Consider the following 57,671-nt stretch of genomic DNA (forward strand, 5'->3'; position numbering starts at 1 on the left):
GTAATGGAATTATAAACACTGTGGGATATTTTACATAATATCATTATAGTTGACAAATGGTACACTTTGACTAAATAACCAATAATTGCATTTGTCCTATAATTTATATTATGTAAAATACTTTATTTTAATCCCTTTTTATATATCCCTCTTCCTATAAGAAACCAAAGCCAAAATATATTAGTCATAATACAAGTAGAAACAAATAATTATAAGATAAGCTTCGTTCTTAACTTATTTCTAAACTTTTTTTAACTACTAATAGTAAATAAAAACGTTTTTATAATAAGGCCTGTAATTCTTTTAATCTAAGTTTTAGTAAATCTTCTATTTCTTCTATCATGCCATAGTATCCATTTGTATATAAAAACTTCATGTGCACAACTCTATTTTTATAGTCTGTAGAACTAAAATATTTGTATTCATCTACGGTAAAATTAGAATTTGGAAGAATTAACTTTTCATACCAATCATACGTATTTTTAATATGATTTATATTGCTTATAAATTCATCAGTTATAATAGCATCCATTTTTCTTAATCCAGCAATCGAAAAACTATAGACTTGTTCAATTTCAATCAACTTATCAGATAAAGCAGTTTTATTTAAAGCAACCTTCTCTAAGTTAGCTGTGGCCACAGTATTTATGGGTAATAACTGAATCTGTAATGTCACCAAAAAGGGGGCTTCTAGACGTACTTCGAGACGTTCCTTTGTAGTTTTATTCTTTTTTAAGTAACGATCATATTTTTTTTCTTCACTTTCAATATAAGATAGTACTTCCTTAATAGTATCAAGATCAACTTTAAGCTTCTCTTCTATTTGTTTTGCTATTTTTAGCGTATCTTCATTAAGGGTCTTGGACGCATTATTATTATTAATAGCTACTGCAATTAAAATACCAACTACCACAAGTATTATCTCACCTAAGGCATACAATAGGTAATTCTTAAGACGCTTGCCTTCTATCATTTTAAATCGAGCTATGTTAAATAATTTCATACGTTCTATTCTTTTGGTGGATAGCCGTGGATTTCTTCAAACTTAGTATCAAAATTAGCCCGTAGATAAGATATTAACTTCTTGTAATAATCATCTTTTAACCACTTTAAAAAATTATGCGTGCTCTTACTAATACATTTCGCATATATTTCTATACGCTGATTAATGTCGTCTTTTAATAATTTGGCTAAGCCTAAAGCATCATAAACATCTTCACTATTTTCTATACAAATTTTAGCATGTTGCTCTATGGAGCGCTCTAAAACTACTTTAGAGGATTCGCCTTTTGCTACAGCATCTTTGTAGGTTTGTTGAATATCAAAATAAGTTGCTTCGGACTTTGAGAATTCATCTTTAATTTCGTCTGCCAAATCGTGCTTAAAATTAGACTCTATAACATCGTCAGTCTTAATTCTATCTGCATACCAATTTGGTGATTTAAAAATCAGTTGCCAATCTAAATCGGCTCCCCAAGGTCCAAATCTATAGAGGTTATTCCCTAAATCTATAATGGTGAATTTAGATTTATTGTTTAAAATACGAGAACCACGACCTACCATTTGGTAATACAACGTTAAAGATTTTGTGGCTCTGTTTAAGATAATAGTGTCTATTGTGGGCTCATCAAAACCTGTGGTTAATATACTCACCGAGGTGAGTATGGCATTAGGAGTTTTGTGAAACCAGTTTAAAATTTGCTGACGCTGTTTTTTAGTGGCTGTATTATCTAAATGCATAATGGGTAAACCTGCTTGCTTAAAGGCGTAATAGACGCTAATAGAGGTATTAATCCCATTATTAAATATAAGCGCCTTCTTCCCTAGGGAATGCTTTTTGTAAGCATCTACTGTTTTTTGTAACATGGCCGGACTGGTGTATAAATCTTCAGAAGATTTTACTGTATAATCACCATTAGAGCCTATTTCTAAAGATGTTAAACCCATATCATAGGCATAAGTTTCGGCACGGGCCAAAAATTCGTTTTCAATTAAATTCTCTATAGTCTCACCTGTGATAAGTGCATCGTAATTGTCTTTCATTGGAAGTTCTTTATTAGAACTCAACGGTGTTGCTGTAACACCAAGTATAAAAGAGGTTTCAAAAAATTTAAACAGTTTTGTAAACGAATTGTAGTGGGCTTCATCAATGATTACTAATCCAACATCAGAAATATCTAAGACACCATCATTTAATCGATTATTTAAAGTCTCAACCATGGCTACAAAACACGAATAATGCGCTTGGTCATCTAAATTAGCCTTACTGTTTACCACCTTATTAGTAACACCAAAACTAGTCAGCATTTTTGAGGTTTGATTACACAATTCAATCCGATGCGTCATAACCAAAACCTTCTTTTTGTGGGTTTTAAGATATTGCCTTACAATTTCAGAGAATATAACGGTTTTACCACCACCTGTAGGTAATTGATATAATAAATGATAATCGTTTTGAGCAGATTCAAATTTTTCAAATATTTGACTAATTGCCCCTTTTTGGTATTCGTATAGTTCCTTATCTGTTTTCTTTTCCTGTAGCGCTTTGCTGATCTCTGACATGTTGTGATTTTATTGAGAAGCAAAATTACGCTATTTTAAAGGATTGCTAAAACGATTTAAAGCTAACGATATTTGTTTTCTGACATAATCGTATAAATGTTATATGCGCTAAAGACTGGCTTTTTAAACGGTTACTATTATAAAAAAACTAATAGTCTGTATAGCCTTCTTTGCCAGGTGTATAAAACAAATCTGCATTTGGTTCTTGTAACGGCTGACCCGTTTCTAATTTTTGAACTAAATCTGGATTACTTATATAAGGTCTACCGACGTATACCAAATCATAATTCTGTCTCACCACATCTAAGGCGTCTTCTTTTGAGGTGACGTCACCTCCGGTGATTATGGTATCTTCAAAATTTAGTTTGATTGTGTTTTTTATATCACTACTAAAGTCTGGTGCTCCCATACTCCCGGAGTGGTCTGCTATATGAATATATGCGATACCTATTACTCGTAATTCTCTCGCCAAATAGGCATATAATTCTATTAAATCGTCATAATTATGAGACACATCATTCATAGCACCATAAGGTGAAAGTCTAATACCAACACGCTCCTCGCCTATAACCTTAACCACTTTCTTAACGGTTTCTAACACAAATCTTGCTCTATTTTTAAATGAGCCACCATATTGGTCTTCTCTAACGTTAGATCTTGGATTTAAAAATTGATCTAGTAAATAGCCATTTGCGGCATGCAACTCTATACCATCCATTTCTGCTTGTTCAATGAGCATTTTAGCGCTTTCAGCAAATTCGTTTTGCGTTTGTTCCAATTCTATTGGAGTCATTGCTTTTGGTGTAACAAAAGGAACATTTCCTTTAGCATCAGTGTACATTTCACCACTAGCCTTAACCGCACTTGGTGCCAGTACTACACCACCATTAGGTACATTCTCTTCTGCAGCAATACGTCCGCAATGCATTAGCTGAACAAACATTTTACTACCATTATTATGCACACTATTAGCAACGTGTTTCCAACCTTGTATTTGTGCTGGGCTGTAAGCTCCAGGTATTCTGGCATAACCAATACCATTAGCAGAAGGAGATGTGCCTTCAGAAATAATTAAACCTGCACCTGAGCGTTGCCCATAATATTCTGCCATAAGCTCGTTAGGAATATTATTAATCGCTCTACAACGAGTTAATGGTGCCATTACTATTCTATTTTTTAACTGTAATTGTTTTAGTTGATAGGGTTCGAAAATCGAGATATCATTTTTAAAAATACTTTCCATATAATTTATATTCTGTTACTAATTCTTCAAAAATAAAGACACCTCTTAAATTAGATGTGCTGTATTACAATTAGACTTAATTCAAATACTTTAATTATACATTATTTTTTTATGCAATTTTTTTTTGAAGAAAATGAACGTTGTTTAGTTTTAAATTAACTTAGATGCACTTTAACAATACTTAACTACTAAATGCGAACCCTCTTTTTAATGTTTTCAGTTTTAATGATGTCGTTATCTGTTATTGCACAGAATGACTCACTTCCTAAAGCTATTAAACTAAAACTAACAGAAGTTACCGATAAAGCTTTGTTAATTAATGAAGCGGATATAAAAATTAAATCAAGCGCGATTACAGTGAAAAATACGCCTGTAGATATAAAAGCAGACTATTGGGACACTACGGCTTATAATCCTTATCGCAATACCACTTCAGAATTTCCGATACATATTAAATTTAATGATAGCACCTATTCCTCTCCTGTTCTGCATCATAAGGTAATAACATCGCGCTATGGGTGGCGGAGAGGACGACCACATAAGGGTATTGATATAGACCTTGTTACTGGCGATTCTGTGGTCGCTATTTTAGATGGTATTGTGCGCTTTGCAAGGTATAGTCATGGACATGGTAAAACGGTTGTTGTACGGCACTACAACGGATTAGAAACAACTTATGCTCACCTCTCCGAGATTGCTGTTACAGCTAATGACACCATATATAAAGGTGGATATTTGGGTAAAGGAGGCAATACGGGTCGGTCTAGTGGGAGTCATTTACATTTAACAACCAGTTATAAAGGGGAATATATACACCCAGAATACCTTTTAAATTTTGATGCTTCTAATACCATACGTGCTAAAGATATTTGGGTAACTAAGAAATGGACAAGACCAAGCTATCATAGCTCTAGACGCGTCGCTCATCTTACACTTTTTAAGACTAAAGAGGCTGCATTTGCCAGTTTAGAAAAACAACGTAAGATCTACGTGGTCCGCAAAGGTGATACGCTTTCGCGCATTTCTAGACAAAACCGTACAACCATAACATCTATTTGTAGGGTTAATAAAATTAAGCGTAATTCTACATTACGCATCGGACAGAAACTTGTCTTAGAATTTTAAATTATTCTTTTACTATTTTACCTACTTGAGAGGTGTAGTCTAGTCCGTTTTTTAAGGTTAAAAAGGCATTACCATTTGGTTTTACATCAATGTAGAATTCATTGTCATTGATTTTAAAGGAAATGGCAATGGTTTGTTTTTCGTCATCTAAATCTACTTTATAATCCGTTATGGTATCTTTTAATTTATGATTATCCTTAGACCTTAACTTATTGAGATTTACAGTAGCATTATCTTGTTTTATGTCTATAAAATTGGTATTGGGCTCTAACGTTTCTCTATTTTTATTAGAATATACCACCTCACCTACAAACTTGTAGTCTTTGGAAAGCACTAAACGCTTTGCGGTATCATAGGTGGATTGAAATTTTTCCTTTTGTGTCATTTTTTGAGCACAGCTGTAAGTGCTTGCAGACACAAATACTAAAAATATTAATATTGCTATACGTTTCATCATAATTATTTTGGGTCTAATATAGTGTTAATTCGTTCGATACAATCTCTATAATGATATCTACTATCAGTATTTATTTCTGCTCTAGTTGCTGAGTTTAAAACACGTTTTAGTTGATTTAACTCACCTCTAACAAGGGCTCTAACATCGGATTGATTAACATTAAAATACTGCCTTGAGCGTCGTGGATCTAAATTTTCTGTCATTAAATAGGCCATTCTATCGATATAGCTACGCTGTAAATTACGTCTAAAGACATTTACGTTTACACCTTTTTTTGCTTCGGACCATAGCCCTAGTCGAATGTCTCTTAGCATATCTAACGCTGAATAGTTATTAGCATCCATAGCCTTATGATCAATAAGTCTGCCAAGACGTTCAAAATTCAATAAATTATTAAGGTGACGCCCTTGTAAGCTTCGTATTCTGTCCGTATAACCAGCAGGTTGAATGTTCTTTAGAATAGCTTGATTCATCAACCAATTTGGTGTTTCAAATGCATTTTTATGCAGCCAGTTTATTGCCGATTTTTGGTAAGACTTTACTACAGGATTATAAACAACACCAGCTTGCGATGGGTTTTTGGTGTCTTCCACTACTCCACCAATATGGGTAACAACGTGGCCTACGTAGCGACTCCATACTCCTAATAATTCACTATAAAGTTCTGCCAAATCTTCATAATTATCTGTAGTATCACTAGTCCAAGACGGAAGGTTTTTTGCTACAATCTTTAAGTTTTTTAGCCCATAGGTACTGGCTTTTATACTATTGTTGCCAATATCTTCGGTCTGCGCAGTTGGATCAAATCGGCTACTTTGCTTTCCAAATTTATACTTAGGATCACCGGCTTTTTCCATAATCCAGCGGTTTAGTGTTTGCTTTTCATCCTCCGCAGATTTCGCTTCAGGAATAAAACGGTACCCAAAATTAATAGCATAATCATCATAAGGTCCTAATTGCCTCACAAATCGTATATTTTTATCACCTGGCTGAGCGATATAGTTATAGCGTGCATAATCCATTATTGTTGCCGCAATTCCATTTTTCCGTGTAAAGTCACCATCTCTGTAACTTTCTACATCATAGGCATAACTTGCACTCATATTATGCGGTAAGCCAAGGGTATGACCCACCTCATGTGCAATTACCATTTTCATCATTTCACCAATGTCTTCTTCTGGTGTATTTAAAGTTCTTGCAGAAGGGTTAGCAGCTCCTGTCTCTAATAAATAACGGTTTCTGTAGGAGCGTAAATGATTATGATACCATATTATGTCACTCTCTATGATCTCACCACTACGTGGATCTGAAACACTTGGCCCTGTTGCGTTACGTGTGGTACTTGCCACATAACGCACTACAGAATACCGAATATCTTCTGGGCTAAATTCTGGATCTTCTTCTTTTGTTGGAGGATCTTTGGCTATTATGGCATTTTTAAACCCAGCAACTTCAAAAGCCTTTTGCCATAACTCAATGCCTTCTTTCATATAAGATCTAAACTTTTTTGGCGTCGCAGGATCTAAATAATATACAATGGGTTTTACTGGCTCTACGAGTTCACCTCTTTTATAAGCTTCTATATCTTTTGGGATTAATTTCCAACGTCTTAAATATGTTTTTTCCTCTGCCTTAAGCTCGTTACTCCCATAGTCATACTGACTTAGGGTAAACCAACCTACTCTATCATCAAAATAACGCGGCTGCATTGGCTCTTTTGGTAAAAGTATCATGGATTGATTTACTTGAATACTTATAGATTGTGCGCTGGCATTACTTGGTGGTGAAGACGCATTGTAGGTAAAATCTTGTACAACCTCAATATTTTTAGGATAACTCTTCATAGAATTGATAAAACTCCTTGACTTATCTAAATTACGCACTTTGTATTGCGATCTAAAGTAAGATGGTAAGCCACTAATGGCTTTTACATCAGAGTTGTAAAACTGTGTTACATCTACAACAACGGCAGAAGAATCCTTAGCAAATGCTGCAATATCAAAAGCATATAATGTTGGTTCGTAATTATTAGCGCGTACAGAGATATTAATTGGCAAACTATCCGCTGCTACTGCGCTCGATGATTTTTCTTTAATGAGAATTTTATCTCTGAAACGCTCCCAATTAATCATTCTGGTATTAATTTTTGTCCCTGCGTTTACATAACCACCTCCTAGATTTGAAGGCAATTTAGACAAACGACTCACTAAGAGCATATCCGTATTAAGGTAATCTAACGGAATTTCATAATAATACTTTTCTCCAACCACATGCACGGTAAACAAACCCTCGTCTGACTTCGCATTTTTAGTAATTACTTTATCATACGGTTTTATTTTACCTGTATTTTTTTTGGGATTTTTCGGTTGTACTGCTGCAGTTTTAGGTGGTTTAGACTGTTCTATTTTTTTAGCAGTAGCACAGGACATAAGTACACTTAAACACAGAGATAGTAATAGGTATTTTTTCATGCTTAGAATTGAAATATTTGAATGAGTGCTTAAAGATAACCAATACAAATAGAGTTTGTAAATATTTCTTAAAAGCTTTTTAAAAAGCGTGGTTTTTAAGCTTTTGTAAAGTATTTTTGCACTAAAATCAGCGTATGTCAAAGCTTTTAGCCACCTTTAGAATTGTAGCGCTTTTAGAGGGTGTTTCTTATATTCTTTTACTGTTCATTGCATCTCCAATAAAGTATTTTGCCAATGACCCACAATATGTAAAAATGCTGGGTATGCCACATGGTGTTTTGTTTATAGCCTATGTGGTTATGGCAGTTTTTATAAGTAAAGATATGTCTTGGAACATTAAGACCCTTGGCATTGTTTTAGTAGCGTCTATAATTCCTTTTGGCACTTTTTACATAGACAAACACTATTTAAAAACACCACATGAATGATCTAAAACACCTTGTTTACGATGTACTCATAGAACGCGGCTTATCCGAGACCACAGCCAAGTATGTAAACATGCTGATTTTACTAGCTGCATTAGTTAGTATTGCATTTGTAGTAGATTATATAACCAAACGTATACTTTGGAAGTTTTCGTCTGGTGTTGCAAAGCGAACTAAGAGTAATTTTGATGATATTTTAATAGCTAATAAGCTTCCTAGAAATGTAGCACATATTATTCCACTTATGTTTCTTATTGAATTTGTGCCACAGGTATTTTCAGATTTTGTATACACAGAGAATATTATTGAGAAAACTCTAAAAGTTATAGCAATACTGTTAACACTAAGGATTATAAAGTGCTTCTTTTATTCGCTAAGAGATTACTTAAAAACCTTACCTCGTTATAAGGATAAACCTATATATAGCTATATCCAAGTGGTGATGATTTTTTTATGGCTTCTTGCTATATTTTCAATTTTTGCCATAGTAACAGGTATCTCATTTCTTCAATTTTTTGCAGGTATAGGAACCGCATCTGCCATTATCATCTTAGTGTTTAAAGACACTATTTTAGGCTTTGTTGCCAGTATACAAGTTACAGTTAATGACATGGTACGTATTGGTGATTGGATTACTTTTGAAAACTATGGTGCCGATGGCGATGTTACCGAAATTACCCTAGCTACTGTTAAAGTTCAAAATTGGGATAAGACCATTACTACAATACCAACATATGCTCTAATATCGGACTCGTTTAAGAACTGGAGAGGTATGATTGCCTCTGGTGGACGTCGCATAAAGCGATCTGTAATTATAAAAACATCTACTATTAAGTTTTTAACAGATAATGACATTGAACGATTTAAAAAAATTGCTTTAATATCTCAGTATTTAGAAAACCGTTCTGACGAGATAAAAAAGCACAATACCGAGAATGATATTGATAAGTCTGTACTGATTAATGGCCGTAACCTCACTAATTTTGGGATTTTTAGAAAATACTTACAAACATACATGGACAAGCATGCTGCTATCAATAAAGACATGACCTTAATGGTGCGTCAGTTAGAGCCCACTCCTCAGGGAATTCCTATGGAAATCTATGCTTTTAGTAACGATATACGATGGCAAAACTACGAATATATTATGGGAGATATTTTTGACCACGTTTTAGCCTCGGTAAAGTATTTTGATTTGGAAATTTACGAATTGGGACTTGCTTCACCCAAGTCGTTACAATAACTACTCTAATCTATCACTTACAAACTCTACTTCTGTTTTTCCGTGTGGTGCTGGCTTACCATCGAAACCCAAGTTTACCATAATCATATTCTCAACGGTTAAGATTGTTTCTCTAGTCATTTTATTTCTTGCTTCACATTTCATGGTTATTGACGTTCTTCCAAAGTGAGTGACTTCTATACCGATCTCAACAATATCACCTTTTTTAGCTGATGCCATAAAGTTAATCTCAGACATGTATTTTGTTACAATTTTAGAATTTTCGAGCTGAATGATGGTATAGAGCGCAGCTTCTTCATCGATCCACGCAAGTAGTTGACCGCCAAACAAGGTGCCATTTGGGTTTAAATCTTCGGGTTTTACCCATTTGCGAGTGTGGAATCTCATGTTACAGTTATTAGTTTTGGTAAATAAGTACTTTTTTAATTAATTAAGGTTTTTGTTTATTCAAAGATAAACTATGAAACTAAAAATAACCCTTGTTAATAAGACGGTTAACAAGATATTTTAACTCTAATCTTATATGATAACTTAATAGTTAATTTTAGTAGTGTTAATCCTTAAAAACTTAACCATGGCAACTAGATCTGAAAACCTACTAAACATACGGCCAGAAATACCATCTGCAAAAATTTATGACACCATGAGTTCTGATGAGTTATTTCAGAATAAAACATTACGTCCTGTAATTAAAATGCAGCATGATTTATTTATCGTAGTTTTTAGTAATTATATTAAAAAGGGTAAGCATGTGTTTTATGACTTAACGCTAGACAAGCAATTGGCTTATATAGACAATGCTATTCATAAAGATATGAAGTTTAGAAACGCACTAAAGGGTATGATTATTGGTCAGTTTACTGTAGAAGAATATGCGCTTTACACCAAAAATTCATCGGCTTTAAATAAACGTATGATGGCTATTGTTAAAGAGCGTCTTATAAATAGTATTCAGTTATTTAAAAAACCAGAGATTTTAAAGGCAGTTTAAAGCAGTGATTCGCCATTAAGGTTTGTGGTGAGTACGTCGCTCATGTAATCAAAATACGGTCTAATTACTTTAAAAGCATCGTTTACATTATAAAGAAAGTCTTCCGCTAAAACGTCCTTATCTGTATAATGCTTAGTGAAGATAAATTGCTTTCTACGGATAAGGTCTATAGCTGGGTGCTCTTTATCAAAACCTTTTGGTGCTGTTTTTAGCGTATCACCCACAAAACCTCCCCAAGTTTTATTAAAGGTCTTGTTACCCAATATAACTCGTATTTCGTTATCATCCATTTCAAATTCTTTTCGAATTCTAAAGAGATCTTCTTTATTTGGTTCCCAAAATCCGGTGGCTATAAAAGATTCATTATTGGGTTGAATGTGCATGTAATAACCACCTCTGAGTTCTGGCTTTTTTCGAGTAAAAGATCCACCAAAATGCGTTTTATAGGGTAGTTTATTTTTTGAAAAACGGACATCTCTATAGATTCTAAATAGTTTTATTTTTTCAATCTGATCATGGACACTCATGGCTTCACCTAAATAATTATATGCCGATTTCACTTTGGCTTCAATGGCCTTAAACTCTAGCTTGTGTTCATTAAACCAGTCTCTATTGTTATTTTGAGATAGTTTTTTAAAAAAGGTAAACGCTTCTTTTGGTATGCTCGTACTCATCCTTTTTTTTGATTTTTATAAAAATAAAAAAAGCCATCTAAAGTGATGGCTTTACTTTAATCAAGTTTAAGTAAATTACATGTCATCTACAGCATCTTCAACTTCATCTGCTGCATCTTCTACTGCATCACCAGCTTCGTCAGCAGCGTTTTCTACGGCATCTTCAACTTTTTCGCCAGTAGATTTCTCCTCTCTACAACTTGTTGTCATTAAACCTAAACAGAATAGTGTTATAAATAAATAAGTGAATTTTTTCATTGTTTTAAAATTTTATGGATACTAGTTTAAAGTGTTTTATTATAAATACTTTTTTAAATTTTCTTAGCTGTACCTCTAAAAAGAGAAATTACAAATAATATTAGAAATAAGAAGAAGCATACTTTAGCTATGGTAGCCGCTCCTCCTGCAATTCCACCAAAGCCTAAAACTCCGGCAATAATCGCAATAATTATAAATGTGATTGTCCAACGTAACATAATTTAATTTTTTAGTGTTAATTAATTTTGACTTTCAAAATTGTACCTTACAAAGATCGCAATGACTTATCATGTAATTTTGCTGTAATACTATTTTTATTGTCGCAGTAGATTAAATCATTACTTAATAATAAATCATCTTTTTTCTAATTAATTATTAGAGAACGACTCTTTAAGATCTTGAGATTTTACACTCAACTTATTATCAAATTGCAAGGTTCTTATTGGGAATGGAATATTTATACCTTCTTTATCGTAAGCTTTTTTAATCTCTATTATGGCTGTAGTCTTCGCTTTTAGTTTTTCGAGCATGCTTTCTGCGTCTATCCAAAAACGACAGAGATAATTAATAGAGCTGTCTCCAAATTCGGTATAATAAAATTCTACATCGTCTTCAGACTTTACCTGCTCAAAAGCATTTGCAATAACACTTTTAGTTAATTGTTTCACTTGCTCTAAATCAGACTCATAGCCTACACCACATTCTAAAAAGACTCTCATACGTGTTGTAAGTGAATAATTTTTTAATGGATTCTCTAATATGGTTTTATTAGGTATAATTACAATATTGTTATCAGCTTCTTTTAATGTAAAATCTTTTAAATTAATATCAATAACTTCACCAGAGTAGCCTGTAGTTTCTACCCAATTACCTATTTGTATTTTCTTTCTAAACGATAATATTAATCCTGCAAATGTGTTGGATAGCGTTCCCTGTAATGCCAAACCAATTGCTAAACCGACAACTCCAGCACCTGCCAACAGAGACGTCAGTGTTTTACCTAGGTCCATGACTCCTAAAGCAACAAACAGACCTAACGCCACAACGACCACAGCCGTTACTCTTGCAATTGCACTAGAAATTGACTCTTGTTCTATTTTTTTTGACACTAACTTATTAACGAGCTTGCTTACATATTTAGCCGTATAATATGACGCTATCATTACGATAACAGCCAGTATAAAATTTGGTATATATTCTATTGAGGTATTAAACCAACCTTGTAGCTTATCTATAAGGTTGCTTAATGCTGTATTAAATTGTTCTTTCATCGGTATTTATTTTATTATTAAACTTTAAATTAAATATAGACGTTGTCTAGGACTCTAATACCGCTTCGTTTAATTGTGCTTCTGTTTTTTTTGTAAAAGCATCTAACATCCAGCTGCTTTTTTCTAATTCTTTAATGTAAGCTCCAATTAAATCAATGGTACCTTCATCGTTCGCTTCTTCTGCTTTATTGACTACCTTAGTCATTTGCTTAAGTAAGATAGAATGATTACTCAAAATAATTTTTACCATTTCCGTATCGGTTAATTTAGACGAAGCTTCTTCTATTTTAGCCGTCTTTAAATAATCTTTTAGATTACTCATTGGGTGGTAGCGTAATGTTAATATTCGCTCAGCAATTTCGTCTATTTTGAGGCGTGCGTCGGAATACAGTTCTTCAAATTTTTCGTGTAGCTCAAAAAAGTTCTCACCTAAAATATTCCAGTGAAAGTTTCTTAGATTTTGGTAGTAGATATGATAATCCGCTAATAACGTATTAAGTTCTACAACAGTTGGTAATAATTTTTCGTCTTTAATATTTAAATAATTCATAACTATTATTTTTAGTGGTTAATTTTTTTTGACTCCCTTAATATAAGCGTGTAAGCAATTTTGTCAAGTGACTTAACAAGGTTTAACGCTTAAGACAGCCTATTAGCATAAAAGTATGTTAATATAAAACCAAAATGTTAAGGCATTTTAACGATTATCATCTTCATTTAATAGAGTTAAAAATATAGTTGTGAGTTGACAGAATTTTCCGTATCATGCAATACTTTTAAAACATACACTAACTTTTATGGGTAGACCAGCAACAAGACCAACAAAATTAAAGGATGGTTACTATATTGAAATTCGAAACAAAGGTTCAAAATCAGGAGTAAAATTATATAGTGGCACCAAATTACAGATGCATCGTGCTATTAAAATGTACGAACGTTCTAAAGAGGTTATCATTTTAGGCGAATCTGTTAATGGAAAATTTGTTGACAAAGAACCAAAATTACATGTAGTAGATTAACTATATATAAATGGTATTTTAAAGGGGTGAGAAATTTAATTTTCACCCCTTTTTTAATACATAAAACGCAAAGCCAATATTGTATTTATGATTTTTTTTATAAATTGTTAAACAATATGGTGGTTGTTTCTACCAAAAAAACTAACTAATTAAATCAACTTTATTATGACAAATTCATTGAATAAACCACCGATTTGGTTTTGGATTGTAAGTGCTATTGCACTACTTTGGAATGCTATGGGGGTTATGGTTTACATAGGCGATGCTTACATTACAAAAGATATGATTGCTCAATTACCAGAACGACAACAAGCTTTCTATACGCTAGAAATGCCTGCTTGGTATACCGCATGTTATGCTTTAGCCGTTTTTTGCGGACTTTTAGGATGTATTTTCTTGTTACTTCGAAAAACTTGGGCTAAACCTATGTTTATAATATCCTTTATAGCGGTAATAGGACAAATTTTGCATAACTATGTACTTAACAATATTTATGATAAAATGAATTTATCTATAAATACTTTTGAATTGTCTATGGCCATAGCCATCCCTGTAGTTGCTATGTTGTTAGTACTCTTCTCTAGAGATTCAGCAAGAAAAGGCTGGATTAAGTAACTTTTAACCAACCAACCAACCTTAAAAAGGAATCTGCATCGTTTTATTGATTCCTTTTTTTATTCAAAGTCAATAGAATGTAAAATTAAGCCAGAAGCTGGTGCAATATAATCCATAACCTCAGTACTTTCGTCTTTGAGTGTTTCACTAATATAACCCAAAGTCACCTCTCCTCTACCTAGTTTTATTAAGCATCCCATCATTAACCTAATTTGGTTTCGCATAAAACCCTTGCCCCTTACTTTTAAAACATAAGATTCCTTTGGAAAGAAATTGGCCGTGTATATACTATTATTGGTAATCTCGCAATGCACAATGGTTCTGGTATATTCACCTTTATCGGTCGCTTTATAGCAATAGGTCTTAAAATTATGTGTGCCCTCAAATAATTTTGCGCCCGTTTTCATTAGTTTTACATCCAAAGGTTCTAGGATTGTGGTTAAAATAGGAGCACAAAAAGGATGATTCTTCTGCCCTTCTGAAAAAACATAATGGTATTCTTTAATTTTTGAATCTTTTATAACATTAAAATCCTTTGTAACTTCCGAAATGGATAAAGCACGTATATCTTGCGGTAAATTATGATTAAACAGCTCTAAAAAGGCTTCAAAATCTAAAATAGGGTTGTTATATATAAATAATTCTAAAGCTGCTTCATTTGCAGAAACCATAGCATCAGTTCTGCCTGCACCCAAGGTTTTAAAACGAATATCTCCAAGAATATACTTTAAGGTTCTATCTATCATTAAATGAATTGTTTTTACATCGGGCTGTTTTTGCCAGCCATGAAAACGATAGCCTAAATATTGAATTTTGATAAGGTAGTAAAAGCGCTTTTCGAACATAAGGGCAATAACGTTATTTTATTGAAGATTCCAAAAGCAATGCTTATTTTTATATTCAAAATTTAATCTCTTTTGAAGCGCAACTATCCTTTTGACCCTTTATTAAAAAATCATATTTTAATTGGCTTATTATTAGCGGTTTGGATATTTGTATTTTTATACTTTACAGAACCCTTAGATGTTAATGAATTTGACGAATCGGAAAAACTCATTTATTTACCCATTTACGGTGTCATAGGTGCTTTGTTATATCTATTAAACCTTCCTTTTCAATATTGGCTGTATAAAAAATATCAAAACAGCTGGACGTTAAGTTCTGAGCTTATATGGCTAACGGTATTTATCTTGGTGTCTATAATTATATTGCGATTATACTATTTACAGTTTATTGTAGAATGGGATCCCTATGCTTACGGTCTTGTTTATCACCTTAAAGCAATATTGTTTCCGGCTATTTTAACTATACTTCCAATTATCATTATAGGCAGATTTGCACTTGGCAAATACCATGAAAAACGGTTGGAAGATAAAAAAGTGGAGATAAAAGGTGAAGGTAATTATGAAGGGCTTCGCCTTCTATTTAATGATATCGTAAGCATACAATCTTCAGATAATTATATTGAAGTTTTTTATATATCTGGTAAGGAGTTGAAAAAGACGCTTATTAGAACTAAACTTTCTGCAATAGATGATGCCTTCTCGGAGTTACTTCGTACACATCGTTCGTACGTAGTGAACCCATTTCATTTTCAACAATGGAAAACCGAAAACGGTAAGCATTTTCTCATACTTAATTACAATATTGAAGTGCCGATTTCAAAAACCTACCTCAATGCGGTAAAGACTACAATTAATTCCACCACAAACTAATATCATTTCACCCCAAACACCCATTATTATTGCTACAAGTGATTTTGTTTGAAATACTTTTGTTTCAGAAAGTTTAATCATATAAAACATTGAATCATGAAAAAATTAGTTAATTATTTACTCGTAGTATTAGTTACAATAGCATCAGTAAATGCACAAATTGAAACCTGTGATTGCAAAACAGATTTAGATTTTGTAATAGAGAAGATGAAGAAAATGCCGTCTTACAAAAAGCAGACAAAAGGCGATAAAGCAAAAGAATTTGAAAATCTGTACACAAAATTAACTTCACAGATGGTAAAGCCAATTGGTGTTGAGGCTTGTTATAAAATGCTTCTGCAACAAATGGCTCTGGTCAACGATGTGCATGCTTCCTTAAAAGTGAACACAGCGTTTTTACCAAAGTCTTATTTAGAAGATACCGAAAAGATTAAATCCTTTAAAGCGTCAGCGCTTTATAAAAATCATCCTAAAACAAATAAGCATCTTTTAGACCTAGATATAGACCTTAAAAATAAACCTTTGGAACATAAGGAAGGTATTTATAATTTAGGTGACAATGAAAAAATAGGTCTTTACGCAGCAGGTAATACACAAGATTTTATTGGTGTATTAATGGAAACAAATTTAGAACATTGGACACCAGGTGAAATCCGTTTTTATCTTAAGCATACCAATGCGAACAAGTATAACATGTATTTCTATGATGCTAATACAAGGACGCCTAGTTTGGTACAAAGTCTTTCTTTCGAAAATGGAAGAATTTGGCGCTATAAAAAAGAAGGAAACACCCTTAATAATGAATTACTGTCCGAAAAAATAGAAGTAGCCGCATTTAAGCAAATTAACGACAATACACAATACCTATACTTTGCAACTTTTGGAAATAGCAAGCGAAAAGAGCTTAAAGCGTTTTTTAATGATACAAAAAGTAAGTTGACAGCAGATCATATTATAGTGGACTTAAGAAGCAATGTTGGTGGTAATAAAAAATTCTCGAACCCATTTTTAAAACTGTTAAAGACTAAAAACGTTTATGTACTTACCAATTGTTTTACAGGTAGTAATGGGGAACAGTTTACGTTAAAACTCTTAAAGAACAAAAAAGCAAAGCATTTAGGCCAGACGACACGCGGTATCATAGCCTACGGGAAAAATTATGGGTATTCGTACGCTACACCTTCTGGTCATTTTCAAATCACACCAACCGATATGAATTTTCATAGCTATTTTGACTATGAGGGAAAAGGTGTTGTTCCGGAAATTAAACTAGACTTTGATAAGGATTGGATAGAACAAACGATAGATATAATTAATGCCAATTAAACGCTCGTGATTCTTTATAATTTCAAAACTTTCTAAATGTATTATAAAGAAAAGCTGCTATAGTCTTAGATTATAGCAGCTTATTTTTTTACTATTACTTTCTTTATTTATGCCTTGCCTCAAGTACGGAAACCACATCTTTAAGTTTAAAACCTTTTGCTTGTAATAGCATTAAATAATGAAACAGTAAATCTGCGCTCTCATCTAAGAAGAGTTCATCATTATTGTCTTTTGCTTCAATAACGACTTCAACAGCTTCTTCGCCTACTTTTTGTGCAACTTTATTAATGCCCTTAGCAAATAAAGAGGCAACATAAGACTTTTGAGAATCCGCATGCTCAATTCTAGAGCTAATAACATTTTCTAATGTAGATATAAACCCAAAAGATGGGTCATTAGATTCACTCCAACAAGTGTCGGTACCTGTATGGCATGTTGAACCTTTAGGATTTACCTGAATTAACAGAGTGTCATTATCGCAATCTAGTTTTAAATCTACAAGATTCAGCACATTGCCGCTTTCTTCACCTTTAGTCCAAAGTCTATTCTTGGTTCTGCTAAAGAATGTGACCAATCCTTTTTCCTTAGTTTTATTAAATGCTTCTTCATTCATGTAACCCAACATTAGAACCTTTTTGGTTGTTGCATCTTGTATAATGGCTGGTACAAGTCCATCCTTATTTTTATTGAAATCTATTTTCATTGCAAACTTGTTTGTCATTCCGCACTTGATGCGGAATCTATTCAATATCTTTATTATTTGATATTCCTGCTTTCGCAGGAATGACAATTATAGCCTTACAGGTATGCCCTGTTTTTTTAATTCTTCTTTTAATTCCATAATTGGTATTTCACCAAAATGAAAAACACTTGCAGCCAATGCAGCATCTGCTTTACCCAGCTTAAAGGTATCCGCAAAATGTTGCTTAGTGCCAGCTCCACCAGATGCTATAATTGGTATATTAACTAAATCAGATAATTTAGCTAAGGCCTCATTTGCAAAACCTGCTTTGGTGCCATCATGATTCATGGAGGTGAATAATAGTTCACCTGCTCCACGTTCTTCAACTTCTATGGCCCAATCAAACAATTTTATATCAGTTGCAATGGTACCACCTGCTAAATGAACAATCCACTCTTCGCCTACTTTTTTTGCATCAATAGCAACGACAACACATTGGCTGCCAAATTTATTGGATAGTTCGCTTATTAATTCTGGGCGTTTAACTGCTGATGAATTAATTGATACTTTATCTGCACCACAATGCAACAAATCATCCACATCCTCAACTGAAGAAATACCACCACCAACAGTAAATGGAATATTAACTTGTTCGGCAACCTTTAATACCATGCTGCGCATAGTTTTTCGTTTTTCTTGAGTTGCAGAAATATCTAAAAACACCAATTCATCAGCGCCAAGTTCAGCATATTGTTTAGCCAATACAACAGGGTCACCAGCATCTCTTAAGTCTACAAAATTGACCCCTTTTACCGTGCGACCATCTTTAATATCTAAACAAGGAACAATTCGTTTTGTGAGCATCTGTATAATTAGTTAAAAAAGTTATTGGTGTATAAATCGGTTGGGTTAATATCCTTTGTCTCTAAATTATTCGCTTTTATCCAAGCCACAAAATCAGCGATTACTTTCTCATCAATAAAATCCAAATTTTCTTTCGACCCAAAATATGGCAAGCTCAAATTTAATGCTTTTCTTAAGTTTATAGTTTTATCCTCTTCACTTAAATATTTAGATAGTATCGCTACCGCATTATCTGGATGGTCTTTGCAATATAAAAACCCCTCTCTGGTTGCTTTCAGAAAACTACTTATTTGGTCGGGCTTTTTAGAAGCATTTGTTAAACCGCAAGCAATTACTGGCGAATATGAATATGGGACACCATAATCTTTCATTTTAAAATAGTTGAATGGGATTGCTGATTGTTCTGCTTCAACCCCTTCCCAATTCATAAAAATCCAAGTAGAATGAGCAACATCCTCTAAGAGTGTATTCCAAATCCCTAATTTTTCGGGATAAATGATTTTAATGTCCCCTTTACCTCCATCATTTTTAATCATTTCCTTAATTATAGCATCCTCATACCTTGCTTTGTAAGAACTATAAGACTTACCATCTAATCCGCGCGGTCTTTTAATAGTACTACTACTTTTAACTACGATTGCACTAACATCTTCCTGAAAAATTGCTCCTATCGCAATAAGGTTAAAAGGCTTTTCTTTGGTTTGATAGCTGATTATACTTTCAGTTGGGCAGAGCGCAAAATCTGCTTTGCCCAATTCTACTTTTTTTGCTGGTGTTAGCGCGTAATTATCATGCGCTGGATTAATAATGTCTAATTCAATACCCAAGGATTTATAAAACCCTTTTTCTTTTGCTACAAAAAAACCAATGTGGTTAATATTTGGTGTCCAGTCTAAAGCGAGTTTGAGCGGATTCATAATTAATTATTTAAAATAAAATGTTCTATTTCTTTTAATGAAATTCTGTTCTCGTAAATCGCCTTACCAACAATGACGCCTTCGCAGCCCATTTCAGCTAATTTTGGTAATTCTTCATATTTTGAAATTCCGCCAGAAGCTATGAGTTTTATTCCACTTGTCATCATAAGCGCAGTCGAAAGGTCTTTTTCTTTAGTTTGAGATTTCTCGACATCGCTCGAAATGACAGAACACTCATTTAGAATACGTTTATACAATTTAAATGATGGGCCTTGAAGCATTCCATCTTTAGAAATGTCGGTGCAAATCACATAATTGATTCCCTTAGATTGATAAGCCTTAATAAAAGGAATAACCTCTAAATCGCTTTCTTCTTGCCATCCTGAAATGGCAATTTTTCCTCCCGAAGCGTCGGGATTACAATCGGCTCCCAAAATTATTTTATCGGCTCCAAATTTAGAAATCCAATTTTTGAAAACAGAGGGGTTTTTTACGGCAATACTACCTCCTGTTATCTGATTTGCGCCAGACTCAAAGGCTATTTTTAAATCCTCGTCTGACTTTAAACCTCCACCAAAATCTATTTTAAGATTGGTCTTTGTTGCTATAGCTTCTAAAACCTTATAATTTACAATATGGCTTGCTTTTGCGCCATCTAAATCCACAACATGCAGGTATTGTATGCCTTTATCTTCAAAGGCTTTGGCGACTTCAACCGGATTCTCATTATACACTTTCTTGGTATCATAATCACCCTTGGTTAAGCGTACACATTGTCCATTAATGATATCTATTGCTGGTATTATTCTCATATTTATTTCCCGTGAAAACGGAAATCTTTTTAAATTAATTATTTAATTCTATTGAGATGCTTCAACAGGCTCAGCATGACATGTTCATTCAATTATAATTCAAGGAAATTCTTCAACAATTGTTCACCAGTTTTTCCGCTTTTCTCAGGGTGAAATTGTACGCCAAAGAAATTATCGTTCTCTAAAGCTGAAGCATATTCTATTTCATAATCTGAATTTGCTATAGTTTCATTACAATTTTTGGCATAATAGCTATGTACCAGATACATGTAATCATCTTCATCAATATTTTTGAATAAATCAGATTTTAAATTCTTAATCGTATTCCAGCCCATTTGAGGGACTTTTACTTGATTAGAAAAACGTTTTACATCAGTGTTAAAAATACCCAAGCCTTTAGTATCTCCTTCTTCTGTATGCTTACACATTAGTTGCATTCCTAAACAAATACCTAAAACTGGTTGTTTTAATTCTGGAATCAATGCATCTAACCCACTTTCTTCAAGCTTTTTCATGGCTGAACTTGCTTCACCAACACCTGGAAAAATAACTTTATCAGCTTTTAGAATGTCATTGGCATCTGATGTTAAAACGGCATTATAACCCAATCGCTGAAAGGCAAACTGAATACTCTTTATATTGCCAGCACCGTAATTTACTATTTTTAGATTCATAATTTTTCGTTTTGTCATTTCGAACTAATGTGAGAAATCTCATTATGAGGTTACTCTTCGTCCCAATAAATATTGAGCCGCTGTCGGAATAACAACTATAACATTCCCTTTGTAGATGGTAAAATCATCTTGTTTACATCTCGTTTTACTGCCATTTTAATAGCTTTGGCAAAGGCTTTGAAAATAGCTTCAATCTTGTGGTGCTCATTTACACCCTCTACTTTTATATTGAGATTACATTTTGCACCATCGGTAAACGACTTAAAGAAATGATAAAACATTTCTGTTGGCATTTTACCAATCATTTCGCGATTAAACTCTGCATCCCAAACCAGCCAATTTCTGCCACCAAAATCTATGGCTACCTGTGCCAAGCAATCATCCATTGGTAAACAGAACCCATAGCGTTCTATACCTAGTTTATTGCCAAGTGTTTCTGTGAATACTTCGCCAAGTGCTATGGCAGTATCCTCAATGGTATGATGCTCATCGACTTCTAAATCGCCATCAACCTTAATATCTAAATCTATTTGACCATGTCTGGCAATTTGGTCTAACATGTGGTCAAAAAATGCGATGCCTGTATCGATTTGGCTTTTTCCTGTACCATCGAGATTAAGGTCTATTTTTATCTTGGTTTCATTGGTATTACGTTCTATATTTCCAACGCGTTCGGTGGTTTTTAGAAAATTATATATAATTTCCCAATCATTGGATTCTAAGGCAATATAGTCTTGTAATGCTGCATTGCTCACAGTGACTTCATCTGTACCAAGATTGGTGTTATCATTAATAAATATGCCTTTCGCACCTAGATTCTTAGCTAATTCTACATCTGTTAATCGGTCACCAATGACGAATGAGTTTGCTAAATCATAATCATCGGAAAAGTATTTAGTCAGTAAACCTGTATTGGGCTTACGCGTTGGCGCATTATCTTTTGCGAATGTCCTGTCGATAAATTGTTCTTTAAAAACTACACCCTCACTTTCAAAAGTTTTAAGTACAAAATTATGAACAGGCCAAAATGTATCTTCAGGATACGCTTCGGTTCCTAAACCGTCTTGATTGGTAATCATAACGATTTCAAAATTTAATTCTTTTGCTATTTTACTGAGGTACTGAAACACTTTAGGGTAAAATTCTAATTTCTCAAACGCATCTATTTGCTCGTCTGCTGGCTCTTTTATTAGTGTTCCATCTCTATCTATAAATAGTACAGGCTTCATGATAGTTGGTTTAAAGTCTTAATTAATTTTTTGTTTTCATCAGATGTTCCCACGGTAAAACGAAGGCAGTTTTCGCAAAGCGGTTGTGTTGTTCTATTTCTTACCACAATACCTTTTTCAATAAGCTGATTATATCTCAAATTGGCATCATCAACCTTTGCTAAAATAAAATTAGCATCCGAGGGGTAAACCTTATTAACAAACGAAATAGTGTTTAATGCTTTAATTAGAATTTTACGTTGTGTCAATATATGGTCAACCTCGTTTCTTACTTCGTTTATAGCATTTAGTCTTTCTAATGCTTTAATCTGCGTTAACTGATTAACATTATAAGGGGGTTTTATCTTATTCAAAATCGATATGATGAATTCTGAAGCATAACAAATACCTAATCTAACACCAGCTAAACCATAGGCTTTAGAGAGGGTTTGAGTAACAATAAGATTAGGAAACTCATTGAGTCTGCTTAGCCAACTCTCTTGACTCGAAAAATCAATATACGCTTCATCGATAACGACAAGTCCATTAAAGTTTTTGATTAAATTTTCAATCTTAACTACCTCAAAACTATTAGCTGTAGGATTATTTGGCGAGCATATAAACAATAGTTTAGAATTACTGTTTTGAACGTTTAATATCTCTGAAACTTTAGGCTGAAAATCACTATCTAATTCTACCGAAATAACATCTACTGCATTTAAATCTGCTAACACTTGATACATACCGTATGTTGGTGGTAACGTAATAATGTTATCTCTATTTGGCTCGCAAAATGCTCTAAAAATTAAATCTAACACTTCATCGCTACCATTACCTAATAAAATTTGAGATGCTTCTGTTCCTTTAATTTGAGATAAACGTTGCTTTACAGCTGTTTGTTTAGGATCTGGATAACGATTAACGTTAGATTGAAAAGGATTCTCATTAGCATCAATAAACACCATATCTGCTGTAGCATCTTTGTATTCGTCTCGTGCTGAGGAATAGGCTTCGATGCTTTTAATGTTCTCTCTTAGTAAGTTATTTATCTCTTGTTCTTTCATTTTGTTATTCTGAGTTTAGTTCAGAATCTATTATTTTTTTTAGGTCCTGAAACGATTTCAAGACGGTTTCGATACGTCTTTTAGTCGTATCGAAATCGCATTTTTATGTGCTTGTAAGCCTTCTGCTTCTGCCATTAATTCTATAGCTGGTCCGATAGCTGCAATACCCTTTTGTGATATTTTTTGAAAGGTTATACTTTTTTGAAAACTATCTAAATTAACACCAGAGTACGCCTTTGAAAATCCATTGGTTGGCAAGGTATGATTGGTGCCAGAGGCATAATCACCTGCGCTTTCTGGCGTATAATTACCAATAAAAACAGAACCTGCATTACCAATGCTCTCAACAAAAAAATCGTTATCTGTTGTTGAAACTATGAAATGTTCTGGCCCATATTCATCTATTAAATCTAAGGCCGTTTTAAAATCTTTTACTACAATTGACTTTGAGTTGGCTATAGCATCTGTAGCCATATCTTTTCTAGGTAAATCCGCTAATTGAGACTCTACTTCTGCATTAACCTTTTCAGCAAACGCATTAGATGTTGTTACTAAAATCACCTGGCTATCAGAACCATGTTCTGCCTGACTCAATAAGTCTGAAGCTACATATGCTGGGTTAGCCGATTCATCTGCCATAACCAACAACTCGCTTGGACCAGCAGGCATATCTATAGCCACACCATGCTTAGTTGCCAATTGCTTAGCTACAGTAACGTATTGATTACCTGGGCCAAATATTTTATAGACTTGCGGTATAGATTCCGTACCAAAAGTAAGACCAGCAATAGCTTGTATACCACCAACTTTAACAATTTTAGTTACACCGCAACGTTTAGCTGTGTACAATATTTCATCCGCAATTTTGCCTTCGCTATTAGGTGGTGAACACAATACAATCTCTTTACAACCTGCTATTTTAGCTGGTATGGATAGCATTAAAACTGTTGAGAACAAAGGTGCCGTTCCTCCAGGTATATACAAACCAACTTTTTGAATTGGTCGTTTTTCTTGCCAGCATTTTACGCCTTTCATGGTCTTTAATGAGACTTTCTTTGTTTTCTGTGCTTTATGAAAGCGCTTAATATTCTTCCTAGCGAGTTCTATTGCTTTTTTTAAGTCTTTAGATATCCGTTTTTCAGCCTCGTCTATTTCATCTTTAGTAACTTCAATAACTTCAAGTTCAACTTTATCAAACTTTGATGTATAAGCTTTAATAGCTTTATCACCTTTATTCTTAACCTCGTTAAAAACAGTATTAACCGTGGCTTCTATAGCATCAACAGTTTTTGTCGGACGCTGTAAAAGCGCTGACCACTCTGATTTTTTTGGGTTTATGTATGTTTTCATTTTTGTTTTCTTGTTATGAGATGCTGAAACAACACTTTGACAAGCTCAGTGTAACAATTCGGCATAACAGGTTAAAGTACCATGTTCTCTATAGGGCAAACTAAAATCCCTTCCGCACCATTAGCCTTTAGTTCATCAATAATTTCCCAGAATTCGCCTTTATTAATTACCGTATGCACACTACTCCATCCTTCTGTTGCTAAAGGCAAAACTGTTGGGCTTTTCATACCTGGTAATACATTAATGATATCATTAAGTTTATTATTTGGGGCATTAAGTAATACATACTTATTCTTGCGACCTCTAAGTACAGATTTAAGACGGAATTGTATTTTATCTATAATAGCCTGATTTGCTTCTGATATTTTTGGAGATGTAGCTAACACAGCCTCAGACTTTAAAAGCACTTCAATTTCTTTTAATCCGTTTTTAAATAAGGTGCTACCACTAGAAACAATATCACAAATACCTTCTGCAAGACCTATGTTTGGCGCAATCTCAACTGAGCCATTAATAATATGAAGATTTGCATTTACACCATGTTTTTTAAGAAATAGATTAACCGTATTAGGGTATGATGTTGCTATACGCTTTCCTTCTAAATCCTTTAAAGATGTAGCATCAGAAGATTTAGGAACCGCCATAGATACACGGCATTTAGAAAACCCTAATTTTTCTACAATGGTGATATCATTTCCTTTTTCAATAAGCACATTTTCACCAATAATTGCAGCATCTACAACACCGTCTTTAAGGTATTGTGGGATGTCACCATTTCTTAAATAAAATACTTCTAGAGGGAAATTACTTGCTGAAGCCTTTAATTGATCCTTTCCGTTGTCTATTGAAATACCAATTTCTTTAAGGATTTTAAGAGAATCTTCATTTAATCTACCTGACTTCTGTACTGCAATTTTTAGTTTTTCCATATCATTTTCCGAGTAAGCGGAAATCTTTTGTTTTGATTAGTTTGAAAACACCATCAGTTTTAAATAAAAAACCCATTTGATGCTCTCAAACGGGTTATACTATATGTTGAAATTAATCATTACATCTTCACCTCGCTTGAGCGATTAATAGGAGATGGTGATGTAAGTGATTACTATTCATATCTTTTTTGATACACAAAGTTTTCTAAAAAAAAATTAGAATTCCAAGTGATTAACAAATATTTTATTGATTCCCTAAAATTATTGGCATGCCGCTTTCACCAGAACCAATTATAACCACCTTGCTGTTTGGTGATTCCGCTAATTTATTAGTAGCTTCTATACCCTTATCCTGTAAAATTTTATCTGTTAACGACGCGCTCAAAATACGGTTAGCATCAGCCTTACCTTGTGCTTCAATACGTTGTTTGTCTGCTTCTTTAGCTGCAGTAACTAATCTAAACTCGTACTCTAAGGATTCTTGCTCTTGTTTTAATTTTCGCTCAATAGCATCTTTAATTGTAGGTGGTAACGTAACGTCTCTCACTAACACTTCATTTAATTGTACGTATTGCTTATCAAGTATTTTCTTGGTTTCTTCATAGATTTCAACCTGAATAGCATCACGCTTTGTTGAATATAAATCATCTGGTGTGTAGCGTCCAATTACACTTCGTGCCGCACTACGAATTGCTGGCTGAATTACACGTTGCAAATAACTTTCTCCTAAAGTTTGGTGTAAATTACCAAGCTTGTTTTGAACCGGCTGATACCATGCTGAAGCATCAATTTGAATCTCAAGACCGTTAGATGATAGTACTTTCATTTTTTCAAAAAGTTCTTGCTGCCTAACCTCATATACATAAACTTTATTCCATGGCGCAACAATATGAAAACCCTCTCCCAAAGGGGGCTCATCTGTTACAACTCCACCTCCAAATGTTTTATATAGCACACCAGCTTCACCAGATCCTATGGTTATAGCAGATTTAGCAATTATTACGATGGTAAGTATGATTCCTAATAAAATTGGTAAACCAACTTTTGGTAATTTCTCCATGTTTTTGTTTTTAAATTAAACCGTTATATTTTCTGATAAACCACTCCGCAAAAAGGCTTAATACAATTATACCAAGTAGATATTTCCAGTCTATCAAAGGTACAATATTTTTGGTGGTTTTTTGAATGGTTGCGTAGCGATTATCGTTAAGTAAATCCTTAATCAATACATTTGTCTCTGTACTAAAGTAATTTTTCCCAGAACTCTGATTAGCCAACATTTTTAGTTTATTGATATCTGCATTTAAAAACTGTTGCTCTACATTATATTCTAAAACCTCAAAACTACCTGAGGCAGAAACTGACTCTGAATTGTGTTTTATTGTAAAGTCATATAAACCCGAAGGTATTCCGCTTAAATCTACGCGGTAATTTCCATTACTAAGTAACAATGGCACTTGCCTAACGCTATCATCAGCGTTGTGTTTTAACACTATAGTTAACGCTGCTGAATTATCAAACTCAAAACTCTTATTAAAATACTGAGCGGAAATAACAACATCATCATTACCATTGTAAAATGACTTATAATCAATATTAATACGATTTCGTTTTTTATTAGAACTTAGATACTGAACGAGTTTTCCTATGAAATTATCAAAATCATTAAAGCTTTCGGTTTCTAAATAGGTTTGTGCACGCCACCTCCAAATGCCTTCACCGTTTAATAATGCGTGTTTTGCAGCGCTATCCTCAAATGTAGTAAGTAATGGCTGGCCTGTATCTATACCATTAACCGTTTTAGTAAGTATATCGTCATTAGGTACTAAAAACTGAATATTTCCAAACTCTGATTGTAAAGGTGGATAATCTTCAAAATTGAGATTATCTATAATAAAAGTGTTGTAATTTCTATTTAAAGTGGGCTGAAAATCTTCGGATTGATTGGTTATAGTTTGCTTAAAATACGATTGCGAATTGTTGAGTAAATTCCAGTTGGTTGTATTGCCTGTTATAGTAAAAGAATTAAGATTTTGTGAAGCAATTGATTTTAAAATAGTACTAAAGTTATTATTAGGCTGATATAAAATAACTAATTGAAAATCATTTATTTTAGCTAAATATTCTTTTGGATTTAATATAGAAACACTTCGCTGTTCGTTACTTTCAATAGCCTTTTTCAAAGCTCCTAAATCTGGATGTAAACGTTCTGAAACTAAAGCTATATTTGTCTTTTGATCTATAACTTCTACACCAAAATTCTGAACGTTATTGACTTCGTTTTTTTCGTTATTCAGCGCTGTTAACTCAACACGGTAGGTTTTTACGCCTACGTTATTTGCTGTTAAAGTTGTTGAAATAATTTCTGATGTTTTATCAGCACTAAATTGAAGTGGTTTTCTAAAGACTACTGTCTTACCAGACCATATTTTAAGTTCGGTTTTAACAGATGCTTTACCACTGTAATTGGCAATAATTTCTACAGGAAATCTGTTTTTTAAAAACACATAGCGATTAACGTTAAGTTGCTTAATGCTTAAGTCTGAATATACTGTAGAATCACCAAGAATAATTGGGTAAATAGATTGCTTTACTGATTTTGAGATATAACCATAATCTGCACCATAGGTTTGGTTACCGTCACTTAAAAGTAGTATTGGCGCTGTTTGATTTGTATATCCTTCTCCAAATTGCTTTAACGCTTTTGAAATATTAGATTGCCGCTCAGAAAAATCAAGGCTATCTATAGCATTTACGGACTTCCCAAAACTATAAGCTTCAACATTAAAGCGTTTGTTAAGCGCTGCATTGGTTTTAATTCTTTTTAATACATCTTTAGCATTTTCTTCTTGATTAAGATATTTTATGGATTCTGAGTTGTCTAAAGCAACAACTAATGTTGGCTTTTCATCGTAATAGGTTTTAGACTCAAACTTAGGATTGACAAGTAATAGCAGTATACCAAAAACAGAAATAAATCTAAGTGCCGAGAGCGTATATCTAAGGCGAGATGAAACTTTCGATTTATACAAATACTGAAACAGCGCTAATAAAAGCGCTGCAATGCCAGCAATAATAATATATAAAATCGTTTCGTTTTGCATTAATTACTCTTTGCTTTGTGTAAGCAATAGCAAATTAGGTTAACATCCCTCCATCTACATTCAATGTTTGCCCTGTTACGTAAGCACTTAAGTCACTCGCTAAAAAGACACATGCATTAGCCACATCTCCTGGCGACCCACCTCTTTTTAAAGGAATTCCTGCTCTCCAGCTTTTTACAGTTACTTCATCTAGCTTAGCTGTCATCTCTGTTTCTATAAAACCAGGCGCAATAACATTACTCCTTATGTTTCGAGAGCCTAATTCTAAAGCTACGGATTTAGAAAACCCAATAATACCTGCTTTAGATGCTGCATAATTAGTTTGACCTGCATTTCCTTTTACACCCACAACAGAACTCATATTAATGATAGAGCCTTTGCGTTGTTTAAGCATAGTACGCTGAACTGCTTTGGTCATATTAAACACGGATTTTAAGTTGACTTCAATAACTTTATCAAAGTCGTCTTCACCCATTCTCATCAGCAAGTTATCCTTTGTAATCCCTGCATTATTAATAAGAATATCTATGGAGCCAAAGGCAGCTAATACATCTTCTGCCAATTTTTGAGCTTCATCAAAACTAGCAGCATTACTTTGGTAACCAATGGCCTTAATGCCTTTAGCATTTAAGTCGTTTTCTAAAGCTTTTGCTGCATCTACAGAGGAACTGTACGTAAATGCAACGTTAGCACCATGGTCTGCAAAAACTTCTGCAATTCCTTTTCCAATTCCACGACTAGCACCAGTAATTATGGCTGTTTTTCCTTCTAATAATTTCATGATTTATAATAGTTAGTTAGAATAGTTATTGATATCAAATATACAACGACAAGTTACGACGACATAAAAAAACCTCACAAGATTTTGTAAGGTTTTTAACAGTTTTTACCCAACCTAATTGGGTATCTTATACTTTTATAATTAAGTATGAGACACTTCGACTGCACTCAGTGTGACACATTACCTATCTATAATAAATTAGCCAAGTACTTCAGCGACTTTCTTTCCTATTTCAGCAGGTGAATTTACAACATGAATACCACATGAGCTCATAATTTTCTTTTTTGCTTGTGCAGTATCGTCACTACCTCCAACAATTGCACCAGCATGTCCCATCGTACGACCTGCAGGCGCAGTTTCGCCAGCAATAAAACCTACTATTGGTTTTTTACTTCCACTTGCTTTGTACCAATTAGCAGCATCAGCCTCTAATTGCCCACCTATTTCGCCAATCATTACAACAGCTTCTGTTTCTGGGTCATTTATTAAAAGTTCTACAGCTTCTTTAGTCGTTGTACCGATAATAGGATCTCCACCAATACCTATAGCTGTTGTAATACCTAAACCTTGTTTTACAACTTGGTCTGCAGCCTCATAAGTTAATGTACCGGATTTTGAAACAATACCTACTTTACCAGATTTAAATACAAATCCTGGCATAATACCAACCTTAGCTTCACCTGGCGTAATAACACCTGGGCAGTTAGGACCAACGAGGCGGCAATCTCTATTTTTTATGTAATCAGCAGCTTTAATCATATCTGCTACAGGAATGCCTTCTGTAATGGTAATAATCACGTTTATACCTGCATCAGCAGCTTCCATTATAGCATCTGCAGCAAATGCTGGTGGCACAAAAATTATTGTGGTATCAGCACCAACCTTTTCAACAGCTTCAGAAACTGTATTAAAAACTGGTTTATCTAAATGGGTCTGACCTCCTTTACCTGGCGTAACACCTCCAACAACATTGGTACCATATTCAATCATTTGACTTGCGTGAAAGGTACCCTCACTACCAGTAAAACCTTGTACTATAATTTTAGAATCTTTATTAACTAAAACGCTCATTATATATTTGTGTTTTTAAGTTTGTTGCAATTTTTTGTTGTGCAAAAATAATAGTTTTGAAACGGATTTACGTGTTCTTTTTAGAATTTTATTTTTGTGCAATAGCATCTATACGTCTTTTATGATCATCTGCTAGTTGACCTATTTTAAAGCCTGTGATGTACGCTCTAAAACCTAAAAATTCTTAAGTTTCTTAAGGATTTCTGGTATTTTTTTAACGTAAGCTCTATCCTTAAAAAAAGCTCTCGCTTCTTGTGCTGGTGAACCAAAGTAAGTTTTTCCTTCTTCCGTAGTATGACCTAGACCAGATTGTGCAAATAATACAGTACCTTTTTTAATGGTAATACCGCTTTTTACTCCAACCTGTCCCCAAATTGTAACATTTTCTTCTACTACAACACAGCCAGCAATTGCAGTGTGTGATGCAATTAAGCATTTTTCACCTAATACCGTATCGTGCCCTATTTGTATGTGGTTATCTAATTTAGAACCTTTACCTATTGTAGTATCTCCCGTAACTCCTCTATCTATTGCGCATAATGCACCTATATCAACATCATCTTCAATAATGACTCGACCACCAGAGAGTAATTGATCATAACCTTCTGGTCTATTCTTATAATAAAATGCGCTAGCTCCTAATATGCTTCCGGCATGTATTGCAACATTATCACCTATAATTGTATCGTCATATATGCTAACATTAGAATGAACTATACAATTTTTTCCAATGGTAACATTATTACCAATAAAACAATTGGGTTGAATTACCGTACCTTCACCAATCTTTGCATTAGAAGCAATAGATACATTTGAAGATTTAAAAGGTTTAAAATGACGTGTTAGTTTATTAAAATCTCTAAAAGGATCATCAGAAATTAATAGAGCCTTTCCTTCTGGGCAGTCTACCTCTTTATTTATAAGTACAATGGTGGCTGCAGATGCTAAAGCTTTATCGTAATACTTTGGATGATCCACAAACACAACATCTCCAGGTTCTACAACATGAATTTCATTGATACCTAAAACAGGGAAGTTATCGGCACCTATATATTTGCAATCTATTAGATTTGCAATTTCTTGTAAAGCGTATTGACGTGTAAATTTCATTATTCAGTTATCAGTTTTTAGCTTCAGTTTACATTCTGCTTACTGAAAATTGCAACTGAGGATTATTTATTCTTTAATACGTTCTTTGTATGTCCCTTTATCTGTTTCAATTTTAATTTTATCACCTTCATTAATAAATAAAGGGACGTTTACCGTTGCACCAGTCTCTACAGTAGCAGGTTTTGTGGCGTTTGTAGCCGTATTGCCTTTTACTCCAGGCTCAGTGTGAGTTACTTCTAAAATAACACTTGCTGGCATATCTACAGATAAAGGCGAATCATCTTCTGTGTTAATTAATACCGTTACAACTTCTCCCTCTTTCATTAAATCTGGCGCATCTAAAACAGATTTTTGTAATTGAATTTGAGAATAATCTGAAGTGTTCATAAAATGATAGGTGTCACCATCATTATATAGATATTGAAACTTATGGGTTTCTACACGTACCTCTTCAATTTTATGACCTGCAGAAAATGTGTTATCTATGACTTTACCTGTTGTAACACTCTTTAGTTTGGTTCTTACAAATGCAGGACCTTTACCTGGTTTTACGTGTAAAAATTCGATAATTTTAAATATATCATGATTATATCTTATGCATAATCCGTTTCTAATATCTGATGTACTTGCCATAGTGTTGTTTGTTCTTGTATTTAGTTACTTCTTAAGATTCCTCGTAAGTAAAGATTAATTTGATTTAAAATACCCTTTCATGATTCCACGATGCGAATTCTTAATAAATTGAAGAATTTCATCGCGCTCTGGTGTTGCTTCCATTTCTGCTTCTATGATTTCAGCAGCTTGGGTATTATTATAATTTTTTTGATATAATATGCGGTAGATGTTTTGTATCTCTCTTATTTTTTCGGTAGTGTAACCTCTACGCCTTAAGCCTACGGAATTTATACCAACATAAGATAAAGGCTCTCTTGCCGCTTTTACATAAGGCGGAACGTCTTTTCTTACTAATGAGCCACCAGTAACAAAAGCATGATTACCTACAGATGCAAACTGATGCACGGCAACCATACCAGCCAATACCACATTATCGCCTATCGTAACATGGCCTGCTAAGGTTGTATTATTAGAGAAAATGCAATAATCTCCAACAAGACAATCGTGAGCAATATGACTGTATGCCATTATTAAGCAATGTTCACCTATAACGGTCTTCATCTTATCTGTGGTACCTCTATTAATGGTAACACATTCTCTAATGGTTACATTGTTTCCTATTTCTACTGTAGTATCTTCATCGTTATACTTTAAATCTTGAGGAATAGCAGAAATAACAGCGCCAGGAAAAATATTACAGTTCTTACCGATGCGAGCACCTTCCATAATGGTAACGTTACTTCCTATCCATGTACCTTCTCCAATCTTTACATTATTATGTATTGTTGTAAAAGGCTCTATAACAACATTCTTTGCAATCTTTGCACCTGGGTGTACGTAAGCTAAGGGTTGGTTCATACTTTATTTAACTTTTGAAATTTGCGCCATAAGTTCGGCTTCTGCACATAATTTTCCATTTGCATAAGCATAACCTTGCATATGACAAATACCACGTCTTATTGGCGTTATTAATGAACACTTAAATATTAAGGTATCGCCAGGCATTACTTTTTGTTTAAATTTTACGTTATCCATTTTCATGAAGAATGTGAGGTAATTTTCGGGATCTGGCACTGTGCTTAGCACAAGGATTCCGCCTGTTTGCGCCATAGCCTCAACTATTAAAACACCAGGCATTACTGGTTGCCCTGGGAAATGTCCTTTAAAGAATTCTTCGTTCATGGTAACGTTTTTCATACCTATGACATGACTGTCTGAAAGCTCATAAACTTTATCTAATAACAAAAATGGCTGTCTGTGTGGCAGCATATTCATGATTTGATTAACATCCATTAGCGGTGTAGCGTTCAAATCTATTTGTGGTACATTATTACGTCTTTCGTTCTTAATAATCTTAGACATTTTTTTTGCAAACTGCGTATTTACAAAATGCCCTGGTTTATTAGCAATAACTTTACCTCTAATACGTGTGCCTATTAATGCCAAATCACCCACTACATCTAATAGTTTATGACGTGCAGCTTCATTGGGATGATGCAAGGTTAAGTTATCTAATATGCCATTAGGTTTTACAGCGATACTCTCTTTATTAAAAGCTACTCTTAGCTTTTCCATAGTTTCTGAAGACAATTCTTTATCTACATAGACTATGGCATTGTTAAGGTCTCCACCTTTTATTAAACCATTTTCAAGAAGCATCTCAATTTCATGCAAAAAACTAAATGTTCTGGCATCTGCAATTTCGGATTTAAATTCTGAAACTGAATTCATAGTTGCATTTTGTGTACCAAGTACTTTGGTTCCAAAATCGACCATTGTAGTCACCTTATAACTGTTAGACGGCATCAAAATGATTTCGCTTCCTGTTGATTCATCTGTATAAGACACTACATCTTTTACCACATACTCTTCCCTAACAGCATCTTGCTCTACAATACCTGCTTTTTCTATAGCTTCTACAAAAAACTTTGAAGATCCATCCATAATTGGTGGTTCTGAAGCGTTTAGTTCTATTATAGCATTGTCAATATCTAGACCAATTAATGCCGCCAAAACATGTTCGCAAGTTTGAATGGTAACACCATTTCTCTCCAAGCATGTACCGCGTTGCGTATTGGTAACATAATTGGCATCTGCTTCGATTTTTGGACTTCCTTCTAAATCGATACGTTCAAATAAAAAGCCGGAATTTTCAGCACCAGGTTTAAATACTAATGCAACATCAGCACCAGTATGTAGACCAACACCTTTTAATGTTACCTCTTTTTCAATGGTCTTTTGTTTTATTTCTGTCTTAACTATTGCCATTTACTTTCTTTTCTATTTCATTTATATTTTTAACAATCTTCGGCAGATTTTTAAAGTACACATAAGACTTATTGTAATCTCCGTAAGTTAAGGCTGGTGAGCCTTGTAATACTTCATTATCCTTAACGTGTCTGCCAATACCAGATTGTGCTTGTACTTTAACGTTATTCCCAATTGTTAAGTGACCAGCTACACCAACTTGTCCACCAATTTGGCAATTTTCACCAATCTTAGTTGATCCAGCAATACCTGTTTGTGCTGCTATTACTGTGTTTTTCCCAATTTCCACATTGTGTGCAATCTGTATTTGGTTATCGAGCTTTACACCTCTTCTTATGATTGTAGATCCTAGCGTTGCTCTATCTATGGTAGTACCAGCACCAATGTCTACAAAATCTTCTAAAATTACATTTCCGATTTGAGGTACCTTAGCATATTCACCTTTTTCATTGGGTGCAAACCCAAATCCATCAGCACCGATTATTGCTCCAGAGTTTATAACACAATTATGCCCAATAATACAGTCTGAATATACTTTACCTCCTGAAAACACAATACTATTATCACCAATGCTTACATTATCTCCAATATATGAGTTTGGAAAAATCTTTACATTATCTCCTATTGTTACATTATCACCTATATATGCAAATGCACCTATATATATATTATTGCCAAGTTTAGCAGAATCTGATATAAAATGAGGTTGCTCTACACCGGTTTTATTAAGCTTTATTTGATTATAATATTCTAATAGTTTCGTAAAGGCACTATAAGCATTATTAACCTTAATTAAGGTAGTAGTTAAATCTTCCTCTGGTTCAAAATCAGAATTAACTATGGTGATTGATGCTTTTGTAGTATAGATATAAGCCTTGTATTTAGGGTTGGCTAAAAAAGTTAGTGAACCTTTAGTGCCTTCTTCTATTTTAGCCAGTTTAGATACTTCTGTATTTGGATCACCAACAATACTACCTTCTAAAATACCTGCAATCTGTTGTGCTGTAAATTTCATGAGTTTTACTTATTGGTTTTAATTATACATTGACCAAAAGTTATGCAGACACTGAATGTTCTTAACAATAGACTTTTACAGATTATATATTTTATGTGAGACTGCTTCAATTATGTCGTTTTAAAGTTGGTGGTTTCCGCAAAAATAGAAAAAATAATCACATTTTCTTTTTAGGATAACACATATAATATTTAGTAACAGGTTTACTTAAGGCTTTTAGATTTAACTGATCCGAAACTTTAACGATATCCTTAATTTTACCAGATTTTAATAGAATCTTTATCCGATGTATTTTATTTTGATAAGCAATATTGGTAATTTCATCTGTAAATACAAAATAATCCGCTTCAGCTTTAGAAATATTATAAGCATCCATTAGTGCGTTAGAATGCATAATAAGCTCAGACGTTTTAATTGGTTTATTTTTAATTTTAATCTTTAGAAGATCTCTATTAATAATCATTGTACAGAGATTTTTTAATACAAAATCATCATGAAATTGCCATTCCTTCATTGCAGCAACGATGTCATAATCATCTAGTTTGGCAAATACTTCTAGCGTTTCAGATATAAAATTAGCACTATTAATTTCAGAATTTAAAAAATAAGCTAAAGGTGGGGTACAGCTGAGCTTAACGCCTTTTTCAGTAAGTACTTTTGCTCTTTTTAAAATTCGTGTTAATAGCTGCTCTGCTACTAACCCTGTTTTATGCAAATAAACTTGCCAATACATAAAGCGTCTGGCCACCAAAAATTTTTCGACACTATAAATACCTTTTTCTTCAACAACTAACTCATCGTTAACTACGTTAAGCATGGTTATTAAACGTTCACTATTAATATTACCCTCAGCAACTCCTGTGTAAAAACTATCGCGCTTTAAATAATCTGCTCGGTCCATATCTAATTGACTAGATATGAGCTGGCACATAAATTTTCGAGAATATTCTCCCTTAAATATAGCTATAGCTAACGTTAAACTTCCGTTAAACTCGGCATTAAGATTCTCCATAAAACGCAATGAAATATCTTCGTGAGAAATATCATTTACTATGCTATGCTCCATGGCATGAGAAAAAGGACCATGACCTATATCGTGTAAAAGAATAGAAATAAGCAATCCGTTTTCTTCGTCATTAGAAATCGTAACACCTTTAAAACGAAGTACATTGATCGCTTTTTGCATTAAATGCATGCTTCCTAAAGCATGATGAAAGCGTGTATGATGCGCACCAGGATATACTAAATACGATAAGCCCATTTGACTTATACGTCGTAAACGCTGAAAGTATTTGTGCTGAATGAGATCAAAAATTAACGAATTAGGAATCGTAATAAATCCGTAAATTGGATCGTTAAATATTTTGAGTTTATTGTTAGACTTCAAACTAAAATTCATTAATTAGAAAACAAATATACATGAACACCATTAATATTCTCTGGGTTGACGATGAAATTGATTTATTAAAGCCTCATATTCTTTTTTTAGAAAAAAAACAATATACAATAACAACATGCCAAAGCGGCACCGAAGCTCTTGAGATTATTGATGATACTAATTTTGATATCGTTTTTTTAGACGAAAACATGCCTGGTCTTACTGGTCTAGAAACTTTAAACGAAATAAAGGAACGGCGCGCCAACCTTCCTGTAGTTATGATTACCAAAAGTGAAGAAGAATACATCATGGAAGAAGCTATTGGTAGTAAGATTGCAGATTATTTAATTAAGCCTGTAAACCCAAATCAAATCTTACTGAGTTTAAAGAAAAACTTGGACCACTCGCGCTTAGTTTCTGAAAAAACAACATCTAATTACCAGCAAGAATTTAGGAAGATTGCTATGGATTTATCTATGGTTAACTCTTATGAAGAATGGGCAGATTTGTATCAAAAGCTTATATATTGGGAATTACAACTAGAAGACATTGAAGATGTTGGCATGACCGATATTTTAGAATCTCAAAAAACAGAAGCTAATCTTCAGTTTGGAAAATTTATAGAAAAAAATTATGAAAATTGGTTTCAACCAAATGTAGATGCTCCAATAATGTCGCATACACTTTTTAAGGACAAAATTGTACCAGAATTAAGTGATAAACAACCTACACTTTTGATTGTTATAGACAATTTACGCTACGACCAATGGAGAGCCTTTGAACCTATCGTTAATAATTATTATAAGAAAGCATCAGAACTATCGTTTTACAGTATTTTACCTACAGCCACTCAATACGCTCGTAATGCAATTTTTTCTGGGTTAATGCCTGCTGATATGGAAAAATTATATCCAAAATATTGGAAGAATGACACCGATGAAGGCGGAAAAAATTTGCATGAAGATGATTTTTTGCGAGAACAATTAAAGCGTCTTGGCTTAAACCATATTAAACATGAGTATCATAAAATCACTAATCTTAAATCTGGAAAAAAGCTGGTAGAAAATTTTAAAAGCTTAAAAAACAATGACTTAAATGTTGTTGTGTATAATTTTGTGGACATGCTGTCCCACTCCAAAACAGAAATGGAAGTTGTAAAAGAGCTAGCCTCTAATGATAAGGCATATAGATCTCTAACACAAAGTTGGTTTAAGAATTCGCCATTATTAGAAATGATTCAACTATCTCAGCAACTTGGATTTAAACTGATATTAACCACAGACCATGGTACCATTAATGTAAAAGCACCCTCTAAGGTTATTGGAGACAGAGACACAAGTTTAAATTTGAGATATAAAACTGGGCGTAGCCTAACGTACCAGGACAAAGATGTACTTGCTGTTAAAAATCCTAAATCTGTGCATTTACCTGCGCTAAGTATGAGCAGCTCTTTTATTTTTGCTAAAGGCGATCTATTTTTAGCCTACCCTAACAACTTTAATCATTATGTAAGCTATTATCGTAACACCTACCAGCACGGAGGTGTGTCTTTAGAAGAAATGATTATTCCATTTATAGTTTTAGATCCGAAGTGACAGCAAAATTTGCTGTCATGCTGAACTTGTTTCAGCATCTTATTATAATTTCAAAATCAGTAGAATTCATAAAATCCTGAAACAACACTTCGACAAGCTAAGTGTGACAATTCTATATAGAAGATGTTTAGATTTTTGAGCATTAATCATCTGTTAAAAGCATAAAAATCCGATGAAATGCATTTTTAACTAGGATTATTGAAAATTTATGCCTAATATTGTCTTCAATTTTTAAGAGTAACAATTGAGTACATTAGAGCTTACATATACACTAGATGAGATAGATACTGTCGCCAAAACTATTTTAGATCATTTATATTCTAAAATTGTGAGGTTTAATGGTGCAATGGGAGTTGGTAAAACAGCCCTGATTAAAGCTCTACTTAAAGTACTAAAAACAGAGGATAGAGTTACAAGCCCAACGTTTTCAATTGTGAATGAATACTCCATACCAAATGACAAAGCATACCACTTTGATTTTTATAGAATTAACAGCATAGAGGAAGCTTATAATTTTGGAATAGAAGATTATTTTAACAGTGAGTGTTGGATTTTTATGGAATGGGCTGAGCGTGTTGAAGCCCTATTACCAGAAGAGTACCAGACCATTGATATCGCTGTTGTTGATGATAAAACAAGAACCCTCAAATTAAACATAAATAAACAATATTTAACCAATTATAATGCTATGGCAGAACCGAAATTTTAGACAAAAATTTCAAACACATAAAACCAAAGAGAAGTGCAATTACGGGAAAACCGTAAATTTATTTTTCTGTTTTCCTAAATTTTAACATTTAAGGAGTGTGAGTCGAATGACATTACGTGTTAACTTTGACTTATTAATTAATTAAATCCCTTAAATTATGAAAGCTAAAAAATTAGTGATGGCTATTGCTATCTTCGGTGGAATGTTGTTTACTGCTCAGGCTACTAACATTATTGACTTAGATGGACAGACTACAACAGAAATCGACAAAAATAAAGTCAAAAGACCAAGACAAATCAAAAATTGAATTTGTAATTGGTAGCGCAGTAGCACTTTTGATAGCTATTACGCCTTTCCTTTTTGATATTTATAAATATGTCCCAGAGGTTAAAATCTGGGACACTTTTGTATTTACATACGACAGTAAGTATTATGGTGACGCTAGTACCGTCGTATGGACTTTATTGAATAAACTAGTCCCACTTTTTTTAATGTTTATTTGGTTCTTTACCAATCGACATTGGTGGTATCATGCGCTTTTAGTCCCTATTAGCATGTATATTTATCAAATTATGCTTACCTTAAATAGTGATTTATATTTTATGGATGAAAATCAAGTTTTATATCTTCTTCCTGTTATGGCTATAATAATACCATCTATATATTTGATTAGAACCAAGGCTTTCAACAAAATTAATGATGCAGATAAAACCCTAGAAGAGCTAGAAAAAGAATTTATGATTAAGCCTAAGACTATTTGGGGAAAGGTGAAGCAGTATTTTTAGCTCTATAATTTATTAATTTACACAGTTTAGGCAATTAAGGTTAGTTACAGTTTAGTATAATTCTAAAAGTGTTTTACTATCTTGCAATAACTATTTCAATTAACTGACTAAATGAGTAAATCCTTATCACCATTTACCAAAGCCCAACTCTTACCTCAGGAAGAAACGCTAGAAATTTTTAAACAAAAAGGCGACCTTTTTATAGGGATACCAAAGGAGACCCATTTTCAAGAAAAAAGGGTTTGTTTAACTCCAGATGCCGTTTCTGCTTTAGCTGCCAATGGCCATAGAATATTGCTAGAATCTGGTGCAGGTGAAGGCGCTAATTTTAAAGACAAGGATTATAGTGATGCTGGCGCAGAAGTAACAAAAGATACCGCTAAGGTCTACTCCTGCCCTATGATTTTAAAAGTTGAACCTCCATCTTTAGAGGAAATTGAACATATTAATCCGCAAACCATACTTATATCTGCACTACAAATAAAAACGCAGAGTAAAGCCTATTTTGAAGCCTTAGCAAAAAAGCGCATCACTGCCTTAGCTTTTGAATATATAAAAGATGAAGATGGCGCATACCCTGCAGTACGCTCTTTAAGTGAAATTGCAGGTACGGCCTCTATACTTATAGCATCCGAGTTATTATCTAATGTTAATGGCGGTAACGGCTTAATGATGGGAAACATTAATGGTGTGCCACCTACAGAAGTATTAATTCTGGGTGCAGGTACGGTTGGCGAATTTGCGGCACGTTCCGCTATGGGCTTAGGTGCTAATGTAAAAGTATTCGATAGCTCTATTACAAAGCTGCGCTGTATTCAAAATAATCTAGGGAGAACTATTTACACATCCACCATGCAGCCAAAAAACCTATTAAAGGCACTAAAACGCTGCGATGTTGCCATTGGTGCAGTACGAGGTAATAACCGTGCACCTGTTGTGGTTTCTGAAACTATGGTAGAACACATGAAGCCTGGTTCAGTTATTATAGATGTCAGTATAGATATGGGAGGCTGCTTTGAAACCAGCGAAGTCACCACACACGATCATCCTACTTTTGAGCATAATGGTGTTACGCATTATTGCGTCCCTAATATACCTGCAAGATATTCGAGATCCGCATCCGTATCTATTAGTAATATATTTACACCCTACCTTTTAGAAATTGGTGAGCATGGCGGAATAGAAAATGCACTTCGCTTTGATAAAGGTTTAAAAAATGGATTATATTTTTACCACGGAATTTTAACAAATAGATCTGTTGCAGAATGGTTTGGTTTAGATTATAACGATGCCAATTTGCTTATATTTTAGGTGAACGTCTAAATAGAAATACTTGTTAAAAGGTTCAAATATTTTTCAATTTAAACAACGTTAATTTAAAAGTTTCTCTTTTAAACGAGAATTATCATGAAGTTTACCCAACGATTAGCATATTATTTAAGCGGATTTGCCATAGGACTTATTATTTTAATGTTCTTTTTAAATGGTAAAGACGCCTCATGTGATTATGGCCCAAATGCCAGAACCACAAAAAACATTACCAGTAAAAAAATACAATTAACACTTGTTTCAGAAAAATCTGCGAAGCGTATTGGTTTAGATTCCGCAACTATAAAAAATATTATACGCTACGGAACTGTTGATTTTAAAAAGAGTAATACCAAATTAGACTCTTGCAACGTATACCATATAGACAACACTTACAAAGACAAAGCCATAGAGGTAGTTGTAAAAAATTGCGATTCTATTGCTATCCTTCAAAGTATTAAGTCTTCTAACTGATACGTCTCGCTAAATTACTTGCCTAAATTTTAGTTATTTTCGATCTAAATTTTCATCTTTGGATTCTTAACAAAAATGAAAGCTTACTATGAAAGTATTAGTTACCGGAGCTGCTGGGTTTATAGGATTTTTCACAGCAAAAGTATTATTACAAAACGGCCATGAAGTAATAGGATTAGACAACATAAATGACTATTATGATGTCAATTTAAAATTTGACAGACTTGCAGAACTTGGTGTTAATCGCGAGGATGCAGAGACCTTTAATTCAAAATGTAAAGGATCTAGTGAAAATTTCACTTTTGTAAGAATGAACTTAGAAGATCGCGAAGCGCTACCAAAACTTTTTAAAGATGAAAAGTTTGATGTAGTTTGTAACTTGGCGGCTCAGGCTGGTGTTAGGTATAGCCTTGAAAATCCTGAAACTTATGTTGACTCTAATTTAGTAGGTTTTCTCAACATTTTAGAATGTTGTAGGCACAACGCTATTAAGCACCTTGTGTATGCAAGTAGCTCTAGTGTTTATGGATTAAACAAAAAGATTCCATTTGGCACAGATGATAATGTAGACCACCCTATAAGCTTATATGCAGCTACAAAAAAGAGCAACGAATTAATGGCACATACATATAGTCATTTATTTAATATCCCAACAACAGGACTACGATTCTTCACAGTCTATGGACCGTGGGGAAGACCAGATATGGCCATGTTTTTGTTTACTGACGCTATAGTTAATGATAGACCAATTAAAGTTTTTAATCATGGTAAAATGGAGCGCGACTTTACCTATGTAGATGATATTGTTGAAGGAGTTGTTAGGATTATAGAAAAATCTGCACAATCAAGAATTGATAATAAAGAATTATACAAAGTATATAATATAGGTAATAATAATTCGGTTAAATTATTAGATTTCATCAAAGAAATTGAGCATAATTTAGATAAAGTTGCCGAAAAAAATATGATGCCAATACAACCTGGTGATGTAGAAAAAACATGGGCAGACGTCGATGCACTAATTAAAGATTACGATTATAAACCTAACACACCAATTTCTGAAGGAGTAAAATCTTTTATTAATTGGTTTAAAGGCTATTACACCAAATAAAAACATGATGTTTAACGATAGATTTTGTTAGTTATACCATCTAAATGAATTTTATCGACAAAACATGTATTTAATATAAAAATTTCTAAGAACTAAATTATTTCCCACAAATTTGTGGCGTTTAAAATTATTAACCCAAGTCATAATAAACTTAAAACTATGAAAATCAATAAAATTTGTTGTATTGGTGCAGGATATGTAGGCGGTCCTACTATGGCTGTTATTGCTAAAATGAATCCTGATATCCAAGTTACCATTGTCGATATCAATGCAGAAAGAATAGCTGCTTGGAACGATAAAGACGTATCTAAACTACCAATTTATGAACCTGGACTTGCTGAAATCGTAGAAGAAACAAGAGGACGAAATCTTTTCTTTTCTACTGAAATTGACAAGGCTATTAATGAATCTGAAATGATTTTCATTTCCGTTAATACTCCAACCAAAACTTATGGAAAAGGTAAAGGCATGGCTGCCGATTTAAAGTACGTAGAATTATGTGCCAGAAATATTGCAGAAGTTGCCAAAACAGATAAAATAGTGGTTGAAAAGTCTACACTACCAGTAAGAACTGCTCAGGCTATTAAAAGTATTCTTCATAATACTGGTAATGGCGTAAACTTTAGTATATTATCAAATCCAGAATTTTTAGCAGAAGGTACTGCAATTCAAGATTTATTAAATCCAGATCGTGTATTAATTGGTGGTGAATCTGAAGATGCCATTGAAAGTTTAGCGAATATATATGGTAGTTGGGTACCACAAGAACAGATATTAAGAACTAATGTTTGGTCTTCAGAGTTATCAAAATTAACTGCTAATGCATTCTTAGCACAAAGAATATCATCTATAAATGCGATCTCTGAGTTATGTGAAAAAACGGAAGCTAATGTTGGAGAAGTAGCCAGAGCTATTGGTATGGACTCTAGGATTGGGTCTAAATTTTTAAATGCCTCCATTGGTTTTGGTGGGTCGTGTTTCCAAAAAGATATATTAAATTTAGTATATATAGCAAGAAGCTACGGACTTACTGCTGTTGCTGATTATTGGGAACAAGTTATTATTTTAAATGACCACCAAAAAAGAAGATTCTCTGATAATTTAATAAGTACATTATATAATACCGTATCTGGTAAGAAGATAGCAATGTTAGGTTGGGCATTTAAAAAAGACACCAATGACACACGCGAATCTGCTGCAATATATGTTGCTGACCATTTACTAAGTGAACAAGCAAATATAGCTGTCTACGACCCTAAAGTTTCTGAACAAAGAGTGCAGGCAGATTTAAATTATTTACAAACACGCTCTGAAGAAGAGAATGCGAAATTAGTATCCTGCTTTGAAGATCCTTATGAAGCTGTTAAGGACGCACATGCCATTGCTATTATGACTGAATGGGACGAGTTTAAAACCTACGATTGGAAGAAAATACATGCCGTAATGAAAAAACCTGCATTTATTTTTGATGGTAGAAACATCTTAGATGAAGATACAATGACTAAAATTGGTTTTGAATATTCATCAATAGGTAAGTAAGACCCTATTCTTTTCACTATAATATACTTAAGTAATATAGCGTGATACTATAATCATGCTATATGCTTTTGTTAATAGTTAAAAAATAAATTCCCTCAAAATTTAATTGTAGTAAATTCGTAATTCAGTGAAAGACACTAAGAAAAAAATTGCTTTTGTTATTGGTGCCATGAGTCCTGGTGGCGCAGAGCGGGTTATAACGAATCTTAGCAATCAACTTATAAATGATTTTGAGGTAACCATTATAACGTTTACTGAGGAAGAGCCTTTTTATCCATTAAATGAAAGCGTTAATATAGTACCATGTTTTAAAACGCTAGAAGCTCCTAAATCGGCTATTGGGTCTTTAAAACTAAACTATAAATTACTTAAAAGAGTTTCTAAAATAACCAAAGAACATAACATTGATCTTTTGATTGGTTTTATTACGTCAGCAAATGTAATTGCAACCCTAGCCGCAAAATTAAACAAGATTCCTTGTCTAATTAGTGAGCGAAATGACCCTCTTAAAGGCGATATACCTAAATTTTGGTTGATTTTAAGAAAGTTAGTTTATCCAAAAGCAGATTGTTTAATTGTACAAACCGAAAAGGTAAAGCAAGTATATGCTAACACAATTAAAACCAAAGAAATGGTTGTTTTGCCTAATCCCATATCTACAGACCTTTCTAAACTTAGAAAAGATTATAGTACGGATAGAGAAAATATTATATTATCTGTTGGCACATTCAATAACGATAAAAGACAAGAAAGGATCATTTCTGCCTTTGAAGATCTTCAATTAGACGATTGGCAATTACTATTGCTTGGTGATGGCCCAAATGAATCTAAACTAAAAACTATTGTGAAAGACAGAAACCTTTCTCACAAAGTAACATTGATCCCTAAAGTAAAGAATGTTGAGGATTATTATAACAAAGCGAAAATTTTTGCTTTTGCATCCAAAGCAGAAGGGTTTCCTAATGTCTTATTAGAAGCCATGCACTTTGGGTTACCATCATTATCTACAGATTGTAATTATGGCCCTTCAGAATTAATTGAAGACGGCCAAAATGGTTTTTTAGTACCAGTAAATGATCAAGACCTATTTGTAGAAAAATTAGGTGAATTAGTATTTAAGAAAGAATTACATGTGGCTTTTTCAAAAAAATCTAGGGATACTACAGAAAAGTTTATAGATACACATGTTACATCTAGTTGGAAAAAATTAATTTTAAGACACTTAGAGGCATGATAAAGTTCTTAAAACATATCGCTTTCGGTTTTGGCATTTTTGTACTTATAAATTTAGCGATTGCTTTTAAATACGAATATCCCGCCTACCAAGCCGTTAAAAACAAGACGCATAAAAATTATTTAAAATGGAATAGTATTCATACCAATAAAAACGCTTATGATCTCATTGTTCTTGGATCTAGTAGGTCTTACACCGGTTTTAATCCAAAAATACTAGACCGAGAATTAAACTTAAAATCCTTTAATATGGGAACTTCAGCTCAAGATATAGCTGAATCTTATTATTCTTTAGTTGAAATTTTAGAATACCAAAACCCTGAATATATTGTATTAGAAACCTACTTAGATTTGTCGGATAACAATCATGATTTTTATCAAATATTTTCTAATGCATCTTTCTTTAATTCCTCAAAGAACAAGTTCAATTTAATTACAAAAGGATACGGTAGTTCTGGGATTAGCAATTATCTCGTACCCTTAATGAAATTTAAAAATTACATTAAACAAGATGTAAGAGCATTGTTTTCTGGTAAAAAACCAAAGCCACCTCAAAAAACATGGTACAAGGGCTTTTATAAAGATACTGTTGTAGTCACAGATATAGAAATTAAAGCCTATAAACCAATATCTAATTTTAACAATAATCCTTTTAACGAGGAACGTTTTAACCTCTATTTCAACAAAATATATCAGCTGACTAAGGCAAAAGGCATGACTCTAATTACTATTAGAACACCATATCCGCCTACGCGTCTTAAACTTAATGCTAATAGAGATGAAGAACAATTTTATAAAAACTACTATAAAAATTTTGAAGACGTTTATTACCACGATTTAAATAATTATAAAATAGAAAAATTTCAATACAGTGATTATGATTTTTCAGATCATCATCACGTAAATTATAAAGGAGCTAAAAAAATAAGTTTACAACTTGTAGATATTATTAAAACTCTTAATAACACTAACAATTGATCAGTTATGCTATTTAATTCTTTTGAATTTTTTGTCTTCTTACCAATTGTTTTTGCGATCTATTGGATTATTGGCAGCAAGCGTATTAAAGCACAAAACTTGCTTATCGCTGTTTCTAGTTACGTGTTTTATGGTTGGTGGGATTGGCGCTTTTTATTCTTAATATTATTTAGCTCTTTAGTAGATTATACCATTGGGTTAAAACTCAGCCAAGAGCACAAACAAAGTAACCGTAAATTTTTATTGTGGATTAGCATCTGTATTAATCTAGGGTTTTTAGGGTTTTTTAAATACTACAACTTCTTTGTAGATAGCCTTGTGGATTCTTTTACATTCTTTGGTAGCCAGCTTAGTATTAATACACTTAACATTATTCTACCTGTCGGTATTAGCTTTTATACGTTTCAAACCCTAAGCTATACTATAGATGTGTACAATAAGAAATTGGAGCCAACCAAAGATTTTATGGCATTTATGGCATTTGTTAGTTTTTTTCCACAACTTGTTGCTGGACCTATTGAACGGGCTACTAATCTTCTTCCGCAATTTCATAAAACAAGAGCTTTTGTATATAGCAATGCTGTTGATGGGTTACGACAAGTACTTTGGGGATTATTTAAAAAAGTAGTTATTGCAGATAATTGTGCTAAATATGCAAATCTTATTTTTAATAATTCTGAAGATTACTCTGGTAGTACATTATTACTTGGTGCCTTCTTTTTTGCTTTTCAAATCTATGGTGATTTTTCAGGATACTCAGATATTGCCATTGGTATTTCTAGGCTGTTTGGTTTTAATCTTAAACGTAATTTCGCATTCCCTTATTTCTCAAGAGACATAGCCGAATTCTGGAGACGCTGGCACATATCACTATCTACATGGTTTAGAGACTACCTTTATATCCCATTAGGCGGCAGCAGAGGCGGTATTAAAATGAAAATAAGAAATACGTTCATCATATTTATCGTTAGTGGATTTTGGCATGGTGCCAATTGGACTTTTGTGGTCTGGGGAGCATTAAATGCTATTTATTTTCTACCGCTTCTTTTACTTAAAAAAAATAGAGTTAACACAGATTTAGTCGCAGAAGGCAAATTACTTCCTTCTCTTAAAGAACTATTTCAAATGGCAATAACATTTTTCATTACCCTTTTAGCTTGGATATTTTTTAGAGCAGATAATGTTAGCCATGCAATCCATTATATTAAAGACATATTTAACTCTAATTTGTTTTCTGTCCCAGAGTTATACTCATCTTCTATTCTTGGCTTAGTGTTCTTCTTCATCTTAATTGAATGGTTAGGACGATCTGGAGAACATGCCATACAGAAAATTGACTTTATGAAAAAACCAATAAGGTGGTGCTTTTACCTTATAATTGTAATACTCATCTTTAGCTTTACAGGAGAACAACAAGAATTTATTTATTTTCAATTTTAAATTTGATATTTTTAACAAAATAACTTAGAAGCATTCTTAATGCAAATTATAAAATACATCACTTTTGCTTTAATTATACTCAACTTACCTTCTGTAGCCTTAGTTGCTTTTGGTGGTGGCTTGGGAAGTTTATTAAGTTACACCACTATTTTAATGTTGGTTCTTTATTATTTTTTTGGAGAAAAAACACGCCCAAACTGGTTTCTCTTCGTTATATCGCTGTTATTCTTTATGATTGGTGGTTTGCAGTACGTAGGTTATACTCCTATGTTTGTTTTTGATACCATTAAATATTTTATTTATCTCATCTGTGCCTACGAACTCGCAAAAAAAATATCTGTTGCTGAGTATAATGTATTTTTATTAATTGGTGCGCTTTCTGTGGCTTTAGAAGCACTTCTACTAACAAGTGATTTTGGCCGTTACAGCGGATTTTATATAAAGCCAAATGAAGCTGGCTTTATGTGTATTACTGGTTATGCTACTACCTACGGATTAAAAAAAGCACCTGCTAAACTATTAGGGCAATTTATTTTTACACTTTCCGGTTTATTAACCTTCTCTAGAACATTTATAGTGATTTGGTTATTAATTAATGTTATTTCCTTAAAAATTAGCATAAAGAATATTAGAATATTTGGCCTAGGATTTTTAATTGTAGCCTCATTATTTTTTATTGATGAAGTGGTAGGTCTTAATAATCCCAGATTTGAACAATTAAAAGGTTTAATTGATAATGATGGTAGCGTTTCCTCGGAAGAATTAAATGAAGACTCTAGATCAGACACATGGGCGCAATTTTATGATAGAATTTTTGAATCACCTTTAATAGGAAGTGGCTATGGTTCTTTTACAGGGAAAGAGGGCCATGGAAAGGGTGTACATAATAGTTATCTTGCCGTTATTGGAGAAGCCGGTATATTACCCTTTATTTTATTTGTTATTTATATTGGCTACTTATTAGTTATGAGTTTGGTCTATTTTAATAAAAAACCCAATCTTATTATGCAAATGATTGCATTAGCCTTGTTTTTATTGGCTAATCATAACTTCTTTACATTTTATTATGTATCCTTTGCTGCAATGTGGATACAATACCAAATAGAATTGGCTAAAAAAGAAGATGAAATTGGTAATACCAACACCTTAGAAGTTGTTGCAACAGAAAGCAACTAAAATTAAAGTATTATTTAATTAATAGTTTTTTATTCAAATCCCTATTTACGTCTGTCATTTTTACATAATACATTCCTGGTCGTAATGCACTCACGTCTAAACGCGTTATAGTAGATGAATTAAGGCTCTCATTAGTAACCCTTTTAGACATAATTAATTTACCTGTAATATCATACAAATACAATCTTGTAAGTTGTGCAGTACCCACTAGTTTTATATCCACATGGTCATTGGCAGGGTTAGGAAAGATATCAAAACTAAAGTCTGCCTGGTCGTCTGGTATGGTTGGCTGTTCTTCGTTAGTACAATTGGCATCTACTTCAACGATTACTGAGTCTTCATCAAAGTCTAACGCGTTAAATACTGTAACTGTATAAACAGATGTTTCTTCTGGTGAAACGTCAATAGATGCCGTAGTTTCCCCTGTACTCCACTCATACTCATCACCTCCCGTTGCTGTTAAGGTAATGGTTTCCCCAAAGCAAATAGACACATCCTCACCAGCATTAGCTTCTACTTCTGGTATCACATTTACAACAACTTGACTCTGATCTAGACATTCACCAATAGATCCTGTCACCTCATAGGTCGTAGTTTGCGAAGGGTTAACTGCAATATTAGGTTGCACCGCACCATTGCTCCATAGATACGAGTTAGCTCCAGTAGCGGTAAGAGTTACAAAATCACCATTCATTATATCAACACTATCACCATTAACAATAGTAACATTTGGATTTGGGTTAACAAATACTGTAACACTGTCTTCGCTTGAACAATTATTTGAAAAAACTTCTACAGAATAAGTTAAGTTACTATTTGGATTCACATTAATACTCTGTGTTGTTTCACCATTACTCCATAAAAAAGTGTCACCACCAGTAGCTGTTAAAGTTATGGAGTCTCCTTGGCAAATGGTTTGATCTTCACCTGCATTAGCAATGGGAAACTGGTTAACAAAAACCGTAACACTATCTTCATCAGAATTGCCTTCATCATCAGAAACTGTAACCGTATACGTTGTCGTCTCAGTGGGACTCACCTCTATGGTTGGTGTAGTCTCACCTGTATTCCACAAATAATTAGTAGCAGCGCCACCAGTTGCAGTTAAAAGCGTCGATGTACCTTCACAAATATCCTGATCCTGTCCTGCATTAGCAATGGGAGCATCATCGAAAAAAAAAGTTAGTAAAAACGTATCTACAGCCACAACATTACCAGACGCATCATCTTCACTGTAATAAGTTATTGTAAAATTATAAGTACCCTCTTCTACGATATACGAGCTTAAATCACTCCCGCTATTACCCGCAGGTAAGCATGCATAAATGGGATTACTCTCGGTCCACGTGCCACTACTTGGCCCTGACCATTGTATATCTACACTTTCAACCTCGGGATTTTGATCGCCACCTTGAGGAATAGCTCTAAAATTAATTTCATTACCTTCATTTTGTAGATTTATGGAAGTATCCCCTACTAAATCTTGAATAATTACATCCGTAGCGGCATTATAGAGTTGATAAGATCCATAAAATGTATCTACGACAGACACTGTAATACTATCGCTAAGACCAGACACGCTTGCCGTATAGGTTATTGTTGCTTCTCCTTCACTCACTGCCATAATAATACCATTGTTATTAACAAAAACTATTGAGTCGTCGCTACTATTCCATTCTCCTAAAATATCAGTGGTATCTGTGGGTAATAATTCCTTTGTTAATTGAAACGTTTCTCCAGCCTCGAGCGATAAAGAGTTTGGAGATACATCAATTGATAATAATGGCACTACAATATTAGTAACAGTTATAATGGAAGTATCTGTAAAATCACCGTCATTTGAAGTAAAAGTAATTGTAGTTTCTCCTTCTGTTAAGGAACTAACAACACCTGTATTACTAACTGTAGCCACAAGATTATTACTCGAGGTCCAAGTACCAGTTTGATCACTCGTATTAGAGGGTGTGAATATGGGATTTAAAGAAATAGACTCTGGGACATTTAAAGTGATAGCTTGTGGAGTAAGTTCTACAGCTTCAGCAGCGACAGGAGGACCATCGATTTGATTTAAATACTCTTCTAACCATGTATAACCATTTGGAGATATATCATTATGATCTTGTCCATTGGGAACATTAACACTAAACCAAATCTCAGGTATATGTGGGTTATTAACATACCAATCGCTTGGTCTACTATTTGATGGGTTTGTTGAAATTAAACTTAGTGCCAATTCCCTGTAGTCATTAGAATTAATCATTGAACTATTATCTCGAGTGGCTACGTTGTCAACAAGTGTTACATCTAAATCAGTTCTATAAAAACCTACATTCCCATTATCTGTAATATATTCACATGCGCCAATTTTTGGTAATAATTCATCCTTTAAACTTAATGAATTTAGTATAGGTAATGGTCTTCCTTCAATAGGTAATCTAGAATCTACAAACCACTGAGGATTTATTGGATTAGTGCTTGAGTTGAATGGCGTCCAAATAGATTCTGGTTGATCAGGATAATTAAGAATATAATTGGATAAACCAGGTTGAAGTGTAATATCAATATAATTATCTTCATCCCATATTAAGGGATTCATTGCAGCATTTGTCCATGTCGTTAAAATAGGATCTGGGGTAGAATCATCGTCAGTCTCGTTTCCGGCCTGAAAATAATTTCCAATTAGATTAAGTTTATAGCTGTAAGCATCTCCCCTTATAGCTTTTCTATCCCAATTGTGATAAAGATTGTTAATGACGTCTAATTCAATTTCACCACCAAATTTTGGTAGTCTAAATCTAATACCAGAAGTTACATTTCTCAAGAATGACGCATTACCGAATGCTGCTCCATCAGAATTACCTAGTAAGGCGCCTTGTTGATTTTCACCTAGTAGATTGTTTTGTATGGTAACATTTCCCCCTAAGTCATTTCCATAACCTGTTCCATTTGCACTTACCCCTTTATCCTTTGCATAACTAAAAGAGCATCTATCCACAATTAAACCAAAGACATTTCTATGGGTTAAACAATTTTCGTTGGTCCCAAAAACAGGGTCGTCATCCTCATAACCATTTCTAAATCGAATTCCTCGCCAAATAATATTATTTGCATTAGCTATACGAATTGAGGCACCAATTATAGTTATTCCTCCTAAAGGTGCAGAAAACCCATTAACTGTAAAATTACCATAATCGCCATTTAAATTTATTTGTGTTTCGAGATTAATTACACCACTTACATCAAAAACAATGTATCTGGTATTATTCCTATTTGAAGGATCTGCAAGCGCCCACCGTAGTGAGCCAGGACCGTTATTATTTAAATTAGTAACGTGCAAGACATCACCCCCTCGTCCACCAGTTGTATAAGCACCTGCACCATAAGCAGACGGAAATGCAAGCTGTTGTGCTTGTAAATTTGTAAAGGTTAGGGCTACAAAAAATGTAATATATATAATATCGTATGTATTACTTTGAAGTAGGTTTTTCAAAAAGTTCATTTTCATTCTGCTATTAATCAAATTTGGTTGGGCTTATGCAATATATATATTAATATTACGCCAATATGTCAAAAAGCTAAAATATTCGTTAAAATGCAATTTATTTGTAAGAATATATTTATTAATATATATTTACACCCATAAAAACACAATAAATACGACGAACAACACTTTTTAGATTTCGCAGGATAAAACTTTAAAAATAGTTCGCTTTTTCTTACGTCTAACTCTTAAAATATAACTGACGTCCGAAATTACTATATAAAAAAAATATGTCTAAATAATTTGAGATGAGTTTATTAGAAGTTATAATCAAAGTTATTAACAATAAACAGATGTTTATAAGCCATCCAAAATGCAGGGTTTTACCTTGTTTATTAATACTCAAATAGCTTTTAGACGTTTTTTAATGTAAATCATCATGAAAATTAATACTGCTAGTATAGACTTTTTTAATATTGTCCAATTGTATAAGATTAATATCTTATATACTTGTTTTTTAAATGCTCCCATTTTAATAACCTACATTGCTACATTAAATAAGAGTAATAAAAATAAGCTTAAAATAAACAGTCAGGTTAAATATGAAATAACCTGCGCGAACAGAAGCATAAATGTCTAGAGTCTCCAAATCTTTAAAAAATGCGAAAGTTGGTGTGTTTTTCTTTACCATATCTATCTTTCTGCAGTTCTTTTCCCGAAAAATCTTTCTGGATGGTCTTGGTGATGAATTTCTAGGATTAGAATCTACACTTAGAAGTATTTTAGGTTTTTTAAATTTAGCAGAGCTAGGTATTGGTACTGCAATAGGATTTACACTTTACAAACCTTTATACGATAGTAACCAAAAAGAGATTAATAAAGTTATTGCGCTTCTTGGAGTGCTTTACAAAAAAATTGGGCTCGCTATCTTAGCTGTTGGAGTTATTATATCCTTATTTTTCCCTATGATTTTTGAGGGTGAAGGATTTTCGCTCATGCTAATCTATTTTGTGTTCTACACACTTTTGGTATCTACCCTCCTAGCCTATTTTGTTAACTATCATTCTAGTCTATTTGGAGCGGATCAAAAGGGGTATATCATTCAAAAATATTTTCAAAGTTTCACAATCCTAAGGGTATTGCTTCAAGTAGTAGTTGTCATCTATTACAAAAATTTTTACCTCTACATTATATTAGAACTTATTTTTAGTATAGGTTACAGCATCGTACTTAGACAAAAAATTAAGAGCGTTTACCCTTGGCTCATCATTACTTATAAAGAAAAAACGTCCTTAATTAAAGAATATCCCGAGATTATTATAAAAGTAAAACAAGTCTTTTTTCATAAGATTAGTCAGTTTATAAAGAGTGGCACAGACAATCTGCTAATTTACGGCCTCATCAATCTTCAAAGTGTAACGCTGTTTGGCAACTACTTTTTAGTATTTTCTAAACTGAATAGCTTAATTATGATGGCATTTGCTGGGACAGGTTCTGCGGTTGGTAATTTAATTGCAGAGGATAATAAAGAGAATATAAAAAAGGTGTTTTGGGAGTTGGTAACCATCCAGTTTTTTATAGCAGGATTTTTTAGTTTAACAATTTACTACACCTTGGATTATCTTATTATGCTTTGGTTGGGAGAAGAATATATCCTTACACAATTAATCCTAATACTCTTTATAGCCAACTTTTTCTTGACGCAAATTGTAGCTACAATTAATCGTTTTAAAAATGCCTACGGCCTGTACGCCGATGTTTGGGCAGCAATGACTGAAGCAATTATTAACCTCATTGTATCTTTTATTTTTGGTAAAATATACGGTATTGCTGGTATTGTGATAGGTACGGTATCTAGCATGTTTGTTATTGGTGTTATTTGGAAACCCTATTATCTTTTTAAACATGGGTTTAAGAAAAGTGTAATGGCATACTGGGTTGGGTTACTCCCTATTCTACTCATTTTTACAGCCTCTACATTGATTATCAACTATAGCATTACAAACTTTATTGAAGTTGATGGTAAAATAAGTATATTAGAATGGGTATTATATGCCACTAAAGTTAGTTTAGTGGTGGTATTAATTTATGGTACGTTACTTTATTGTTTTATACCAAGTTTTCGTGTGTTTAGTTTTAGGGTAAAACAATTAGTACTAAAAATGATTAACCTTAATAAGTAAGTCTGATGATAAAGAGCAGAGAAGATTATAGATACTATTTAGAAAGGGATCTTATAGCTTTAGATATTTACAATGGTTCAATAACCAGTAAAATCAAAAATTATTTGTTCCGAGATCCTGTTTGGGCTTTCCAAAGGAGAATGCGTAAACTAGAATATTATACAAATTGCAAAAACAAAGGACTATATAAGTTATACATTATATACTTAAAGTTTATGTATCGAAGAATTTCTGTGAAATTAAACTTTTCAATACCAATAAATGTATTTGGCCCTGGTTTATCGATTGTACATTATGGTACAATTGTAATAAATTACACGACAAAAATCGGTGCTAATTGCAGAATGCATGCGTGTGTTAATATTGGTGCGTCTGGTGGAGAAGTTCAAGGACCTAAACTTGGTGACAATGTATACATAGGACCTGGCGCAAAAATATTTGGTAAAATTAAAATTCCTAATAACACAGCTATTGGAGCAAATGCAGTGGTTAACAAATCTTTTGAAGAAGAAAATACAAGTATTGCTGGTATTCCCGCAAAAAAAATTGGCTCAATTGATATTACCCAAATAATAAAGCACATTTAAAATGTATCAGAAGCAAAATCAATCCGTTTATACAAAAATCCGTGAGTCAATTTCCAATTTATACAGAAATTCGGATTTTGGTTATCTATTTATACGTCCTTTTTTTAAAGTTTATGAATTTATTTTAAGATTAGTACCTGATAAAATTATAGTTAAAAAAAGTTTCAAAAAACATATGGGTTATAGCTTAGATTTAAAAAACCCTAAAACATTAAATGAAAAAATTAATTGGTTAAAACTTTATAACAGAAGAGATATTCACACTTTAGTAGCAGACAAATACAGAGTTAGAGATTATGTTATAGAAAAGATTGGTGAAAAATATCTTATTCCGCTATTATTACACACTAATAATCCCAAGAGTTTGTCCCCAGAAAACTTACCAAATTCTAGTTTTATCATTAAAACTAATCATGATAGTTCTGGTGGTTTAATAGTGAAAGACCCTAAGGTTATAGACTGGAAAGATGTACAAAAGCGTTTTAGTAGATTATTAAAGGAAAATCACTATTATAGTACACTAGAATGGCAATACAAACACATAAAACCACATATTGTGGTTGAAAAACTTTTGACCACAGAGGACGGAAGCATCCCTGAGGATTATAAATTTCATTGCTTTAATGGTAAATTAGAATTTATTATGGTTGATTTTGATCGCCATGGAGAATTAAGAACTAGAAACTTGTATGATAGAAATTGGGAGCTACTACCCTGTAAATGGGGCAGACCTAATGGAAAAACACTCGAAAAACCTAGTAAGTTAAAGGAAATGATATCTGTCGTAGAAAAATTAGCAAAAGATTTTTTATATGTACGTGTAGATTTATACTTTGTGAAAAATCAAATTTATTTCGGTGAAATAACCTTTCATCATGCATCTGGTTTTCAAGCTTTTTATGAAAAAGAATGCGATTTAAAATTTGGAGAGAAATTAAACTTAAATTTAATAAATGAAAACTAAAATATTCTTTGTACTACCTACTCTCTTTGCTGGCGGTGCAGAACGAGTGATTTCATTTGTTTGTCAAAATTTAGATAAAGAAAAATATGACGCAAAATTAATTGTAATAGGGTTTGAGAAAGATTCAAAATTCAAGGTTAATAATGTGCCTGTGATTTATTTGAATAAACCTAGAGTGTCAAATTCTATATTACCTCTATTTAAGTTGTTCCTAAGGGAAAAGCCAGAAATTGTTTTAAGTTCAATATCCCATTTAAATTCTTTAATGGGTTTAATTTCGTTTTTCTTTAAAAACATAAAGTTTATTGGTAGACAAGCAACCATAAATAAAGTCGCTGATAACTATAGAGCAAAAAGAAAAAAGTCATTCTTATTTTCTCTAATTAATTTATCAGATATTGGTATTAAAAATCTAGATCATGTAATTTGTCAATCATCTGATATGAAAATAGATTTTTTAGAATGTTATAACTTTAATGCAAAAAATATAACAATAATACATAACCCACTTACTCAAATAAATATTATTAAACACAAAGAAGAAAAAAGCGAGTTTAAAAAATTTATTACCATTGGGAGGTTGAGTAAAATAAAAGGCCAATTGAGATTATTAGAGGTTTTATCTAAAGTTAATTTTCCTTTTAAATTTACCATTATAGGCAACGGTGCCTTGAAAGATGAAATTTATCATAAAATAAAAGCGTTGAAATTAGAACAAAATGTAGAACATATTGAATATACAGATAAAGTTTTTGATTACCTTATAAAAAACGACATGTTTCTTCAAGGTTCATATTCAGAAGGGTTTCCTAATGCTTTATTAGAAAGTTGCTCTGTTGGAGTCCCTGTAATAGCATTTAATGCACCAGGC

Annotated in this window: 55 protein-coding genes (1 of these 55 running past the window's edge); 23 read left to right on the top strand and 32 right to left on the bottom strand. The window is 33.2% G+C overall.

Going from position 1 to position 57,671, the window contains the following annotated elements; translation table 11 throughout:
- Positions 1-280 precede the first annotated feature (280 nt).
- The 3 genes from Q0800_RS07340 to Q0800_RS07350 form a co-directional block, all read right to left on the bottom strand.
- Positions 281-1,003, bottom strand: coding sequence for a hypothetical protein (locus tag Q0800_RS07340; RefSeq protein WP_299128638.1), 723 nt, complete (start codon positions 1,001-1,003; stop codon positions 281-283).
- Between the two features lie 5 nt (positions 1,004-1,008).
- Positions 1,009-2,562: a DEAD/DEAH box helicase family protein gene (locus Q0800_RS07345; protein ID WP_299128640.1), complete on the bottom strand. Its 1,554-nt coding sequence runs from the start codon at positions 2,560-2,562 to the stop codon at positions 1,009-1,011.
- A gap of 148 nt (positions 2,563-2,710) precedes the next feature.
- On the bottom strand, positions 2,711-3,805 hold the full coding sequence (locus Q0800_RS07350; protein WP_299128642.1) for an alkene reductase: 1,095 nt from the start codon (positions 3,803-3,805) through the stop codon (positions 2,711-2,713).
- Between the two features lie 192 nt (positions 3,806-3,997).
- On the opposite strand from Q0800_RS07350, the gene Q0800_RS07355 reads away from it, so the two are divergent.
- Positions 3,998-4,930, top strand: a complete 933-nt coding sequence (locus Q0800_RS07355; RefSeq protein WP_299128644.1) for a M23 family metallopeptidase — start codon at positions 3,998-4,000, stop codon at positions 4,928-4,930.
- 1 nt (position 4,931) lies between these two features.
- On the opposite strand, the gene Q0800_RS07360 is transcribed toward Q0800_RS07355, so the two are convergent.
- Both Q0800_RS07360 and Q0800_RS07365 read right to left on the bottom strand, forming a co-directional pair.
- On the bottom strand, positions 4,932-5,384 hold the full coding sequence (locus Q0800_RS07360) for a DUF4251 domain-containing protein (protein WP_299128646.1): 453 nt from the start codon (positions 5,382-5,384) through the stop codon (positions 4,932-4,934).
- 5 nt (positions 5,385-5,389) lie between these two features.
- Positions 5,390-7,858, bottom strand: coding sequence for a zinc-dependent metalloprotease (locus tag Q0800_RS07365; protein WP_299128648.1), 2,469 nt, complete (start codon positions 7,856-7,858; stop codon positions 5,390-5,392).
- A 134-nt stretch (positions 7,859-7,992) separates the two neighbouring features.
- Between Q0800_RS07365 and Q0800_RS07370 the strand changes: the two genes are divergently transcribed.
- Positions 7,993-8,286 carry a DUF3817 domain-containing protein gene (locus Q0800_RS07370; RefSeq protein WP_299128651.1) on the top strand — a complete coding sequence of 98 codons (294 nt, stop codon included), beginning with the start codon at positions 7,993-7,995 and terminating at the stop codon, positions 8,284-8,286.
- Positions 8,279-9,526, top strand: coding sequence for a mechanosensitive ion channel domain-containing protein (locus Q0800_RS07375; RefSeq protein ID WP_299128653.1), 1,248 nt, complete (start codon positions 8,279-8,281; stop codon positions 9,524-9,526). Before Q0800_RS07370 ends, Q0800_RS07375 begins: the two co-directional genes overlap by 8 nt.
- On the opposite strand, the gene Q0800_RS07380 is transcribed toward Q0800_RS07375, so the two are convergent.
- Positions 9,527-9,913, bottom strand: coding sequence for a hotdog domain-containing protein (locus Q0800_RS07380; RefSeq protein WP_299128655.1), 387 nt, complete (start codon positions 9,911-9,913; stop codon positions 9,527-9,529). It lies immediately after the preceding gene.
- A 187-nt stretch (positions 9,914-10,100) separates the two neighbouring features.
- Here Q0800_RS07380 and Q0800_RS07385 point away from each other — a divergent pair, with 187 nt between their 5' ends.
- A complete protein-coding gene (locus Q0800_RS07385) occupies positions 10,101-10,517 on the top strand; it encodes a glyoxalase (RefSeq protein WP_299128657.1) in 417 nt (138 codons plus the stop codon).
- Here Q0800_RS07385 and Q0800_RS07390 read toward each other — a convergent pair.
- The 5 genes from Q0800_RS07390 to Q0800_RS07410 all read right to left on the bottom strand — a co-directional run bounded on the left by Q0800_RS07390 (position 10,514) and on the right by Q0800_RS07410 (position 13,270).
- Complete coding sequence (locus Q0800_RS07390; protein WP_299128658.1) at positions 10,514-11,191, bottom strand: DUF2461 domain-containing protein; 678 nt, start codon at positions 11,189-11,191, stop codon at positions 10,514-10,516. The genes Q0800_RS07385 and Q0800_RS07390 overlap by 4 nt on opposite strands.
- A 75-nt stretch (positions 11,192-11,266) precedes the next feature.
- The gene (locus tag Q0800_RS07395; RefSeq protein WP_299128659.1) at positions 11,267-11,449 is read right to left on the bottom strand and encodes a hypothetical protein; all 183 of its coding nucleotides are present in this window, start codon (positions 11,447-11,449) and stop codon (positions 11,267-11,269) included.
- 53 nt (positions 11,450-11,502) lie between these two features.
- Positions 11,503-11,667, bottom strand: coding sequence for a DUF1328 family protein (locus Q0800_RS07400; RefSeq protein WP_299128660.1), 165 nt, complete (start codon positions 11,665-11,667; stop codon positions 11,503-11,505).
- Positions 11,668-11,817: 150 nt separating this feature from the next.
- Positions 11,818-12,720, bottom strand: a complete 903-nt coding sequence (locus tag Q0800_RS07405) for a mechanosensitive ion channel family protein (RefSeq protein WP_299128661.1) — start codon at positions 12,718-12,720, stop codon at positions 11,818-11,820.
- Positions 12,721-12,766: 46 nt separating this feature from the next.
- Positions 12,767-13,270: a DNA starvation/stationary phase protection protein gene (locus tag Q0800_RS07410; protein WP_299128662.1), complete on the bottom strand. Its 504-nt coding sequence runs from the start codon at positions 13,268-13,270 to the stop codon at positions 12,767-12,769.
- 247 nt (positions 13,271-13,517) lie between these two features.
- Here Q0800_RS07410 and Q0800_RS07415 point away from each other — a divergent pair, with 247 nt between their 5' ends.
- Together Q0800_RS07415 and Q0800_RS07420 are read left to right on the top strand one after the other, a co-directional pair.
- Positions 13,518-13,739: a hypothetical protein gene (locus Q0800_RS07415; protein ID WP_155087696.1), complete on the top strand. Its 222-nt coding sequence runs from the start codon at positions 13,518-13,520 to the stop codon at positions 13,737-13,739.
- Between the two features lie 165 nt (positions 13,740-13,904).
- The gene (locus Q0800_RS07420; RefSeq protein ID WP_299128663.1) at positions 13,905-14,354 is read left to right on the top strand and encodes a hypothetical protein; all 450 of its coding nucleotides are present in this window, start codon (positions 13,905-13,907) and stop codon (positions 14,352-14,354) included.
- Positions 14,355-14,413: 59 nt separating this feature from the next.
- Here Q0800_RS07420 and Q0800_RS07425 read toward each other — a convergent pair whose 3' ends face one another.
- On the bottom strand, positions 14,414-15,199 hold the full coding sequence (locus tag Q0800_RS07425; RefSeq protein WP_299128664.1) for a tRNA pseudouridine(38-40) synthase TruA: 786 nt from the start codon (positions 15,197-15,199) through the stop codon (positions 14,414-14,416).
- 72 nt (positions 15,200-15,271) lie between these two features.
- On the opposite strand from Q0800_RS07425, the gene Q0800_RS07430 reads away from it, so the two are divergent.
- Together Q0800_RS07430 and Q0800_RS07435 are read left to right on the top strand one after the other, a co-directional pair.
- On the top strand, positions 15,272-16,069 hold the full coding sequence (locus Q0800_RS07430; protein ID WP_299128665.1) for a LytTR family DNA-binding domain-containing protein: 798 nt from the start codon (positions 15,272-15,274) through the stop codon (positions 16,067-16,069).
- 96 nt (positions 16,070-16,165) lie between these two features.
- Positions 16,166-17,395: a S41 family peptidase gene (locus Q0800_RS07435; protein ID WP_299128666.1), complete on the top strand. Its 1,230-nt coding sequence runs from the start codon at positions 16,166-16,168 to the stop codon at positions 17,393-17,395.
- Positions 17,396-17,498: 103 nt separating this feature from the next.
- Here the strand turns inward: Q0800_RS07435 and hisIE are convergent, their stop codons facing one another.
- The 19 genes from hisIE to Q0800_RS07530 form a co-directional block, all read right to left on the bottom strand.
- On the bottom strand, positions 17,499-18,098 hold the full coding sequence (gene hisIE, locus Q0800_RS07440; RefSeq protein ID WP_299128667.1) for a bifunctional phosphoribosyl-AMP cyclohydrolase/phosphoribosyl-ATP diphosphatase HisIE: 600 nt from the start codon (positions 18,096-18,098) through the stop codon (positions 17,499-17,501).
- 87 nt (positions 18,099-18,185) lie between these two features.
- Positions 18,186-18,941, bottom strand: coding sequence for an imidazole glycerol phosphate synthase subunit HisF (gene hisF, locus Q0800_RS07445; RefSeq protein ID WP_299128668.1), 756 nt, complete (start codon positions 18,939-18,941; stop codon positions 18,186-18,188).
- A gap of 8 nt (positions 18,942-18,949) precedes the next feature.
- Complete coding sequence (locus tag Q0800_RS07450; protein WP_299128669.1) at positions 18,950-19,858, bottom strand: ABC transporter substrate-binding protein; 909 nt, start codon at positions 19,856-19,858, stop codon at positions 18,950-18,952.
- 2 nt (positions 19,859-19,860) lie between these two features.
- Positions 19,861-20,670, bottom strand: a complete 810-nt coding sequence (locus tag Q0800_RS07455; protein ID WP_299128670.1) for a 1-(5-phosphoribosyl)-5-[(5-phosphoribosylamino)methylideneamino] imidazole-4-carboxamide isomerase — start codon at positions 20,668-20,670, stop codon at positions 19,861-19,863.
- Positions 20,671-20,762: 92 nt separating this feature from the next.
- Positions 20,763-21,344: an imidazole glycerol phosphate synthase subunit HisH gene (gene hisH / locus Q0800_RS07460; protein ID WP_299128672.1), complete on the bottom strand. Its 582-nt coding sequence runs from the start codon at positions 21,342-21,344 to the stop codon at positions 20,763-20,765.
- A gap of 95 nt (positions 21,345-21,439) precedes the next feature.
- Positions 21,440-22,573: a bifunctional histidinol-phosphatase/imidazoleglycerol-phosphate dehydratase HisB gene (gene hisB / locus Q0800_RS07465; RefSeq protein WP_299128673.1), complete on the bottom strand. Its 1,134-nt coding sequence runs from the start codon at positions 22,571-22,573 to the stop codon at positions 21,440-21,442.
- Positions 22,570-23,616 (bottom strand): histidinol-phosphate transaminase, encoded by a 1,047-nt coding sequence (gene hisC, locus Q0800_RS07470; RefSeq protein ID WP_299128674.1) that lies wholly within the window; start codon positions 23,614-23,616, stop codon positions 22,570-22,572. Before hisC ends, hisB begins: the two co-directional genes overlap by 4 nt.
- Positions 23,617-23,673: 57 nt before the next feature.
- A complete protein-coding gene (hisD, locus tag Q0800_RS07475; protein WP_299128675.1) occupies positions 23,674-24,966 on the bottom strand; it encodes a histidinol dehydrogenase in 1,293 nt (430 codons plus the stop codon).
- A 71-nt stretch (positions 24,967-25,037) separates the two neighbouring features.
- Entirely contained in the window at positions 25,038-25,895 is an 858-nt protein-coding gene (hisG, locus tag Q0800_RS07480; RefSeq protein WP_299128676.1) for an ATP phosphoribosyltransferase, read from the bottom strand.
- A gap of 244 nt (positions 25,896-26,139) precedes the next feature.
- Positions 26,140-26,955 (bottom strand): prohibitin family protein, encoded by an 816-nt coding sequence (locus Q0800_RS07485; RefSeq protein WP_299128677.1) that lies wholly within the window; start codon positions 26,953-26,955, stop codon positions 26,140-26,142.
- A gap of 10 nt (positions 26,956-26,965) precedes the next feature.
- Positions 26,966-28,999 carry a VWA domain-containing protein gene (locus Q0800_RS07490; RefSeq protein ID WP_299128678.1) on the bottom strand — a complete coding sequence of 678 codons (2,034 nt, stop codon included), beginning with the start codon at positions 28,997-28,999 and terminating at the stop codon, positions 26,966-26,968.
- 34 nt (positions 29,000-29,033) lie between these two features.
- Positions 29,034-29,780 (bottom strand): 3-oxoacyl-[acyl-carrier-protein] reductase, encoded by a 747-nt coding sequence (fabG, locus tag Q0800_RS07495; RefSeq protein ID WP_299128679.1) that lies wholly within the window; start codon positions 29,778-29,780, stop codon positions 29,034-29,036.
- A 198-nt stretch (positions 29,781-29,978) separates the two neighbouring features.
- The gene (gene sucD, locus Q0800_RS07500) at positions 29,979-30,851 is read right to left on the bottom strand and encodes a succinate--CoA ligase subunit alpha (protein WP_299128680.1); all 873 of its coding nucleotides are present in this window, start codon (positions 30,849-30,851) and stop codon (positions 29,979-29,981) included.
- Positions 30,852-31,025: 174 nt separating this feature from the next.
- Positions 31,026-31,961 carry a UDP-3-O-(3-hydroxymyristoyl)glucosamine N-acyltransferase gene (locus Q0800_RS07505; RefSeq protein ID WP_299128681.1) on the bottom strand — a complete coding sequence of 312 codons (936 nt, stop codon included), beginning with the start codon at positions 31,959-31,961 and terminating at the stop codon, positions 31,026-31,028.
- Positions 31,962-32,027: 66 nt separating this feature from the next.
- Entirely contained in the window at positions 32,028-32,594 is a 567-nt protein-coding gene (efp, locus tag Q0800_RS07510) for an elongation factor P (protein ID WP_299128682.1), read from the bottom strand.
- A 54-nt stretch (positions 32,595-32,648) separates the two neighbouring features.
- A complete protein-coding gene (lpxA, locus tag Q0800_RS07515; RefSeq protein WP_299128683.1) occupies positions 32,649-33,434 on the bottom strand; it encodes an acyl-ACP--UDP-N-acetylglucosamine O-acyltransferase in 786 nt (261 codons plus the stop codon).
- Between the two features lie 3 nt (positions 33,435-33,437).
- Positions 33,438-34,844: a bifunctional UDP-3-O-[3-hydroxymyristoyl] N-acetylglucosamine deacetylase/3-hydroxyacyl-ACP dehydratase gene (locus Q0800_RS07520; RefSeq protein WP_299128684.1), complete on the bottom strand. Its 1,407-nt coding sequence runs from the start codon at positions 34,842-34,844 to the stop codon at positions 33,438-33,440.
- A complete protein-coding gene (lpxD, locus tag Q0800_RS07525) occupies positions 34,831-35,859 on the bottom strand; it encodes a UDP-3-O-(3-hydroxymyristoyl)glucosamine N-acyltransferase (RefSeq protein WP_299128685.1) in 1,029 nt (342 codons plus the stop codon). Before lpxD ends, Q0800_RS07520 begins: the two co-directional genes overlap by 14 nt.
- A gap of 157 nt (positions 35,860-36,016) precedes the next feature.
- Complete coding sequence (locus Q0800_RS07530) at positions 36,017-37,258, bottom strand: HD domain-containing protein (protein WP_299128686.1); 1,242 nt, start codon at positions 37,256-37,258, stop codon at positions 36,017-36,019.
- A 20-nt stretch (positions 37,259-37,278) separates the two neighbouring features.
- Between Q0800_RS07530 and Q0800_RS07535 the strand changes: the two genes are divergently transcribed.
- The 11 genes from Q0800_RS07535 to Q0800_RS07585 all read left to right on the top strand — a co-directional run bounded on the left by Q0800_RS07535 (position 37,279) and on the right by Q0800_RS07585 (position 49,585).
- Positions 37,279-38,832 (top strand): bifunctional response regulator/alkaline phosphatase family protein, encoded by a 1,554-nt coding sequence (locus Q0800_RS07535; RefSeq protein ID WP_299128687.1) that lies wholly within the window; start codon positions 37,279-37,281, stop codon positions 38,830-38,832.
- A 244-nt stretch (positions 38,833-39,076) separates the two neighbouring features.
- Complete coding sequence (tsaE, locus tag Q0800_RS07540) at positions 39,077-39,541, top strand: tRNA (adenosine(37)-N6)-threonylcarbamoyltransferase complex ATPase subunit type 1 TsaE (protein WP_299128688.1); 465 nt, start codon at positions 39,077-39,079, stop codon at positions 39,539-39,541.
- 242 nt (positions 39,542-39,783) lie between these two features.
- A complete protein-coding gene (locus tag Q0800_RS07545) occupies positions 39,784-40,326 on the top strand; it encodes a hypothetical protein (protein ID WP_299128689.1) in 543 nt (180 codons plus the stop codon).
- Positions 40,327-40,437: 111 nt separating this feature from the next.
- On the top strand, positions 40,438-41,637 hold the full coding sequence (locus Q0800_RS07550) for an alanine dehydrogenase (RefSeq protein ID WP_299128690.1): 1,200 nt from the start codon (positions 40,438-40,440) through the stop codon (positions 41,635-41,637).
- A 96-nt stretch (positions 41,638-41,733) separates the two neighbouring features.
- A complete protein-coding gene (locus Q0800_RS07555) occupies positions 41,734-42,108 on the top strand; it encodes a hypothetical protein (protein ID WP_299128691.1) in 375 nt (124 codons plus the stop codon).
- Between the two features lie 88 nt (positions 42,109-42,196).
- Positions 42,197-43,219, top strand: coding sequence for an NAD-dependent epimerase (locus Q0800_RS07560; protein ID WP_299128692.1), 1,023 nt, complete (start codon positions 42,197-42,199; stop codon positions 43,217-43,219).
- Positions 43,220-43,378: 159 nt separating this feature from the next.
- Entirely contained in the window at positions 43,379-44,758 is a 1,380-nt protein-coding gene (locus tag Q0800_RS07565; protein ID WP_299128693.1) for a nucleotide sugar dehydrogenase, read from the top strand.
- Between the two features lie 127 nt (positions 44,759-44,885).
- Positions 44,886-45,992 carry a glycosyltransferase gene (locus Q0800_RS07570; RefSeq protein WP_299128694.1) on the top strand — a complete coding sequence of 369 codons (1,107 nt, stop codon included), beginning with the start codon at positions 44,886-44,888 and terminating at the stop codon, positions 45,990-45,992.
- Positions 45,989-46,969, top strand: a complete 981-nt coding sequence (locus Q0800_RS07575) for a hypothetical protein (RefSeq protein ID WP_299128695.1) — start codon at positions 45,989-45,991, stop codon at positions 46,967-46,969. Before Q0800_RS07570 ends, Q0800_RS07575 begins: the two co-directional genes overlap by 4 nt.
- A 6-nt stretch (positions 46,970-46,975) precedes the next feature.
- Complete coding sequence (locus Q0800_RS07580) at positions 46,976-48,409, top strand: MBOAT family O-acyltransferase (RefSeq protein WP_299128696.1); 1,434 nt, start codon at positions 46,976-46,978, stop codon at positions 48,407-48,409.
- A gap of 39 nt (positions 48,410-48,448) precedes the next feature.
- On the top strand, positions 48,449-49,585 hold the full coding sequence (locus Q0800_RS07585; protein ID WP_299128697.1) for an O-antigen ligase family protein: 1,137 nt from the start codon (positions 48,449-48,451) through the stop codon (positions 49,583-49,585).
- Positions 49,586-49,595: 10 nt separating this feature from the next.
- Here Q0800_RS07585 and Q0800_RS07590 read toward each other — a convergent pair whose 3' ends face one another.
- Positions 49,596-53,075, bottom strand: coding sequence for an Ig-like domain-containing protein (locus tag Q0800_RS07590; RefSeq protein ID WP_299128698.1), 3,480 nt, complete (start codon positions 53,073-53,075; stop codon positions 49,596-49,598).
- Between the two features lie 623 nt (positions 53,076-53,698).
- Between Q0800_RS07590 and Q0800_RS07595 the strand changes: the two genes are divergently transcribed.
- The 4 genes from Q0800_RS07595 to Q0800_RS07610 form a co-directional block, all read left to right on the top strand.
- Positions 53,699-55,249 carry a hypothetical protein gene (locus tag Q0800_RS07595; protein WP_299128699.1) on the top strand — a complete coding sequence of 517 codons (1,551 nt, stop codon included), beginning with the start codon at positions 53,699-53,701 and terminating at the stop codon, positions 55,247-55,249.
- Positions 55,250-55,254: 5 nt separating this feature from the next.
- Positions 55,255-55,836: a serine acetyltransferase gene (locus tag Q0800_RS07600; RefSeq protein WP_299128702.1), complete on the top strand. Its 582-nt coding sequence runs from the start codon at positions 55,255-55,257 to the stop codon at positions 55,834-55,836.
- A 175-nt stretch (positions 55,837-56,011) separates the two neighbouring features.
- Positions 56,012-56,800, top strand: coding sequence for an ATP-grasp fold amidoligase family protein (locus Q0800_RS07605; RefSeq protein WP_299128704.1), 789 nt, complete (start codon positions 56,012-56,014; stop codon positions 56,798-56,800).
- Positions 56,790-57,671, top strand: the 5' portion of a protein-coding gene (locus Q0800_RS07610) for a glycosyltransferase (protein WP_299128706.1). The gene runs 192 nt beyond the window's last position; the window shows 882 of its 1,074 coding nt (coding positions 1-882); its start codon is at positions 56,790-56,792; its stop codon lies off the right edge, out of view. The genes Q0800_RS07605 and Q0800_RS07610 overlap by 11 nt, the downstream gene beginning before the upstream one ends.

The organism is uncultured Winogradskyella sp. (assembly GCF_937958655.1).
Taxonomy (GTDB): Bacteria; Bacteroidota; Bacteroidia; order Flavobacteriales; family Flavobacteriaceae; genus Winogradskyella.

Excerpts from the sequence above, each read along its gene's own strand:
- hisG (WP_299128676.1), bottom strand. The coding sequence starts at position 25,895 with ATGGAAAAACTAAAAATTGCAGTACAGAAGTCAGGTAGATTAAATGAA.
- Q0800_RS07560 (WP_299128692.1), top strand. The coding sequence starts at position 42,197 with ATGAAAGTATTAGTTACCGGAGCTGCTGGGTTTATAGGATTTTTCACA.
- Q0800_RS07450 (WP_299128669.1), bottom strand. The coding sequence starts at position 19,858 with ATGAATCCGCTCAAACTCGCTTTAGACTGGACACCAAATATTAACCAC.
- Q0800_RS07455 (WP_299128670.1), bottom strand. The coding sequence starts at position 20,670 with ATGAGAATAATACCAGCAATAGATATCATTAATGGACAATGTGTACGC.
- Q0800_RS07390 (WP_299128658.1), bottom strand. The coding sequence starts at position 11,191 with ATGAGTACGAGCATACCAAAAGAAGCGTTTACCTTTTTTAAAAAACTA.
- Q0800_RS07400 (WP_299128660.1), bottom strand. The coding sequence starts at position 11,667 with ATGTTACGTTGGACAATCACATTTATAATTATTGCGATTATTGCCGGA.
- Q0800_RS07340 (WP_299128638.1), bottom strand. The coding sequence starts at position 1,003 with ATGAAATTATTTAACATAGCTCGATTTAAAATGATAGAAGGCAAGCGT.
- lpxA (WP_299128683.1), bottom strand. The coding sequence starts at position 33,434 with ATGAACCAACCCTTAGCTTACGTACACCCAGGTGCAAAGATTGCAAAG.
- efp (WP_299128682.1), bottom strand. The coding sequence starts at position 32,594 with ATGGCAAGTACATCAGATATTAGAAACGGATTATGCATAAGATATAAT.
- Q0800_RS07535 (WP_299128687.1), top strand. The coding sequence starts at position 37,279 with ATGAACACCATTAATATTCTCTGGGTTGACGATGAAATTGATTTATTA.
- Q0800_RS07410 (WP_299128662.1), bottom strand. The coding sequence starts at position 13,270 with ATGAATTATTTAAATATTAAAGACGAAAAATTATTACCAACTGTTGTA.
- Q0800_RS07555 (WP_299128691.1), top strand. The coding sequence starts at position 41,734 with ATGAAGTTTACCCAACGATTAGCATATTATTTAAGCGGATTTGCCATA.
- Q0800_RS07415 (WP_155087696.1), top strand. The coding sequence starts at position 13,518 with ATGGGTAGACCAGCAACAAGACCAACAAAATTAAAGGATGGTTACTAT.
- Q0800_RS07405 (WP_299128661.1), bottom strand. The coding sequence starts at position 12,720 with ATGAAAGAACAATTTAATACAGCATTAAGCAACCTTATAGATAAGCTA.
- Q0800_RS07485 (WP_299128677.1), bottom strand. The coding sequence starts at position 26,955 with ATGGAGAAATTACCAAAAGTTGGTTTACCAATTTTATTAGGAATCATA.
- Q0800_RS07385 (WP_299128657.1), top strand. The coding sequence starts at position 10,101 with ATGGCAACTAGATCTGAAAACCTACTAAACATACGGCCAGAAATACCA.
- lpxD (WP_299128685.1), bottom strand. The coding sequence starts at position 35,859 with ATGAAATTTACAGCACAACAGATTGCAGGTATTTTAGAAGGTAGTATT.
- Q0800_RS07520 (WP_299128684.1), bottom strand. The coding sequence starts at position 34,844 with ATGGCAATAGTTAAGACAGAAATAAAACAAAAGACCATTGAAAAAGAG.
- Q0800_RS07545 (WP_299128689.1), top strand. The coding sequence starts at position 39,784 with ATGGACAGACTACAACAGAAATCGACAAAAATAAAGTCAAAAGACCAA.
- Q0800_RS07490 (WP_299128678.1), bottom strand. The coding sequence starts at position 28,999 with ATGCAAAACGAAACGATTTTATATATTATTATTGCTGGCATTGCAGCG.
- Q0800_RS07370 (WP_299128651.1), top strand. The coding sequence starts at position 7,993 with ATGTCAAAGCTTTTAGCCACCTTTAGAATTGTAGCGCTTTTAGAGGGT.
- fabG (WP_299128679.1), bottom strand. The coding sequence starts at position 29,780 with ATGAAATTATTAGAAGGAAAAACAGCCATAATTACTGGTGCTAGTCGT.
- hisB (WP_299128673.1), bottom strand. The coding sequence starts at position 22,573 with ATGAAGCCTGTACTATTTATAGATAGAGATGGAACACTAATAAAAGAG.
- Q0800_RS07380 (WP_299128655.1), bottom strand. The coding sequence starts at position 9,913 with ATGAGATTCCACACTCGCAAATGGGTAAAACCCGAAGATTTAAACCCA.
- hisH (WP_299128672.1), bottom strand. The coding sequence starts at position 21,344 with ATGAATCTAAAAATAGTAAATTACGGTGCTGGCAATATAAAGAGTATT.
- hisD (WP_299128675.1), bottom strand. The coding sequence starts at position 24,966 with ATGAAAACATACATAAACCCAAAAAAATCAGAGTGGTCAGCGCTTTTA.
- Q0800_RS07395 (WP_299128659.1), bottom strand. The coding sequence starts at position 11,449 with ATGAAAAAATTCACTTATTTATTTATAACACTATTCTGTTTAGGTTTA.
- Q0800_RS07550 (WP_299128690.1), top strand. The coding sequence starts at position 40,438 with ATGAGTAAATCCTTATCACCATTTACCAAAGCCCAACTCTTACCTCAG.
- Q0800_RS07420 (WP_299128663.1), top strand. The coding sequence starts at position 13,905 with ATGACAAATTCATTGAATAAACCACCGATTTGGTTTTGGATTGTAAGT.
- Q0800_RS07365 (WP_299128648.1), bottom strand. The coding sequence starts at position 7,858 with ATGAAAAAATACCTATTACTATCTCTGTGTTTAAGTGTACTTATGTCC.
- Q0800_RS07605 (WP_299128704.1), top strand. The coding sequence starts at position 56,012 with ATGGGTTATAGCTTAGATTTAAAAAACCCTAAAACATTAAATGAAAAA.
- Q0800_RS07345 (WP_299128640.1), bottom strand. The coding sequence starts at position 2,562 with ATGTCAGAGATCAGCAAAGCGCTACAGGAAAAGAAAACAGATAAGGAA.
- Q0800_RS07585 (WP_299128697.1), top strand. The coding sequence starts at position 48,449 with ATGCAAATTATAAAATACATCACTTTTGCTTTAATTATACTCAACTTA.
- Q0800_RS07505 (WP_299128681.1), bottom strand. The coding sequence starts at position 31,961 with ATGAAATTTACACGTCAATACGCTTTACAAGAAATTGCAAATCTAATA.
- Q0800_RS07565 (WP_299128693.1), top strand. The coding sequence starts at position 43,379 with ATGAAAATCAATAAAATTTGTTGTATTGGTGCAGGATATGTAGGCGGT.
- hisF (WP_299128668.1), bottom strand. The coding sequence starts at position 18,941 with ATGCTCACAAAACGAATTGTTCCTTGTTTAGATATTAAAGATGGTCGC.
- Q0800_RS07575 (WP_299128695.1), top strand. The coding sequence starts at position 45,989 with ATGATAAAGTTCTTAAAACATATCGCTTTCGGTTTTGGCATTTTTGTA.
- hisC (WP_299128674.1), bottom strand. The coding sequence starts at position 23,616 with ATGAAAGAACAAGAGATAAATAACTTACTAAGAGAGAACATTAAAAGC.
- Q0800_RS07530 (WP_299128686.1), bottom strand. The coding sequence starts at position 37,258 with ATGAATTTTAGTTTGAAGTCTAACAATAAACTCAAAATATTTAACGAT.
- Q0800_RS07355 (WP_299128644.1), top strand. The coding sequence starts at position 3,998 with ATGCGAACCCTCTTTTTAATGTTTTCAGTTTTAATGATGTCGTTATCT.
- Q0800_RS07600 (WP_299128702.1), top strand. The coding sequence starts at position 55,255 with ATGATAAAGAGCAGAGAAGATTATAGATACTATTTAGAAAGGGATCTT.
- Q0800_RS07595 (WP_299128699.1), top strand. The coding sequence starts at position 53,699 with ATGTCTAGAGTCTCCAAATCTTTAAAAAATGCGAAAGTTGGTGTGTTT.
- Q0800_RS07580 (WP_299128696.1), top strand. The coding sequence starts at position 46,976 with ATGCTATTTAATTCTTTTGAATTTTTTGTCTTCTTACCAATTGTTTTT.
- Q0800_RS07360 (WP_299128646.1), bottom strand. The coding sequence starts at position 5,384 with ATGAAACGTATAGCAATATTAATATTTTTAGTATTTGTGTCTGCAAGC.
- Q0800_RS07435 (WP_299128666.1), top strand. The coding sequence starts at position 16,166 with ATGAAAAAATTAGTTAATTATTTACTCGTAGTATTAGTTACAATAGCA.
- Q0800_RS07425 (WP_299128664.1), bottom strand. The coding sequence starts at position 15,199 with ATGTTCGAAAAGCGCTTTTACTACCTTATCAAAATTCAATATTTAGGC.
- Q0800_RS07350 (WP_299128642.1), bottom strand. The coding sequence starts at position 3,805 with ATGGAAAGTATTTTTAAAAATGATATCTCGATTTTCGAACCCTATCAA.
- Q0800_RS07375 (WP_299128653.1), top strand. The coding sequence starts at position 8,279 with ATGAATGATCTAAAACACCTTGTTTACGATGTACTCATAGAACGCGGC.
- hisIE (WP_299128667.1), bottom strand. The coding sequence starts at position 18,098 with ATGAAAATAGATTTCAATAAAAATAAGGATGGACTTGTACCAGCCATT.
- sucD (WP_299128680.1), bottom strand. The coding sequence starts at position 30,851 with ATGAGCGTTTTAGTTAATAAAGATTCTAAAATTATAGTACAAGGTTTT.